The organism is Pseudomonas sp. KCJK9000 (assembly GCF_046230725.1).
In the GTDB taxonomy this organism is placed as follows: Bacteria; Pseudomonadota; Gammaproteobacteria; order Pseudomonadales; family Pseudomonadaceae; genus Aquipseudomonas; species Aquipseudomonas promysalinigenes.
This window is the reverse complement of sequence record NZ_JBJJLN010000038.1, coordinates 1-44,815: the sequence shown is the minus strand read 5'-3', so window position 1 is coordinate 44,815 and position 44,815 is coordinate 1. Positions and strand designations below refer to the sequence as shown.

The window sequence follows — 44,815 nt, the reverse complement described above, 5'->3', positions numbered from 1 at the left end:
CAGAATATTGTTATTTAGATAAGCATAGAGTTCAAAGGGTCTTGGGGGGGTTGGTCAATACAGATGGTAAATTCCCCCATAAAAGTGATTCCGATTTCATGCAGGCTTTGCGCGAATGGCTAGGAATTAATGACGCTGCGACTTTTTCAAATGACTGGCTTGCCGAAGGTGATCTAACAAAAAGTAGCTACGAGTCGAGTGAAATTTAATGTTTGCTCAAGCTAGAATAGATCCAGGCTTTCATGTCGTGGTAGAGGGAGGCGCTGAGCATGTATTAATGGGGGTCTCTCACGTACTGTCTGATCCGGTTCAACGAAGGATTATACAAAAGATTGTTGACGTAACTGACATAGGTGATGGCAAGGTAAGGATCAAGCATTCTAGCCGGTTAATCGTGGGTAGGGTAAAAATTGGGCCTTACACAATAACAACGACCCCTCCATTTGGTGCTGATGTTTTTCTATTGTTGGTGCTTTATGCAACTCATGGTGAATTGCGAAAGTTTAATCTAGAAAATTTTAGTGGTGTTAAAGTTGGAGTGCTTAAGCATGACATGTTTTTGAGCGTAATGTCATCTATATTGGTGGCTCAAGCGGAAAGCTTGCTTCAAGGGCATATTTCGAAAGCTTATGTGAAAAAAGAAACTTTTACAAAAAATCTTCGTGGTAATATTGTTTGGCCCAAGAATTTTGGGCGGCATCCGTTAGAGGGGCTAAGGTGCCGGGTTTTCGAGCAGGATGCTGACAATCTTCTCAATAGGATTGTTCTTGCCGGCTTGGAGGTGGCCTCAACTATTTTAGAGAAAACTTCAAAAGCTTCTGCTGCATCGACTCAGCTCTTTATTTGGCGCCAAATTTCATCGAAAGGCCACCTGCTTCCAACGGACTTTGATTTGGCTGATCGGAATATTTCTCGCCTAACTGAAAGTTATCGACCGCTAATTCAGATAACAAAAGCTTTGGTTCTTGGGGTAACACCTCTCGATTTAACTGAAACCGGCAGCGCCAGGCTGAATGATCTTGATTTTTCGATCCCTTCACTCTTCGAATCGTTCCTCTTGAGATTGTTAGCTCCTTATGCAGCTAAGCTGGGTCTCCGACTGGTATTTAAGAACGCTGACCGCCATGCTCTAATTGATGAGACAGGGAAAACATATCGAAAGGTAGAGCCAGATATCACTGTTTACAAGGGAATTAAACCGGTAGGCGTAATCGACGCAAAATTCAAACCTAGGTATGTAGAAAGCTCTCCCCAGAATTCAAGCGAACCTTTAGGTAAGGTCACGAACGAAGATATTTACCAGCTGTTTTTTTACCAGTCTAGGCTGCAAGCAGTTTTCAGTCAAAGCATTCCACCTAGAGCCATTATTATAGCGCCTAAACTATCGCCAAGTGATGTCGCACCCCCTGATATTAAAAGCCGGACTGTTGTTTGGTGTGAAACAAACAGTGGGGTCTCAAGACCGTCTCTAAAAGTGCTTCCTATTCAGCTACAGGATGTACTTAAGATGTTGCTTCATAAGGGCGAATGCGAAGTTGTTGAAGAGTGCTTGTCTGAGATTGCTGCGGAATTGAAGCTTATGGCTTCTTGAGTTTTAGATGCTTAATTTAAAAGATGAAAAGTCCATGGTTTTTCTAAACGACGAGCGAGTAGTTGTACGGTCAGCAAATAGTAATACTGGGTCGCTTTACTGTATTGATCAAGGTGATGGGTAAGAAACCAAACCACATGCTTTCTCTGCCAGGCCCAAGGAGTTTCTCGCTGCCAACGTTTAGCTATCTCAGCTTGGATAAACTTCGCCTGCCGCAAATGGCGTTGCCGCGTCGCAAACGAGCCAGTCAACACGCCAGCCAAGAACAACTCCATATCGAATAGCTTACTCATGACCGTCCTCCAATGTAGGCCGCGACTACGTCGATCCGACCGTGCCCAAGCTCATAGCTGATTTGCATTCTGGCCCCTCGATCTAGGTGCTTATTTATCTGAAAAGATTGGCCGCCACTGATGGGCGAGGGGTGTTGGGTGATATGCTCGTAGCGCTCACATGCGTACGCCGCTCGTAGCTCATGGAGGCCCTTGAGGTTGTGTGCATGCAAGACGTCCCGTGCAGGACGGATGATTGCTTGCAAAACATTCAGATAGCTTTCGTTAGGTGCAATCAGGTTGCGGCTTCCTGCAGGTGACACCTGCCTTGCAAATCCAAGTGCACCTTGAACCTGGTCGTCCACCGTAATCCAACGTGGCGCCGAGGCCCCGGCTCGGCCACCTTTGGTGCCATCCTGAATGTTAATTCTGCCTAGGTCGTTAGCCTCACGGGTTAGCCGTGGCAGATCAGCCAGGATGGCCTCACGCAGGCGCATGCCGGTAGCTCGCGCCAACAGAACAATCGCTGCGGCCCGTTGCTGATGATCGCGACAAAGCGCATCGACGATCTGCTTAACCTGTTCGCGGTCTTGGCCTTGCGGAGCCGATTGGCGAACTCCGGTGCGCTGCATACCCAATGCCTTGCTTGGACTGGGCAATTTCACGTACTGATCACCGCGAAGCGCCGACATGGTCCTGTTAACGCTGGATAGGCGATTTTGTGCGGTGCTGACAGCAAGGTCACCGCGCCTAACCATGTCGCACAGGTACGCCGCATAGTCGGCCAGCACCTCCCGATCAATCATCCGCGCATCATTGATACCTGGCCCTCGTTCGGAGCGGCACCACTTCACGAATGCCTGCCATCGATCACTATGCGCCTTGACCGTACCGTAGTGGCCACCGCCGAACATGTCTTTCAGCGCCTGCGGCCCTGCATAGCTCAATTGCCTGCCATAGCCGAAATTGCGGCCATCACGTCTACCCACCAATGCCATGTCGCTCACCTCATCCTCCGATCTCCGATCCTCGCCCCACGTCATCCCGCCAAGAATGTTGAGTGTTATCAGGGATCAAGGCCCCTGCGACCTGTGGGGAATGTCCACTACGCGGGACTGGCGGCTCCTTACATCCGGGAGCAAGGGCATCTCATGATCTGGCCTCCTGAACACCGTTGCCGGTGGGCGGGTGGAGGCAGTGCTGGCTGACTAAACCAGCGCCTGAAGATCCAGAGCCGGGTGAACGCAGCAGTGCGATGACCGGGGCATACCTGACTGTCAGTCAGGTGCAGTCCATTCCTTGGTCTGCGGCACCATCATCTACATGGCTGTTGCTGGTGACATCGGCGTTTGTCACGCCGATTGTCACGAGGGGGAATGCCGCAAAGCCTTGGGCGATCAGGGCTGCAGCAGTGTTAGAAGTGCCCGTCTCTTTCCACAGAAAGAGACGGGCACAGGTTGGCGCAATATTTGGCCAAGCGGATAGGTTGCTGCAGGGCAACGAGGTACGGTGTATCTGGCGCACGAGCGCTAAATGTGTAAGAGCATCCATCACATGGGTAGTGACCGGGCGAGCTACCGGATGCGAATCGCCCTTGGGGAGAACCACCGCGAGAGCGGCGTGACCTTTAAGGCTCGGGTCACCTGGGGTGCTGTCATCGACAGCGCTTGCACGGCCAGTTCTACGCCTGTGGATGAACGCGGTCAAGGGCCGATGCTCAGCGCTCTTGGGAACGTGAAAAGCGATTATCCATCGGTGGAATTCCGTGGTAAACCCCGGACAACGTCTTAGCTTTTAGCTCTTCAAAGTGAGGTCCATCCAAACAGGGTGGCTTTGCAGCCCTGTTTGGATGGACCCGTGCTGAAAAGCGGGAAACGAGACTGCTTTCCCTGAATCTTGAGCGCTCAGTTGCTGTCGCCGCCGTTATTGCGCCTTTACAGCGCTAGCGGATCGGCACCACGTTCTTGTCTCTGACTTGGCCATATGCTGAGGCAAGCAGGCTGCCGGTGGCGGCCTTCTGGATGTACTCACTCCACCAAGCCATCATCGGCCGTCGTCGCTCGATGTAGTCGGCTCGGTTGTAGGCACTGCGCACCTCATCCTTGTCGACGTGCGCCAACGCCACTTCGATGAGCTCCGGGTCCCACCCATGTTCATTTAATATGGTGCTGGCCATCGAGCGCATGCCGTGGCTGACCAAGCGGTCCTGAAAGCCCATGCGTTTCAATGCCATGTTGGCGGTCTGGCTATTGGCATGAGTACGAGGGTTTCGGTCTGCCGGGAAGACGTATTCCCGATGACCACTGTGAGACTTCAGTATCTCCAGCAATGACATGGCTTGATCGCTCAACGGGATGCTGTGCGGGCGACGCTTCTTCATCCGCTCTGGCGGGATGGTCCAGACACGCCTTTCAAAATCGATGTCTGTCCAACGAGTAGTCGCCGCCTCGGCTGGGCGAGTCATGGTGTGCAACTGCCATTCGATCAGGCAGCGGGTCGTGCGCTTGATACTGGCGTTCGCTATTTCCAGCATGAGTTCAGGAAGCTCCTCGGGTGGTAGCGCCGCCATGTTTTCTTTCTTCGGTTTCTTGAATACCGCCCGAATCCCGCTAAGCGGGTTCGCGAAAATCATTCCCGAATTGACCCCGTAGGTCATGATCTCGTTGAGGCGCTGGCCAAGCCGCTTCACCGTTTCCAAGCTGCCTTTGGCTTCGATAGGGCGCAGGATTTTTATCACCATCGGTGCGCTGACTTCTGAGATCGGAGTCGATTTCATGCTCGGAAAAACGTGCAGCGTGAGTGAGCGCCAGATGTCCTCGGCATAGGCCGGCGTGACCGAGTCCTTTTTCAGCTCGAACCAGGCGCTAGCTACTTTCTCGAACGTATGTTCCGTCTCGGCTAGCTTTGCCTGTGCGAGATCATTGCGCTGAGCTTTGGGGTCGATCCCCTGCGCAAGTACTTCCCTAGCCTCAACCGCTTTCCGCCGAGCTTGCGCCAGAGAGACCTCGGGGTAGGAGCCGATCGCCATGTTAATTCGATTCTTGGTGATCGGATGCCTGTAGTTGAAATTCCACTGCATCGAGCGGTTGACCCGGACTCGGAGCTGGAGGCCGTCGCCATCCGTGAGGACGTAGTCCTTGTCTCTGGGCTTGACCGCCTTGAGCTGGCGGTCGGAGAGGCGAGCTGTTTGAGCGCACATGGGAGAAGCTCCATGACACCTTTTGGTATTCCCAAGATTAGCCCCAGGTAGGCTGGAATACCACCGGGAATACCGGGATGGCTGGAACTCAAAAAACCGTTGTGGCCCTCAAAAGAGCGGTAAACCCTTGATTTCACTGACTTCCAGGCACAAAAAAAGACGTCCGTGGACGTCTTTGTTTGATCATTTGGTGGAGCCGGGGGGATTTGAACCCCCGTCCGCCAGTACTCCGCTGTCGGTACTACATGCTTAGCCGTGTCTACTGATTTAATCCGCAGCCGCCCGACGGGCAGGGTGCTTTGGATGAGTTGGGTAAGTTTTAGTCGCTTTGCCCCCAACGTGCTACACGACGATCCTGTTCTGTATGACAATCATTTCGGGTTTACAGGCATCCCCTGATGATTGCTGGAGCCGAAGCTACCAGGAGAGCGGGCTCAGCTGCTTACGCAGCGAGAGCGTAGCCCTCGTAGTTTTCGTCATTGGCAACTATAGAAAGTTGCAACAGTGGATTTACGAGTTCTGTTACCAACTCGGCATGCACCTAGAGTTTCGCTACCGGCGTCGAATCCTGATCGGCCCCACACTAGCTCTTGGCTAACGTACCTTACGGCACGTGAAACGGAGTATACGCCATTGCGCGGGCGACGTCGACAGTCGGTCCTGTTGCCCGCGCTGTCTAGCCTCAGGCGCCGCCGCCGCCAGCGGAACCGCTGCCTTTTTCGGTCTTTTCCAGGCGCAGCAGGACTTTGCTGGTGATGGCGATGCATTCTTTCGTATCGCCAGAGGCTTGGGCGGCCTTGGCTTTGTCGATTTGTTCGGTCAGGGCGTTGTCCAGGCCTTCGGCGGTAGCGCCCGCGGTGGCCATGTCGTTGTCGATTTTCGCCAGGTTGGTGGAGCACAGGTCGGCGGCGAATACCGGCGAGGCTAGGAGGGTTGCGGCCGCGAAGAGGGCCGAAAGCGCGGTACCTTTCATGGGTGTCTCCTTTAATGGCCGCTGGGAAGTGGGCCTGTAAAGGTGGACTACTGCGGTTTGGCGAGGGTTCAATCGCAGTGATGGCTTTTGGCTTTGGGGGTGGATTGGGCGGCGAAATAAATGGGATGGCGAGGGCGTTGCCGTGTTCACGGGTTAGCCACCCCCACCGGCGGTGGGGGCGGGTCGCTGTGCGGCCTTGGGGGTTAGAGGCTGCGTGGGCGGGTAACGCGGTCTACCAGGTAAACCAGGCCGTGGTAGTCGATGCCGCTGTGGCTGGACAGGCCGATTTCGCAGGTGCGGCTGGTGGAGATGCCTTCGCTGCAATATTGCACGGCGTCTTTCAGGCTGCGCAGCGAGTGGGCGTTCAGCTCGGGGGTGGTGAAGCCTTTATCGCCGGCAAAGCCGCAGCAGTGGATGCCTTCGGGGATTACCACCTGTGTGCTGCAACGCCGTGCCAGGTCGATCAGGGCCTGGCTTTCGCCCAGGTGCTGGGTGCTGCAGGTCACGTGCACGGCCACTGGCGCTTGTTGGGGGGTGAACTCCAGTTTGTCCAGCAGGTGGGTGCGGATGAAGCGCACCGGGTCGTACAGGTCTAGCCGGGTTTCGCCCAGGTCTTGCACCAGGCGCAGGGTGCAGGGGCTGGTGTCGCAGTAGATCGGGTCCAGGCCGCCGCGGCTGGCGTGCAGCAGGGCGTTGATCAGCTCTTGGCGTTTGTGCTCGGCCTGTTCGGGGTAACCCTTGGAGGCGAACGGCTGGCCGCAACAGAGGCTGTCGGCGTTGTCGGGGAACACCACTTGGTAACCGGCTTTTTCCAGCAGGGCGCGGGTTTTGTCGAGCAGCGAGCTTTGCTCGCGGTCGGCATAGGCAGGGCCCATCACCCGGGATACGCAGGCGGCCAGGTACACCACGCGGGGGCGGGCGTCGTTGCTCGCTGGGCCCACTGCCGGGGTGCGCAGCGGCTGTGGCATGGCAGCCGACCACTGCGGCAGGCGGCCTTTGCTGGCTTTGCTCAGCGTGGCGCTCAGGCTGGCCAGGCGCGGCGCGCCGAGCAGTTTGCGGGCGGTGTTGGCGGCGGTGAGGGTGAAGCGCGCGCCAGCCAGGGCTGTGTGGAAATGCTTGGCCAGCCAGTCGGCGGCTTTGCCATGGGTCGCGGCCTGGCTACGCAGTTTTTTCACCAGCTCGCCTGTGTTGATGCCAACCGGGCAGCGCTGGGCGCACAGGCCGGTGGCTGCACAGGTGTCGATGCCCTGGTACTGGTAGGTTTGCAGCAGGGCGCGGGTGTCGATACCGGCGCGCTGCTTGGCCTGGATGTCGCGCCACATCACGATGCGCTGGCGGGGGCTCAAGGTCAGGCCTTTTGAGGGGCAGACCGGTTCGCAGAAACCGCACTCGATGCACTTGTCCACGATGGGGTCGGCAGCGGGCAGGGGCTTGAGGTTTTTCAGGTGAATGTCGGGGTCGGTGCTTAGCACTACGTCGGGGTTGAGAATGCCGTTAGGGTCGAGCAGGCGCTTGAGCGTCCACATCAGCTGGTAGGCATCGGCGCCCCATTCCAGCTCCACGAAAGGCGCCATGTTGCGGCCGGTGCCGTGCTCGGCCTTGAGCGAGCCACCGAACTCCACCGCCACCAGCTGCGCTACGTCGTCCATGAAGGCCTGGTAGCGGGCGACTTCTTCGGGGCTGTTGAAACCTTGGGTGAAGACGAAGTGCAGGTTGCCCTCAAGGGCGTGGCCGAAAATGATCGCTTCGTCGTAGCGGTGCTTGTCGAACAGCTGGAGCAGGCGGTTGACGCCTTCGGCCAGTTGCTCCACGGGGAAGGTGACGTCTTCGATGATCACCGTGGTGCCGGTTTGGCGAATGGCACCGACGGCGGGGAAGGTGTCCTTGCGGATCTTCCACAGCTGGTTGTAGACGGCTGGGTCTTCGCTGAAATCGACTTTTTGTTCCAGCGGGTAATCGTCGATCGAGGCCATTACCTGGTGCAGTTGCTCGTGCAGCAGGCTCTGGCTGGCGGCGCGGGACTCGATCAGCAGCGCGCAGGCATTGCCCGACAGGCCTTTGACCCATACTGGCATGCCGGGCATGTTCTGCACCGAGCGCAGGCTGCGGCGGTCTAGCAGCTCCACGGCGGACACGGGCTGGCGCTTGAGCACGGTGACGGCGCGGCAGCAGCTTTCCACGCTGGGGAATACCAGCAGGGCGCTGGCCTTGTGAGGGTGATCGGGCACCGTGTTGTAGGTGACGGCGCTGATGAAGCCCAGCGTGCCTTCCGAGCCGACCAACAGGTGCTGAAGGATATCCAGCGGTTGGTCGTAGTCCACCAGGGCGTTGAGTGACAGGCCGGTAGTGTTCTTCAGCCGATACTTATGCCGGATGCGCGCGGCCAGTTCGGTGTTGGCGCGGGTTTCGCGGCCTAGGCGGGCGAGGGCTTCGAGCAGTTCGGCGTGGCTGCTTTCGAAGGCCGCGACGCTTGCCGGGTCTTCGCTGTCCAGGCGAGTGCCATCGGCCAGTACCAGGCGCAGGCCGGCGAGGGTGTGATAGCTGTTCTGCGCGGTGCCGCAGCACATACCGCTGGCGTTGTTGGCGACGATGCCGCCGATTTTGCAGGCATTGATCGAGGCCGGGTCAGGGCCGATCTTGCGCCCATAGGGTGCTAACCAGGCGTTGGCCTGGGCGCCGATCACGCCGGGTTGCAGGCGAATCTGCTCGCCTTGGCCACGGATGTCGCGGCCATTCCACTTGTCGCCCAGCACGATCAGCACCGAGTCGCTGATGGCTTGGCCAGACAGGCTGGTGCCAGCGGCGCGGAAGGTGACCGGCACGCGCTCGCGCTGGGCCAGTTGCAGCAGCGCCACCACTTCGTCTTCGCTTTCCACGCGCACCACCAGCTTGGGGATCAGCCGGTAGAAGCTGGCGTCGGTGCCGAAAGCCAAGGTGGAGGTTGGGTCGTCGAAACGGCGTTCGGCCGGGATCAGGCGCTCGGCATCACGCAGAAACGCAGCGGGCAGGCTCATGCAATCTCCTCACGGGGCCGCGGCGTCTGGCGCGCGGCGTGCTCCGGTCATTCAGGCGGTACGGGAGGGGGCGCTCAGGCGCCCAGTTCGCGGACCAGCGAATCGCGGTTGATTTCGCTGATCGACTTGGCGCCGGTGAGCACCATGGCTACGCGCATTTCCTTTTCGAACAGCTCGAGCAGGTTCTTCACCCCGGCCTGGCCATGCACAGCCAAGGCCCACAGGAAGGCGCGGCCGATCAGCACGGTGTCGGCGCCCAGGGCGATCATGCGTACCACGTCCAGGCCACTGCGAATGCCGGAGTCGGCGAGGATCTTCAAATCGCCTTTGACCGCATCGGCAATCGCCGGCAGTGCGCGGGCGCTGGACAGCACGCCGTCGAGCTGGCGGCCGCCGTGGTTGGACACGACGATGCCATCAGCGCCGAACTTGACTGCGTCACGGGCGTCGTCTGCGTCGAGGATGCCTTTGATGATCATCGGGCCGTCCCAGAATTCGCGAATCCATTCCAGGTCCTTCCACGAGATGGAGGGGTCGAAGTTATTGCCCAGCCAACCGATGTAGTCGGCCAGGCCCGTGGGGTTGCCACGGTATTTGGAGATATTGCCCAGGTCATGGGGCCGGCCCATCACGCCGACATCCCACGCCCACTGGGGGTGGGTCATGGCTTGCAGCACGCGGCGCATCGGGCCGTTGGCGCCGCTCATGCCGGAGTGGGCGTCGCGGTAGCGGGCGCCGGGTACTGGCATGTCGACGGTGAACACCAGGGTTTTGACGCCAGCGGCCTTGGCCCGCTCCAGGGCGTTGCGCATGAAGCCGCGGTCTTTGAGCACATAAAGCTGGAACCACATCGGCCGGTCGATGGCTGGCGCCACCTCTTCGATCGGGCACACCGACACGGTGGACATGGTGAAGGGGATGCCGTGGGCCGCTGCTGCGCGCGCGGCCTGCACTTCGCCCCGGCGGGCGTACATGCCGGTGAGGCCGACTGGGGCCAGGGCCACGGGCATGCTCAGGGTTTCATCGAACAGTTTGGTTTCAAGGCTCAGCGCAGACATGTTCTTCAGTACGCGCTGGCGCAGGGCAATGCTGGCCAGGTCCGAGACGTTGTGGCGCAGGGTGTGCTCGGCGTAGGCGCCGCCGTCGGCGTAGTGGAACAGGAAGGGGGGCAGCTTGCGTTGGGCCGCGGCGCGATAGTCGGTGGAGGCGGAAATGATCATGGATTCTCGCAGCGTGGGTTGAAGGCGATGCCGGGCGCGTCATTGCGCCCGGCCCCTTTCACTTTAGTGATGAACCAGCATGCCGGTCAGCCAATACGCCTGAATCAGGGTGATCAGGCCGACGATAGTGGCGAAGAACAGGCTGTGTTTGACGGTGAAGCGGAACAAATCCGACTCCTTGCCAACCAGGCCAGTGGCGGCGCAGGCCACGGCGATGGACTGCGGCGAGATCATCTTGCCGGTCACGCCGCCGCTGGTGTTGGCCGCGACCAGCAGGGTGTCGTTGACCCCGATCTGGTGCGCGGTGGTGGCCTGCAGCGAGCTGAACAGCGCGTTGGAGGAAGTGTCGGAGCCGGTCAGGAACACGCCCAGCCAGCCGAGGAACGGCGAGAAGAACGGGAAGGCGGCGCCGGTACCGGCCAGCACCAGGGCCATGGTCGAGGACATGCCCGAGTAGTTGGTGACGAAGGCGAAGGCAAGCACCATACCGATCGACAGGATCGGCCAGCGCAGCTCCCAGAACGTCTCTTTGAAAGTGGTAAGACCAGTTTTGAAATTGATCTTCAGCACGGCCATGGAGATCAGCGCCGAGAGGAAGATGGCGGTGCCGGTGGCCGAGATCGGGTCAAGTTTGAACACTGCAGGCATGGCCGTAGGTGCGGTGACGATCGGCGCGGTTTTGATCACCAGTTGGTCGAGGTGAGGGATCGCGAAGTTGAACACGAAGTTGTACATCGCACCGCCCGGAGCGAAGGCCGCCTTGAAGGGCTTCAAGGTCCAGATGGTCACCAGCACGGTGAGGATCAGGAACGGCGACCAGGCCTTGAAGATTTCGCCGAAGCTGTAGGGGGTCGGCTGGCTGCCGCTTGGCTGCACCACCGCAGCGCCGACGCTGGCTTTGGCTTCGGCGAATGCGCGCTTAGGCTGCCACACTTTCAGGAACAGCGTCAGGCAGATCAGGCTGGCCAGGGCCGAGGTGATGTCTGGCAGCTCTGGGCCGATGAAGTTGGAGGTGAAGTACTGGGTGACGGCGAAGCTCAGGCCAGCGACCAAGGCGGCCGGCCAGGTTTCCTTCACGCCCCGCAGACCGTCCATCATGAATACCAGCCAGAACGGCACGAACAGCGACAGCAGAGGCAGCTGGCGGCCGGTCATGGCGCCAATGTGGAAGGCGTCGATACCGGTGACCTGGCCGGCCACGATGATCGGGATGCCCAGGGCGCCAAACGCCACAGGGGCAGTGTTGGCGATCAAGCATAGGCCAGCGGCGTACAGCGGGTTGAAGCCCAGGCCTACCAGCAGGGCCGCAGTGATGGCGACCGGTGCGCCGAAGCCGGCTGCGCCTTCGAGGAAGGCACCGAAGCAGAAGCCGATCAACAGCACTTGCAGGCGCTGGTCGTCGGTGATCGACAGTACCGAGCTGCGGATCACTTCGAATTGGCCGCTCTTGACCGTGAGTTTGTACAGGAACACCGCGGCAACGATGATCCAGGCGATGGGCCAGAGGCCGTAAAGGAAGCCATAACCTGCAGCAGCCAAGGCCATGTCGACAGGCATCTGGAAGGCGAAGATCGCCACCAGGATCGACAGGGCAAGGGTAATGCTGCCTGCCACGTGGCCTTTGAGGCGGAACACGGCCAGGGCGAGGAAGAAGAACACGATAGGGATGACCGCCGCCAGCGCGGACAGGCCGAGACTACCAAGCGGGGTATAGAGTTGTTGCCAGGTTTGCATATGGGGTGGCCCCTAATTGTTGTTGGTCAGGCACTGGCATTGGATAATTGGTAAGACCAATTTACAATGGCTGGTCGCTAGGTTAAAAGCGCGGTTAGGGGTGTGTCAATTTGTCCCGTGTAAAACCTTGGTCGCGTGGCGATGAACGGCCGGCTGTTTCATTGCGAAAATCGTCGGCTGAGGCGTGCTGGGGCGGCGCGGATCGGCGAGAATAGGCAGCCCGCTGAGTAGGTCGGGGTTTTTGGAGAGCAAGTGATGGTTTTTGATCAGGTTCGCCAACGGCGCCTGTCCGACGATATCGTCGATCGGTTGGAAGGGATGATCCTTGAAGGCACGCTGACGTCTGGGCAGCGGTTGCCGGCTGAGCGCGTCCTGGCCGAACAGTTCGGGGTGTCGCGCCCGTCACTGCGCGAGGCGATCCAGAAGCTGGTGGCCAAGGGGTTACTGGTCAGCCGCCAGGGCGGGGGCAATTACGTGGCGCAGGCCCTTGGCTCGACGTTCAGCGACCCGCTGCTGCAGTTGCTCGAGCACAGCACCGAGGCGCAGCGCGACCTGCTGGAGTTTCGCCATACCCTGGAGGCGTCCTGTGCCTATTACGCCGCCCAGCGCGCCACCGAACCGGATCGGGCGCGGCTGAAGGAGGCGTTCGATACCTTGCAGGACTGCTATGCGCGGGCCGACGAGGCAACCCGTGCCGAAGAGGGCGCGGCCGATGCGCGTTTCCACCTGGCCATTGCCGAGGCTAGTCACAACGCGGTGTTGCTGCATACGATCAGGGGCTTGTTCGACCTGCTCAAGCGCAATGTGGTGACCAACATTGGTGGCATGTACCAGCAGCGCACGGAAACACGCGACATGCTGATCAGCCAGCACCGCGAGTTGTATCAGGCGATCGTCGAGGGCAGGGCGGAGGATGCCCGGGAGGTGTCCAGCCGGCACATACTGTATGTGCAGGAGGTGCTGGAAGAAGCGCAACACGAAGCGCAGCGCGTGGCACGTGCGGAGCGGCGCAGCGGGCATTGATGATTGTTCGGGGGTGAACCTGCTGCTTAAGGCAGTGCGCAGGTTCCAGGCCCTGTGCTAATCCCTGAGGCGCCACAGTGAATGCGCAGATTTCAAGCTCTGTGCATACCCTGTGGCAGCGGGTTCACCCGCGAAGCGGCCGGGCCAGGCTAGTGAAGACTCACTCTTCCTTACCCTTGTTGCGCACTGCCCGCTGAAGCTCGCGGTTGGAGTCGCGCTCGCGCATGGTGTCGCGCTTGTCGAACTCCTTCTTACCCTTGCCCAGTGCGATCTCGCACTTGATCAGGTGCTTGCTCCAGTACAGCGCCAGGGCCACACAGGTGTAGCCTTTTTGCGCCACAGCGGCCTCCACGCGCTCCAGCTCGCGCTTGTTCAGCAGCAGCTTGCGGGTGCGGGTGGGGTCAGCGATGACGTGGGTGCTGGCGGTAGTCAGCGGGGTGATGTGGCTGCCGAACAGCCAGGCTTCGCCATCCTTGAGCAGCACGTAGCTGTCGGTCAGGTGCGCCTTGCCGGCCCGCAGGCTTTTTACTTCCCAACCGGACAGGACCAGCCCGGCCTCGAACTTGTGCTCGATGAAGTAATCGTGTCGCGCTTTCTTGTTTTGCGCGATGGTCCCGGTCGGATGTTTCTTTTGTTTAGCCATAGGGGCGGCATTATAGGCAACTCATCGTGCGGTCGGCTACGGGATTTCGGTGTGCTTGAGCCACTGCAATGAATACCGGACAATACAAAGCCTGTTCTTTGTACAGAACCTGTTTTCGGCACGCTGCGAAGCGCCGCCAACCAGCCTTGGAAGTGATGCCTGGATGACTACCCATATTCAACGCTCCGCCCTGCTGCCGTACCCTGCCCAGGCGCTTTACGATCTGGTCAACGATGTGGCCAGTTACCCTGAATTTCTACCTTGGTGCTCGGCCTCCACGGTGATCGAGGCCAGCGAGACTCACATGCGCGCCAAGCTGGATGTGGCCAAGGGCGGTATCAGTCAGCACTTCGTCACCCGGAATGTGCTGGTGCCGGGCCAGTCCATCGAGATGAACCTGGAGGAGGGGCCGTTTACTCAGTTGCATGGCCTGTGGGTGTTCAAGCCGTTGGGTGATAAAGCCTGCAAGATCAGCCTGGACCTGACCTTCGATTACGCTGGCGCCCTGGTGCGCGCTACGCTGGGGCCGCTGTTCAACCAGGCAGCCAATACCCTGGTGGATGCGTTTTGCCAGCGTGCCAAAGAGCTCAATGCCAAAGGTTGAGGTGGCCTACGCCACGGCTGAGCATCAGTGGCTGATGGCGTGTGACGTCCCGCCCGGAGCGACGGTGCGTGAAGCGTTGCATTTGTCGGGGATTGCCGCGCAGATACAAGTCCTGGATGTCGAGCAGTGCCCAGTCGGTATCTTCGGCAAGCTGGTGGCCGATGCCCATGAGCGAGTGGTCGAAGCAAGGGGACCGTCTGGAAATCTACCGGCCGTTGCTGCTCGACCCAGCTGAGGCGCGCAGGCAGCGCGCTGCAAATGCCAAGGCCAAGCGCTGAGTCAGTGCCCAGACTACAAAAAGCCCGGGCCATGGTCCGTAATGCTGTTTACTTAAGCCTAGAGGCTCGGCGTGAGCTCTTCGGCGGCGCTCGATCTCACAGGCGCTAAAAGGCTCAGATTGAACCCCAAAAAAAATCCGACACCAGATCACTGATATCGGATTTTTCGCTCCCAAGCCTGTACACAAATGCTTAAGTGAACAGCATTAGGACCATGATCCGGGCTCTTGTTGGAGCCGGCTTTTACTGCGGCGAAGTGTCCAGCGGCGCGGGTGTCGGGACCGGTGTAGTCTCGATGGTGTCGATTTCGCGCTGGATGGCTTCTTCCGTCGAACCTGGCTTGGCCGGTTTTTCTTCCGGTTGCGGTGTGGCTTCCCCTGGCTGGGTAGCTGGGCTGACTGTGGTATTGCCACTGCCACCAAGGATTTCCTGGTCGCGGCTTACCCCTGGCATGAAGTCACCCGACAGGCTGACCAACTGGTCGCTGTCGTTGAAAAAGATGCTCATGCGTTCCTGCTGGCGCTGGCCGCCACCGGGTTGCAGGCTGTACAGATAATCCCAACGATTGGTGTTGAAAGTGTCCTGCAACAGCGGGTTACCCATGATAAACCTTACTTGCCGGCGGGTCATTCCCGGGCGCAATTGGTCTATCATGTCCTGCGTGACGACATTGCCCTGCTGGATGTCGATTTTGTAAACCCCGGGAAACGAGCAACCGGCGAGTGCGAGCAGTCCCGCGAAGGCGAGGCTGTTTAGCAAGAGCTTGGTGTTTTGCATCGGTGGGCGACTTCCACTATCTTGGCTGGACAACGTAAACACCGATCATACCCGTATTAAGAGAAGCTGCGAAGCAGCATCGGCGAGAAAGCTGACCATGGTTGAAAATAGCGAACTGCGCAAAGCCGGTCTCAAGGTGACACTGCCTCGAGTCAAGATCCTTCAAATGCTCGACTCTGCCGAGCAACGTCACATGAGCGCCGAGGATGTCTACAAGGCGCTAATGGAGGCTGGCGAGGACGTCGGTCTGGCAACCGTGTATCGCGTACTGACCCAGTTCGAAGCAGCAGGACTGGTGGTGCGCCACAACTTCGACGGTGGCCACGCGGTGTTCGAACTGGCTGATGGCGGCCACCATGACCACATGGTGAACGTTGATACCAGTGAAGTAATCGAGTTCATGGACGCGGAAATCGAACGTCGCCAGAGGGAGATCGTGGCCGAGCATGGCTACGAGCTGGTGGACCATAACTTGGTCCTCTACGTGCGCAAGAAAAAGTAACGATTTCTCCGTTACCAACAACAAAGGCGACCTTCGGGTCGCCTTTGTGCTTTCTGGGTAACTCAGGCTTTACCTGACACCACCATCTTGCGAGCGTGGGCCAGGGATTCCTTGGTCAGGTCGATGCCGCCCAGCATTCGAGCCACCTCCTCGACCCGCTCACGTTTGCCCAGGCTGGTCACAGCCGTGTGGGTGGTGTCGCTGTTACGCACTTTGTGCACAAACAGATGGTGATGCCCTTGCGCGGCGACCTGTGGCAGGTGTGTCACGGTCAATACCTGGCCGCGCTCGCCCAGGCGGCGTAGCAACTGGCCGACGATTTCGGCAGTCGGGCCACCGATGCCGACGTCGACCTCGTCGAATACCAGGGTGGGGATGCGTGAGGTCTGCGCAGTGATCACCTGAATTGCCAGGCTGATCCGTGACAGCTCACCCCCGGAAGCCACCTTCGCCAGGGCCTTGAGCGGCTGCCCGGGGTTGGCGCTGACCAGCAGTTCGACCTGCTCCAGGCCATGGGCAGACAGCTCATCGCTTTCATTGGGGGTGAGTTCGATGCAGAACCGCCCGCCTGGCATGCCCAGGCGCTGGATTTCCTGCTCGACCGCAACTGCCAGCTGCTTGGCGGCCTGCTGGCGTAGAGCGCTCAGCTCCTGCGCCTTCTGTTTATAGTGCTGGGCAAAAGCGGCCAGCTCCTCGCCCAAGCGCTCGATGGACTCGTCACTGGCGTTCAAACCCTCAAGTTCATCCATCAGTTGCTGCTGCAGCCGCGGCAGCTCGGTGGGGTGCAAGCGGTGTTTGCGCGCCAGTGTATAGATGGTGTCTAGGCGCTCCTCCAGGGCTTGCAGGCGCATGGGGTCGGCATCGAAATTGTCGAGGAAGCGGTTGAGCTCCCCCACAGCTTCTTCGACCTGGATTTGCGCGCTGGCGATCATGTTGGCCGCCTCGCTCAACGCGCGCGGCGCATTGGTGGCGGCGCCCAGCCGGTTGAGGCTGGCGGTGAGGGCGCTGAGCACGTTGCCCGAATCGCTTTCGCTGCACTGGTCGATGACCTGGCGGCAGATGCCGAACAGGGCTTCGGCATTGGTCAGGTTCTTGTGCTCCTGCTCCAGTTGCTCCAGTTCGTTTTCGCCCAGGCCGAGGTTATCGAGCTCTTCCAGTTGGTAGCTGAGCAGTTGGTGGCGGGCGCGTTGCTCGTCGCCGGAGTTGCTCAGCCGTTCGAGCTCCAGGCGTGTTTGGTTCCAGCGCTTGGCGGCCAGTTGCACCTGGCGGGAAAGGTCGACGGCGCCAGCGTATTCGTCCACCAGGCGGCGGTGGGTGTCAGTTTTGAGCAATGACTGGTGTTCGTGCTGGCTGTGGATATCGATCAGCAACTCGCCCAGTGCCTTGAGGTCGCCAAGCGGGCAGGGCGTGCCGTTGATGTACCCGCGGCTGCGGCCTTCGGCGGTGATGACCCGGCGCAGGATGCAAGGGCCGTCATTGGCCAGGTCGCGCTCTGCCAGCCAGGCATGGGCTTCGGGGATGTCCACCAGGTCGAATGTGGCCAGGATGTCTGCCTTGTCGGTGCCGGGGCGCACCACGCCGCTGTCGGCGCGGTCGCCCAGGGCCAGGCCGAGGGCGTCGAGCATGATCGATTTGCCAGCGCCGGTCTCGCCGGTGATGACCGACATGCCGCGGGCGATTTCGAGGTCGAGGTGTTCGACGATGGCGTAGTTGTGAATGGACAGGTGCACCAGCATGGTGGACGGCTCCCGAAGTTCAGGTCTGGTTATTTATACAGTACTTTTTTCAGGCCTGCCAATGCCCCTTGGCGGAATCTGTTGCGGCCGGCAAAAACCTGCTTGCCCCTTGAAGCTGGTTTTTCCGGCCCCATATAGCCCGCAGACACGGCGAGCTTTGCTCGTACAACAGAAATTGCGGAGGAGAGAACCCATGGCTGACGAACAGCTGAATGAAAAAGACCTTAATGCCGAAGAGGCTGGTGCAGTGGATAACGGCGCCCGCGTTCAGGAGCTCGAGGAGCAGCTGGCCGCCGCCAAGGATCAGTCCCTGCGTGTTGCTGCCGAAGCGCAGAACAGCATTCGCCGCGCCGAGCAGGAGGTCGACAAGGCGCGCAAGTTCGCCCTCGAGAAGTTCTCGGGCGACCTGCTGCCGGTGATCGACAGCCTGGAAATGGCCTTGACCCACCTCGACCCTGAGGATGAGCAAGTCAAGAATACCCGTGAAGGCGTCGAGCTGACCCTGAAGATGTTCCAGGACACCCTCAAGCGCTACAACCTCGAAGCCATCGACCCGCACGGCCAGCCATTCAACGCTGAGCACCACCAGGCCATGGCCATGCAGGAGAGCGCGGACGTTGAGCCTAACAGCGTACTCAACGTGTTCCAGAAGGGTTACCTGCTCAACGGCCGCCTGCTGCGCCCTGCCATGGTGGTGGTGAGCAAGGCCCCGGCAGCCGCGCAACCTTCTATCGATGAGAAGGCTTGAAATCTTTCCGGGCATCCCCATTTAAGTGTCAAGCACTCAAGTATTACCGCAGTTGGCTAGAAACAGCCGCTGCTGAAAAATTCAAGTTTCGGGAGAGTTAACATGGGCAAAATCATCGGTATCGACCTGGGGACCACCAACTCGTGCGTCTCCATTCTGGAAAACGGTAACGTCAAGGTCATCGAAAACGCCGAAGGTGCGCGTACTACCCCTTCGATCGTGGCCTACGCCAACGACGGCGAAATCCTGGTAGGTCAGTCGGCCAAGCGTCAGGCTGTCACCAACCCGCACAACACCCTGTTCGCAGTGAAGCGCCTGATTGGCCGCCGCTTCGAAGAAGATGTCGTGCAAAAAGACATCAAGCTGGTTCCCTACAAGATTGTCAAAGCCGGCAACGGCGACGCCTGGGTTGAAGCCAGCGGCAAGGAAATGGCTCCGCCGCAGATCAGCGCCGAAGTCCTGAAGAAAATGAAGAAGACCGCCGAAGACTACCTCGGCGAGCCTGTCACCGAAGCGGTCATCACCGTTCCGGCCTACTTCAACGACAGCCAGCGTCAGGCCACCAAAGACGCCGGCCGTATCGCCGGTCTGGACGTAAAACGTATCATCAACGAGCCGACCGCTGCTGCGCTGGCTTACGGCATGGACAAGGCCAAGGGCGACCATACCGTCATCGTTTATGACCTCGGTGGTGGTACCTTCGACGTTTCGGTCATCGAAATTGCCGAAGTCGACGGTGAGCACCAGTTCGAAGTACTGGCCACCAACGGCGACACCTTCCTCGGTGGTGAAGACTTCGACATGCGCTTGATCGACTACCTCGTCGACGAGTTCAAGAAAGAGTCGGGCATGGACCTGAAAAACGATCCACTGGCTCTGCAGCGCCTGAAAGAGGCCGCTGAAAAAGCCAAGATCGAGCTGTCCTCGGCTCAATCGACCGACGTCAACCTGCCGTACATCACTGCAGACGCAACCGGTCCTAAGCACCTGAACGTGAAGATCTCCCGCGCCAAGCTGGAGTCGCTGGTAGAAGACCTGGTCAACCGTACCATCGAGCCTTGCCGCATCGCGCTCAAGGACGCCGGGATCGACGCCAGCAAGATCGACGACGTGATCCTGGTCGGTGGCCAGACCCGTATGCCGATGGTGCAGAAGGCTGTTGCTGATTTCTTCGGTAAAGAAGCACGCAAGGACGTTAACCCCGACGAAGCCGTGGCCATGGGTGCTGCCATCCAGGGTGCTGTACTGGCGGGTGACGTGAAAGACGTGCTGCTGCTGGACGTCAGCCCGCTGACCCTGGGTATCGAAACCATGGGCGGCGTGATGACCCCGCTGATCGAGAAGAACACCACCATCCCGACCAAAAAGTCGCAGGTGTTCTCGACTGCCGACGACAATCAGGGCGCTGTGACCATTCACGTGCTGCAGGGTGAGCGTAAGCAGGCTGCGCAGAACAAGTCGCTGGGCAAGTTCGACCTGGCTGACATTCCGCCAGCACCGCGTGGTGTGCCGCAAATTGAAGTGACCTTCGACATCGACGCCAACGGCATTCTGCATGTTAGCGCCAAAGACAAGGCCACCGGCAAGAGCCAGTCGATCGTGATCAAGGCCAACTCTGGCCTGTCCGACGACGAAATCGAGCGCATGGTGCGTGACGCCGAGGCCAACGCCGAGGAAGACCGCAAGTTCGAAGAGCTGGCCGCTGCCCGTAACCAGGGTGACGCGCTGGTGCACTCGACTCGCAAGATGGTCGCTGATGCCGGTGATAAGGTCACCGCTGAAGAGAAGACCGCGATCGAAGCTGCCGTGGTTGCCCTGGAAGCCGCTGTCAAAGGCGATGACAAAGCTGCCATCGACGCCAAGGTCGAAGAGCTGTCCAAGGTCTCGGCCCCAGTTGCTCAGAAGATGTACGCCGAGCAACAAGCTGAGCAGCCTCAGGGCGGTGCACAGCAGCCAGAAGCTGAAGCCAAGCACGACGACGTGGTTGACGCTGAGTTCGAAGAAGTCAAAGACGCCGACAAGAAGTAATTCTTGCAGGTTGTCGACCCGCTCACCGGCTTAGGCCGGTGAACTGGTAGGATGTCGCCGCGCGGGGGCTTGCTCCCGCGTTGGCGTATCTGGAATTCGAGATTTTTTACAGCGTTTGTCCGGGCTATCCGTGGCCTCTAGGCAGGCGCTGATGGCGCGGCGCAGATGCCGGACGCCCCAAAAGGTGCAAATGACCTATGTCCAAGCGTGATTATTATGAGGTCCTGGGTGTCGAGCGCGGCGCCACCGAAGCTGACCTCAAGAAGGCTTACCGCCGCCTGGCGATGAAGTACCACCCCGACCGCAACCCAGGCGATAAAGAGTCGGAAGACAAGTTCAAAGAGGCCAACGAGGCCTACGAAGTGCTGTCCGATGCCAGCAAGCGCGCGGCGTTCGACCAGTACGGCCATGCCGGCGTCGATCCGAGCATGGGTGGCGGCGGTGCAGGTTTCGGTGGTGCCAACTTCTCCGACATCTTCGGTGACGTGTTCAGCGACTTCTTTGGTGGCGGGCGTGGTGGCGGCCGTGGCGGTGCCCAGCGTGGCAGTGACCTGCGTTACACCCTTGAGCTGAACCTGGAAGAAGCGGTGCGTGGCACCACGGTGAGCATCCGTGTGCCTACGCTGGTCAACTGCAAGCCATGCGATGGTTCTGGCGCCAAGAAGGGCTCGACTCCTTCCACCTGCCCAACCTGCGGTGGCATCGGCCAAGTGCGCATGCAGCAAGGCTTCTTCTCGGTGCAGCAAACCTGCCCTCGCTGCCACGGCCAAGGCAAGATCATCACCGACCCCTGCACCTCCTGCCATGGCGAAGGTCGTGTCGAGGAATACAAGACTCTGTCGGTCAAGGTGCCGGCGGGCGTCGACACGGGCGACCGTATCCGTTTGTCGGGCGAAGGCGAGGCGGGGACCCACGGTGGCCCGACTGGCGACCTGTACGTGGTGATCAACGTGCGTGAGCACGAGATCTTCCAGCGCGATGGCAAGCACCTGTATTGCGAAGTGCCGATCAGCTTCACCGATGCTGCCTTGGGCGGTGAGTTGGAAGTGCCGACCCTCGATGGCCGTGTGAAGCTGAGAATCCCGGAGGGTACCCAGACCGGCAAGCAGTTCCGCTTGCGTGGCAAGGGTGTAGCACCAGTGCGCGGCGGTGGTGCCGGTGACCTGTTGTGCCGTGTTGCAGTGGAAACCCCGGTCAACCTCAGCCGCCGTCAGCGTGAGCTGCTTGAAGAGCTGCGCAGTTCGCTGGAAGGCGATAGCTCCCATTCGCCCAAGGCCAGTGGCTGGTTCGATGGTGTTAAACGCTTCTTCGGCGATCTCTGACAAGGAATAAGCTATGCGACGTATTGCGGTAATGGGCGCAGCAGGGCGGATGGGCAAGACCCTCATCGAAGCCGTGCAGCAAACCCCGGGTGCGGGGCTGACGGCGGCGGTCGATCGTCCTGACAGCTCGCTCGTCGGTGCTGATGCCGGTGAGCTGGCAGCCCTCGGTCGGATTGGCGTGCTGTTGTCCGATGATCTGGTCAAGGTGGCCGACGAATTCGATGTGCTGATCGATTTCACGCACCCATCCGTCACTCTGAAGAATCTGGCGTTCTGCCGTAAGCACGGCAAGGCGATGGTGATCGGCACCACCGGTTTCACGGTCGAGGAGAAGCACTTGCTGGCCGAAGCTGGCAAGGACATACCGATCGTTTTCGCCGCGAACTTCAGTGTGGGCGTCAACCTCAGCCTCAAGCTGCTGGATATGGCGGCGCGGGTGCTGGGTGATGATGTCGATATCGAGATCATCGAGGCGCATCACCGGCACAAAGTCGATGCGCCTTCGGGTACCGCGCTGCGCATGGGTGAAGTGGTCGCCAATGCCCTGGGGCGTGACCTGCAGGAAGTGGCGGTCTATGGCCGTGAGGGGCAGACGGGGGCGCGTGACCGCAAGACCATCGGTTTCGCCACTGTGCGTGCCGGTGATGTAGTGGGCGATCACACGGTTCTGTTCGCAGCGGATGGCGAGCGCTTGGAGATCACTCACAAGGCGTCCAGCCGCATGACCTTCGCCAAGGGCGCGGTGCGTGCGGCGCTGTGGCTCGATGGGCGCGCTGCGGGCCTGTACGACATGCAGGACGTGCTCGAACTGCGCTGAGCTGTTGGCCTGCTTCGCGGGTAAACCTACGAAGCAGGCCACGCCAATGGCGGCCTGTCGCATTGATGTGCTTTAGAGGCACATATGCGGTAGACCCAAAACGCACTTTTCTGTAAGCTACAGCTTTAGTGTGTCCACTAAAAGCGCGCAGCGAATTGAATTCAGCACATAAAAGCGGGGTGACGTGTCCATACGTCACTCCGCTTTTTTGCAACCTGCGATCGCCCTTTCATGCTTGATTAACGGGAGGTCTTCTTGACAAAGCCAGCCATACTCGCCCTTGCCGACGGCAGTATTTTTCGCGGTGAAGCCATTGGTGCCGACGGTCAGACCGTTGGTGAGGTGGTATTCAACACCGCTATGACCGGCTACCAGGAAATCCTTACAGACCCTTCCTACGCGCAGCAAATCGTTACCCTGACCTACCCGCACATCGGCAACACCGGCACCACGCCGCAAGACGCCGAGTCGAACCGTGTCTGGTCGGCTGGCCTGGTCATTCGTGACCTGCCGCTGCTGGCCAGCAACTGGCGTAACACCCAGTCGCTGCCTGAATACCTCAAGGCTAACAACGTCGTTGCCATCGCCGGTATCGACACCCGTCGCCTCACCCGTATCCTGCGTGAGAAAGGCGCTCAGAACGGCTGCATCCTGGCTGGTGACAACATCAGCGAAGAGGCCGCCATCGCCGCTGCCCGTGGCTTCCCAGGCCTTAAAGGCATGGACTTGGCCAAAGTTGTTTCCACCAAGGAGCGCTATGAGTGGCGCTCCAGTGTATGGGAGCTGAAAACCGACAGCCACCCGACCATCGACGCGGCCGACCTGCCGTACCACGTTGTTGCGTTCGACTATGGCGTCAAGCTGAACATCCTGCGCATGCTGGTCGCCCGCGGCTGCCGCGTGACCGTGGTGCCTGCCCAGACTCCGGCCAGCGAAGTGCTGGCGCTCAATCCGGACGGCGTGTTCCTGTCCAATGGCCCTGGTGATCCGGAGCCGTGCGACTACGCCATCCAGGCGATCAAGGAAATCCTCGAAACCGACATCCCGGTGTTCGGCATTTGCCTGGGTCACCAGCTGCTGGCCCTGGCCTCGGGCGCCAAGACCGTGAAGATGGGCCACGGCCACCATGGTGCCAACCACCCGGTCCAGGACCTGGACACCGGCGTGGTCATGATCACCAGCCAGAACCACGGCTTCGCCGTTGACGAAGCCACCCTGCCGGGCAACGTCCGCGCCATCCACAAGTCGCTGTTCGACGGCACCCTGCAGGGTATCGAGCGCACCGACAAGAGCGCGTTCAGCTTCCAGGGCCACCCTGAAGCGAGCCCAGGCCCGACCGACGTCGCGCCACTGTTCGATCGTTTCACCGATGCCATGGCCAAGCGCCGCTGAGCATTTTGCATCAAGGCCCCGGGCCGGCTCGCGCCGCGTCCGGAAGCGCCTGACCCAGATTGTTCAAGACGGCTTGCCGACTGACCCGCGGATTTGAGTGACAACCATGCCAAAACGTACAGACATCAAAAGCATCCTGATTCTCGGCGCTGGCCCGATCGTGATCGGCCAGGCCTGCGAATTCGACTATTCCGGCGCCCAGGCCTGCAAGGCCCTGCGCGAGGAAGGTTTCCGCGTCATCCTGGTGAACTCCAACCCGGCCACCATCATGACCGACCCGGCCATGGCCGACGCCACCTACATCGAGCCGATCAAATGGCAGTCGGTGGCCAAGATCATCGAGAAAGAGCGCCCTGACGCCGTATTGCCGACCATGGGTGGCCAGACTGCACTGAACTGCGCGCTGGACCTGGAGCGCCACGGCGTTCTGGAAAAGTTCGGTGTCGAGATGATCGGTGCCAATGCCGACACCATCGACAAGGCCGAAGACCGCTCGCGTTTCGACAAGGCCATGAAGGACATCGGCCTGGAGTGCCCGCGCTCCGGCATCGCTCACAGCATGGAAGAGGCCAACGCGGTCCTCGAGAAGCTTGGCTTCCCGTGCATCATCCGCCCGTCGTTCACCATGGGCGGCACTGGCGGTGGTATCGCCTACAACCGTGAAGAATTCGAAGAGATCTGCACCCGCGGTCTGGACCTGTCGCCGACCAAAGAGCTGCTGATCGACGAATCGCTGATCGGCTGGAAGGAATACGAGATGGAGGTTGTCCGTGACAAGAAGGACAACTGCATCATCGTCTGCTCCATCGAGAACTTCGACCCGATGGGTGTGCACACCGGCGACTCGATCACTGTCGCGCCTGCACAAACCTTGACCGACAAGGAATACCAGATCATGCGCAACGCCTCGCTGGCGGTGCTGCGTGAAATCGGCGTGGAAACCGGCGGTTCCAACGTTCAGTTCGGCATCTGCCCGAACACTGGCCGTATGGTCGTGATCGAAATGAACCCGCGCGTCTCCCGTTCGTCCGCTCTGGCGTCCAAGGCTACCGGCTTCCCGATCGCCAAGATCGCCGCCAAGCTGGCCATTGGTTACACCCTTGACGAGCTGCAGAACGACATCACTGGCGGCCGCACCCCAGCGTCCTTCGAACCGTCGATTGACTACGTCGTCACCAAGCTGCCACGTTTCGCCTTCGAGAAATTCCCGAAAGCCGACGCCCGCCTGACCACCCAGATGAAATCCGTGGGTGAAGTCATGGCCATCGGCCGTACCTTCCAGGAGTCCCTGCAGAAAGCCCTGCGCGGTCTGGAAGTTGGCGCCTGCGGCCTGGACCCTAAAGTCGACCTGGCCAACCCGGAAGCCGCCAGCATCCTCAAGCGCGAACTGACCGTGCCGGGTGCCGAGCGCATCTGGTATGTCGCGGACGCCATGCGCTCGGGCATGACCTGCGAGCAGATCTTCGAGCTGACCGGCATCGACATGTGGTTCCTGGTGCAGATGGAAGACCTGATCAAGGAAGAAGAGAAGGTCAAGACCCTGGCCCTGTCGTCGATCGACAAGGACTACATGTTGCGCCTCAAGCGCAAGGGCTTCTCGGACCAGCGCCTGGCCAAGCTGCTGGGCATCACCGACAAGAACCTGCGCCGTCACCGTCACAAGCTGGAAGTGTTCCCGGTTTACAAGCGCGTCGACACCTGCGCCGCCGAGTTCGCCACCGACACCGCCTACCTGTACTCCACCTATGAGCAAGAGTGCGAGGCCAACCCGTCGACCCGCGACAAGATCATGATTCTCGGCGGTGGCCCGAACCGTATCGGCCAAGGCATCGAGTTCGACTACTGCTGCGTGCACGCCGCATTGGCGCTGCGTGAAGACGGGTACGAGACCATCATGGTCAACTGCAACCCGGAAACCGTCTCCACCGACTATGACACGTCCGACCGCCTGTACTTCGAGCCACTGACCCTGGAAGACGTGCTGGAAGTCTGCCGCGTCGAGAAACCCAAAGGCGTCATCGTTCACTACGGCGGCCAGACCCCGCTGAAACTGGCTCGCGCCCTGGAAGAAGCTGGCGTGCCGATCATCGGCACCAGCCCGGACGCCATCGACCGCGCCGAAGACCGTGAGCGCTTCCAGCAGATGGTGCAGCGCCTGAGCCTGCTGCAGCCGCCAAACGCTACCGTGCGCAGCGAAGAAGAGGCCATCAGCGCAGCTGGCGGCATCGGTTATCCGCTGGTGGTGCGCCCATCCTACGTGCTGGGCGGCCGCGCCATGGAAATCGTCTACGAACTGGACGAGCTCAAGCGCTACCTGCGTGAAGCGGTACAGGTATCCAACGACAGCCCAGTGCTGCTCGACCACTTCCTCAACTGCGCCATCGAGATGGACGTGGATGCGGTCTGCGACGGCACCGACGTGGTGATCGGCGCGATCATGCAGCACATCGAACAGGCCGGTGTTCACTCCGGTGACTCGGCGTGCTCGCTGCCGCCTTACTCGCTGAGCCAGCAAGTGCAGGACGAAGTACGCGTACAGGTCAAGAAAATGGCCCTGGAACTGGGTGTCGTCGGCCTGATGAACGTGCAGCTCGCTTTGCAGGGCGACAAGATCTACGTGATCGAAGTCAACCCACGCGCCTCGCGTACCGTACCGTTCGTGTCCAAGTGCATCGGCACTTCCCTGGCGATGATCGCAGCCCGTGTCATGGCTGGTAAAACCCTGAAGGAGCTGGGCTTCACCCAGGAAATCATCCCGAACTTCTACAGCGTCAAGGAAGCCGTCTTCCCGTTCGCCAAGTTCCCAGGGGTTGACCCGATCCTCGGCCCTGAGATGAAATCGACCGGTGAAGTCATGGGTGTCGGCGACAGCTTCGGCGAAGCTTTTGCCAAGGCCCAGATGGGTGCCAGCGAAGTGCTGCCTACTGGCGGTACCGCGTTCATCAGCGTGCGCGACGACGACAAACCGCAAGTGGCGGGCGTTGCCCGGGACCTGATCGCCCTGGGCTTCGAAGTGGTTGCAACGGCAGGCACTGCCAAGGTCATCGAAGCCGCTGGCCTGAAAGTGCGCCGTGTGAACAAGGTGACCGAAGGCCGCCCACACGTGGTCGACATGATCAAGAACGACGAAGTGTCGCTGATCATCAACACCACCGAAGGCCGTCAGTCGATCGCCGACTCCTACTCAATTCGCCGCAATGCGCTGCAGCACAAGATCTACTGCACCACTACCATTGCGGCCGGTGAAGCCATCTGCGAGGCGTTGAAATTCGGTCCCGAGAAGACTGTTCGTCGCCTGCAGGATCTGCATGCAGGACTCAAAGCATGAGCATTACCAAATACCCGATGACCGTCCAGGGCGCTCGCGCCCTGGAAGAGGAATTGACTTTCCTGAGCAAGACCGAGCGCCCGCGCCTGAGCCAAGCCATTGGCGAAGCGCGCGAGCTGGGTGACCTCAAGGAAAACGCCGAATACCACGCCGCCCGTGAAGAGCAGGGCATGGTCGAGGCGCGCATCCGTGACATCGAAGGCCGCCTGCAGAACTCGGTGGTGATCGACGTCACTACCATCGCTCACACCGGCAAGGTGATTTTCGGCACCACCGTGGTGCTGGCCAACACCGAAACCGACGATGAGGTCACCTACCAGATCGTTGGCGAAGATGAAGCTGACGTGAAACAAGGCAAGCTTTCGAGCAGCGCACCTATCGCCCGTGCCATCATTGGCAAAGAAGAAGGTGACACCGTGGTGGTGAAGACACCAAGCGGTACGGTCGAGTACGAGATTGTCGAAGTCAAACACATCTGAGCGGCGCCTACGGGCGCCATCCCTTGAGGGGATCCTCTGGCAACTGGCCCAGGTTTTCTGGGTCGGTGGCCTTTGGGTGTTCCATGTGGGGTTGGTGCCGGCGCTGAAAGTCAGTGGCCTTGCACCCTTGCTGGTGCAGGATGTCGCCGGGCAGATCGACCGTTGGTTGATCGGCGTGGCACTGCTTGGTTTGCTCACTCAGCTGGCGGTATTGGCGAGAGTGGACGGCCTGGCGGCCTGGTGGCGGCAGTTTCGCGGGCAGATGCTGTTGTTGGGCCTTGCGGCCTGCGTGGGGTACTACACCTTGCGCTACGGTATTTCGGTCGGCGAGCGCTGGCAGATGTTCTGTTTCCTGGTGTTGGGTTTCTCCGGCATCGTGCTGGTAGCCCAGCCGGTCCCGCTCAGGGCGCGCCAAGCGCGCCACTGACTGGGCTCAACCGCGGCCCCTGTGCAAGCAGGCGGTGCGGTGGTTGGCACGGGCTTGGCCCGTGTTCGCAGGTAAGCCCGCTCCCACAGGCATCGCACAGGGCTGTTGGAAAGCCCTAGCCGTTACTTGTAACGGTGAATGTTGGACAGTTGCTTGTTCGGCTGTGGGTTCTTGCGATAGATCAACGCCTTCTTGCCAATGGTCTGTACCAGCTCGGCGCGGCCCGCCTTGCACAGTTCGGCAATGGCGGCGGCACGTTCTTCGCGGTCTTCCGAGCGGATTTCGACCTTGATCAGTTCATGGTCGGCCAGTGCACGCTCAAGTTCAGCGATGACGCCTTCGTTCAAACCGTTGCCAGCGACGATCAGGACCGGCTTGAGGTCGTGACCAATGGATTTGTATTGCTTCTTCTGCTCGTTATTGAGCGGCATAATCTGACCCTTTCCGTCTGATTCTGTAAAATTGACCGGCATTTTACCCGAGGGCCACCGGCTCCGCCCAGTCAATCACCACGCATATCATCGAGGTGCCCCGTGGTACAACGTTCCAAAAGCAGCGCAAACTGGCTGCGAGAGCATTTCAACGATCCTTTTGTGAAACAGGCGCAGAAGGACGGCTACCGCTCGCGTGCTAGCTACAAACTCCTGGAGATCCAGGAGAAAGACCGTCTTATCCGTCCCGGCATGAGCGTCATCGACCTCGGTGCGGCCCCGGGGGGCTGGTCACAGGTGACCAGTCGTCTGATTGGTGGCCAGGGGCGACTGATCGCCTCGGACATCCTGGAAATGGACTCCATCCCCGACGTGACCTTCATCCAGGGTGACTTCACCCAGGACGAAGTGCTGCAGCAGATATTGCAGGCGGTCGGTGATTCGCACGTGGACCTTGTGATTTCCGACATGGCCCCCAATATGAGTGGTACGCCTGCGGTCGACATGCCGCGAGCCATGTTCCTCTGCGAGCTGGCCCTGGATCTGGCGACCCGCGTGCTCAAACCAGGCGGGGACTTCCTGATCAAGATTTTCCAGGGTGAGGGTTTCGATATGTACCTCAAGGACGTGCGTAGCAAGTTCGACAAGGTGCAGATGCGCAAACCTTCGTCATCGCGGGATCGTTCCCGTGAGCAGTACTTGCTGGGCAGGGGTTTCAAAGGAGCATGAGGCGAATTGCGCGTTGGTCGATAGTTATTTCCAATCGGCTCTCGCGTCTGGATCGTCCGATCTTCGTGTAGTCTGAGTTTCACAAAGGGTTACAGACGGTGCCTGCGGATGCGTAGGTAATGTAGTAAGTTAGGGCGATGAATATCATGCGAGGCACGGCTGCGTCGTGCGCCGGCCTCAGAGGGTAGCGAATTGAACGACATGGCAAAGAATCTGATCCTCTGGTTGATCATCGCAGCCGTCCTGGTGACGGTGATGAACAACTTCTCCAGCCCTAACGAGCCGCAGACCCTCAACTACTCCGACTTCATCCAGCAGGTCAAGGATGGCAAGGTCGAGCGTGTGACTGTCGACGGCTACATCATCACAGGTAAGCGCACCGACGGTGACAACTTCAAGACCGTCCGCCCAGCCATCACCGACAATGGCTTGATCGGCGACCTGGTCGACAATCACGTGGTCGTCGAAGGCAAGCAGCCCGAGCAGCAGAGCATCTGGACTCAGCTGTTGGTGGCGAGCTTCCCGATATTGGTAATCATCGCCGTATTCATGTTCTTCATGCGCCAGATGCAGGGTGGTGCAGGGGGCAAAGGCGGGCCGATGAGCTTTGGCAAGAGCAAGGCGCGGCTGCTGTCCGAAGATCAGGTCAAGACCACGCTGGCTGACGTCGCCGGTTGCGACGAAGCCAAGGAAGAGGTTGGCGAGCTGGTCGAGTTCCTGCGCGACCCAGGCAAGTTCCAGCGCCTGGGTGGCCGCATTCCTCGCGGCGTGCTGATGGTCGGCCCGCCTGGCACGGGTAAAACATTGCTGGCAAAAGCCATTGCCGGTGAAGCCAAGGTGCCGTTCTTCACCATTTCCGGTTCTGACTTCGTCGAGATGTTCGTCGGCGTGGGTGCCAGCCGTGTGCGTGATATGTTCGAGCAGGCCAAGAAGCACGCGCCTTGCATCATCTTCATCGACGAGATCGACGCGGTCGGCCGCCATCGTGGTGCCGGCATGGGCGGTGGTCACGACGAGCGTGAGCAAACCCTCAACCAGCTGCTGGTGGAGATGGACGGCTTTGAAATGAACGATGGCATCATCGTCATCGCCGCCACCAACCGCCCGGACGTGCTCGACCCTGCGCTGTTGCGCCCTGGTCGCTTCGACCGCCAGGTCGTGGTGGGCTTGCCGGATATCCGCGGGCGTGAGCAGATTCTCAAGGTGCACATGCGCAAGGCGCCGATCGGCGATAACGTCAACCCGGCTGTGATTGCCCGTGGTACCCCGGGCTTCTCCGGTGCCGACCTAGCCAACCTGGTCAACGAGGCTGCGCTGTTTGCGGCACGTGCCAACAAGCGCTTGGTCGAGATGAAAGAGTTCGAGCTGGCCAAAGACAAGATCATGATGGGCGCAGAGCGCAAAACCATGGTCATGTCCGAGAAAGAAAAACGAAACACCGCTTACCACGAAGCGGGCCACGCCATCGTCGGGCGCCTGGTGCCTGAGCACGACCCAGTCTACAAGGTTTCGATCATTCCCCGTGGTCGGGCCCTGGGTGTGACCATGTTCCTGCCGGAAGAAGACCGTTACAGCCTGTCCAAGCGCGCCTTGATCAGCCAGATCTGCTCGTTGTACGGCGGCCGTATTGCCGAGGAAATGACTTTGGGCTTCGATGGTGTCACCACTGGTGCCTCCAACGACATCATGCGCGCCAGCCAGATCGCTCGTAACATGGTGACCAAATGGGGCCTGTCGGAAAAACTAGGCCCGCTGATGTACGCCGAAGAAGAAGGTGAGGTGTTCCTCGGTCGTAGCGCTGGCAGCCAGCACGCAAGCGTCTCCGGTGAAACCGCCAAGCTGATCGACTCCGAAGTGCGCAGCATCATCGACCAGTGCTATGCCACGGCCAAGCAGCTGTTGATCGAGAACCGCGACAAGCTTGAAGCGATGACCGAAGCGCTGATGAAGTACGAAACCATCGACTCCGATCAGATCGACGACATCATGGCTGGCCGTACACCGCGTGAGCCTCGTGACTGGGACGATGATAAGAACTCGGGCACTCCAGCAGCCCAGGACGATCGTCCGGAATCGCCGATCGGCGGGCCGGCAGCGCAACACTAAGGGCATCTATGAGCTCAGTGCAGTACCCGACCCGGTTGCCTTGCGGCAACCGGGTTCTTGACCTTTCCCGTACCCATGTTATGGGTATTCTCAATGTCACCCCGGATTCCTTCTCCGATGGCGGTCGCTTTAGCCAGCGCGACGAGGCGTTGCGCCATGCCGAGGCGATGATCACGGCTGGCGCCACCTTGATCGACATCGGGGGTGAGTCGACCCGGCCCGGTGCGCGTGCGGTTTCGGTCACTGAAGAGATCGAGCGCGTGGCGCCGATGGTCGAGGCCATCAACAGCCGGTTCGATGTGGTGATCTCAGTCGATACTTCCACGCCCGCGGTAATCCGCGAATCGGCGCGCCTTGGTGCTGGCCTGATCAACGACGTACGTGCCCTGGAGCGCGACGGCGCCCTGGATGCCGCGGCGGACACCGGCTTGCCGGTTTGCCTGATGCATATGCGTGGCGAGCCTGGGAACATGCAGGATGATCCGCATTACGACGATGTCGCCGCCGAGGTGGTGAGCTACCTCGAACAGCGCATGGCGGCGTGCGCTGCTGCAGGTATCCCCGCTGAGCGCATCATTCTTGATCCAGGTTTCGGGTTCGCCAAGACACTGGCGCACAACCTTAGCCTGTTCAAACATCTAGAAGCGTTCTATCGCCTTGGTCGCCCGCTGCTGGTGGGCGTTTCGCGCAAAAGCATGATCGGCCTTACGTTGAACCGTCCGGTCGATGAGCGACTGTATGGCAGCCTCGCGCTGGCAGCATTGGCCATGACCAAGGGTGCCAGCATCCTGCGCGTCCATGATGTGGCCGAAACCGTCGATGTCGTGCGCATGATCGCCGCGGTGCAGAACGCCGAATAAGAACTTTGGAGTCACTATGAGCAGAAAATACTTTGGTACCGACGGTATCCGTGGCCGCGTCGGTGAATACCCGATCACGCCGGATTTCATGTTGAAGCTGGGCTGGGCGGCCGGCATGGCCTTCCGCAAGCAAGGCAACTGCCGGGTGCTGGTGGGTAAGGACACGCGTATTTCCGGTTACATGTTCGAATCGGCGCTTGAAGCGGGTTTGTCGGCGGCCGGTGCTGACGTGATGCTGCTCGGGCCGATGCCGACCCCGGCCATCGCGTACCTGACCCGCACCTTCCATGCCGAAGCCGGCATTGTCATCAGTGCCTCGCACAACCCTCACGATGACAACGGCATCAAGTTCTTCTCAGGCCAAGGCACCAAGCTGCCCGACGAAGTCGAATTGATGATCGAAGAGTTGCTCGACCAGCCGATGACCGTGGTCGAATCGAGCAAACTGGGCAAGGTGTCGCGCATCAACGATGCGGCGGGGCGCTACATCGAGTTCTGTAAGAGCAGCGTGCCGAGCAGTACTGGGTTCGAAGGCCTCAAACTGGTGGTCGATTGTGCTCACGGCGCCACCTACAAGGTTGCACCAAGCGTGTTTCGCGAGCTTGGAGCCGATGTGACCGTGCTCCATGCGCAGCCCGACGGCCTGAACATCAACGAGGGTTGCGGCTCGACTCACATCGAATCGTTGCAGGCTGCCGTGCTGGTCGGTCATGCCGACCTGGGTATCGCTTTTGACGGCGATGGTGACCGCGTGCTGATGGTCGATCACACAGGGGCGATCGTCGACGGTGACGAATTGCTCTACATCATTGCTCGCGACCTGCACGAACGTGGCAAGTTGCAGGGCGGGGTGGTCGGCACACTGATGAGCAACCTGGGCCTGGAGCTGGCGCTCAAGGACCTGGATATCCCCTTCGTGCGCGCCAAGGTTGGCGATCGCTACGTGATGGCTGAGCTGCTCGAGCGTGACTGGTTGATTGGCGGGGAGAACTCCGGGCATGTCGTTTGCTGCAATCACACCACGACGGGTGACGCGATCATTGCCGCGCTGCAGGTGCTGATGGCGCTCAAGCGCCGGGGTGAAACCCTGGCTCAGGCCCGCCAGGCTTTGCGCAAGTGCCCTCAGGTGCTGATCAACGTGCGCTTTGGTGCGAGCAAGGTCGACCCGTTGGAGCACCCTGCGGTCAAGCAAGCCAGTGCCAAGGCCACCGAAGCCATGGCTGGGCGTGGGCGCGTGCTGCTGCGTAAATCCGGCACCGAGCCCTTGGTGCGGGTGATGGTCGAAGGCGACGACGAAAACCAGGTGCGCGGCCATGCCGAAGCCTTGGCCAAGCTGGTCACCGAAGTTTGTGCCTGAAAGAGGCTTGCCAGCGCAGATCGGGTTGGGTAAGATCTGCGCCCACTTTGACCGACGAGGTAAAGCATGCGTCGCCCCATGGTAGCTGGTAACTGGAAGATGCACGGTACCCGCGCCAGCGTCGCTGAGCTGATCCTGGGCCTGGGCGATATGTCCGTGCCGAACGGTGTCGAAGTAGCGGTGTTTCCGCCAACGTTATTCATCAATCAAGTCATTGATGGGTTGCAAGGCAAGGAAATCGCCGTCGGAGCACAGAATTCTGCAATAAAGCCCGAACAGGGCGCGCTGACCGGTGAAGTTGCACCCAGTCAGTTGGTTGAAGCAGGTTGCAAGTTTGTCTTGATTGGCCATTCCGAACGCCGCCAGATCATTGGCGAAAGTGAAGAAGTGTTGAAAGAGAAGTTTGCAGCCGCTCAACTTAGTGGTTTAATGCCGGTGCTTTGCGTAGGGGAAACCCTCGAAGAGCGCGAGGCAGGCAAAACCCTCGAAGTTGTCGGGGGGCAACTAAGCAGTATCATCGACGCGTTCGGTGTTAAGGCTTTTGCCAAAGCAGTAATTGCCTATGAGCCTGTTTGGGCCATTGGCACAGGTTTGACGGCTTCGCCTCAGCAGGCTCAGGATGTGCACGCAGCCATCCGGGCGCAGTTGGCAGCCGAAGACGCCGAAGTTGCCGCAAGCGTGCAGCTTCTCTACGGCGGCAGCGTGAAGGCGGCCAATGCGGCCGAACTGTTCGGCATGCCGGATATCGATGGGGGGCTCATTGGTGGAGCTTCCCTGAACGCAGACGAATTCGGTGCAATTTGTCGCGCCGCAGGAAACTGAACAAATGCTGGAAACAGTTATCGTTGTTTTTCATCTGTTGGCAGCGCTGTCGCTTGTAGTGCTGGTTCTGCTGCAACAGGGTAAAGGTGCGGAAGCAGGAGCATCTTTCGGCGCAGGTGCCTCAAACACTGTGTTCGGAAGCCAAGGTTCTGCAACGTTCCTAAGTAAATTAACTGCTATACTCGCTGCCACTTTCTTTTTGACAGCACTTGGGTTAGGATACTTCGCGAAGCAACAAGCTCATCAGCTTAGCCAAGCAGGTCTTCCAGATCCAGCAGTGCTAGAAGTGAAAGAGCAGCCCAAACCGGCAGTTAATGATGATGTACCGGTGCTCCAGGAGCAGAAGAGCGAAACCACCCCTAAAGGTGATGTACCTCCTCCGGCCGAAGAGCAGAAGTAACGGGTTTCAAGTAGTAGTATTGCCGAGGTGGTGGAATTGGTAGACACGCAACCTTGAGGTGGTTGTGCCCATAGGGTGTAGGGGTTCGAGTCCCCTTCTCGGTACCAATTGAAGCTTGAGAGCCCGCTTTAGCGGGCTTTCTTGCAGGTGAAGGTTTGGATTTGACCCTTGAGTAGGTTAGGTCTTATACTTTCGCCCCAGCTTTGTCGCGGGGTGGAGCAGCTTGGTAGCTCGTCGGGCTCATAACCCGAAGGTCGTTGGTTCAAATCCAGCCCCCGCAACCAGCTTCAGCGGAGCCCCTTTTAAGGGGCTTTTTGCTAGCTGAAGAATTTACGGCGTCGTTGTCCTACGGCGCTTTCAGGGATGGGCGCTTCGCCCATTTTTTATTTGCACAGCATGCACGAGGGGGTTCAGGTGTCGAGCAAGCTAGAACAGTTGCAGGCCTTGTTGGCCCCGGTGGTCGAGGGTCTGGGCTATCAGTGCTGGGGGATCGAGTTCGTATCCCAGGGTAAGCATTCGGTACTGCGCATCTATATCGACAAGGAAGGTGGCATCCTGGTGGACGACTGCGAAGCGGTCAGCCGGCAGGCCAGCGCGATCCTCGATGTGGAAGATCCTATCAGCAGCGAATATACCCTTGAGGTCTCCTCTCCAGGCATGGATCGCCCACTGTTCACGTTGGAACAGTTTGCCTCGCATGCCGGCGAACAAGTGAAGATCAAGCTGCGTTCACCCTTCGAGGGTCGTCGTAACTTCCAGGGCCTTCTCCGTGGTGTGGAGGAGCAGGATGTGGTGGTTCAGGTGGACAACCAAGAGTTCCTGCTGCCGATCGACTCGATCGACAAGGCCAATATTATTCCCAGTTTTGACTGAGACGTGCCGGGCCCGGCGGATTATCCGGGCCCAATGGCTTGCGCAAGGCGAGGCGTACGATGAGCAAAGAAGTACTGCTGGTTGTTGAATCGGTATCCAACGAAAAAGGTGTACCGCCCGGCGTCATTTTCGAAGCGCTGGAGGTGGCCCTGGCCACTGCAACCAAAAAACGTTTTGAGGACGAAGTCGACCTGCGTGTGGAAATCAACCGCCACACCGGTAGCTACGAAACGTTCCGTCGCTGGACCGTGGTCGACGAAAACGACCTGGACGATCCTGCGATCGAAACCTGGCTGGACAAGATCAAGGACACGCATCCGGAAGCCAAAATCGGTGATGTGATCGAAGAAAAGATCGAGTCCATCGAGTTCGGCCGTATCGCCGCGCAGACCGCCAAGCAGGTCATCGTGCAGAAGGTCCGTGAAGCCGAGCGCGCCCAGGTGGTCGACGCCTACCGCGAGCGGGTCAACGAGATCATCTCCGGCACCGTCAAGAAAGTTACCCGCGACAACGTCATCGTTGACCTGGGCAACAACGCCGAGGCCCTGTTGGCCCGCGAAGACATCATTCCACGTGAGACCTTCCGAGTCGGTGTACGCTTGCGTGCCCTGCTCAAGGAAATCCGCACCGAGAACCGCGGCCCTCAGCTGATTCTGTCGCGTACCGCGCCACAGATGCTGATCGAGCTGTTCCGCATCGAAGTGCCGGAAATCGCCGAAGGCCTCATCGAAGTCATGGCAGCCTCCCGTGATCCGGGTTCGCGTGCCAAGATCGCCGTCCGCTCCAAGGACAAGCGTATCGATCCGCAAGGTGCCTGCATCGGCATGCGTGGTTCGCGCGTCCAGGCCGTATCCGGCGAGCTGGGTGGTGAGCGTGTGGATATCGTCCTGTGGGACGAGAACCCGGCGCAGTTCGTCATCAACGCCATGTCGCCGGCTGAAGTCGCGGCGATCATCGTTGATGAAGATGCCCATGCAATGGACATCGCCGTCGCCGAAGACAACCTGGCCCAGGCCATTGGCCGTGGTGGTCAGAACGTTCGCCTGGCCAGTCAGCTGACTGGCTGGACCCTGAACGTGATGACCGAGAAGGACATCCAGGCCAAGCAACAGGCTGAAACCGGCGACATCCTGCGCAATTTCATCGAAGAGTTGGAAGTCGACGAGGAGCTGGCCCAAGTGCTGGTCGACGAAGGCTTCACCAGCCTCGAAGAAATTGCCTACGTACCGTTGGAAGAAATGCTCAACATCGATGGCTTTGACGAAGATATCGTCAATGAGCTGCGCGCTCGTGCCAAGGACCGTTTGTTGACCAAGGCCATCGCTACCGAAGAAAAACTGGCAGACGCTCATCCGTCCGAAGACCTGCTCTCCCTCGAGGGCATGGACAAGGACCTGGCAGCGGAACTGGCGGTGCGCGGCGTGGTTAACCGCGAAGACCTGGCCGAGCAGTCGATTGACGACCTGCTCGACATCGACGGCATCGACGAAGAGCGTGCCGGCAAGTTGATCATGGCCGCCCGAGCCCACTGGTTCGAGTAATTAGGCGCGGCCTGAGGAGAGAAGTGCATGACGCAAGTCACGGTGAAAGAACTGGCCCAAGAGGTCGAGGCACCGGTAGAGCGCCTGCTGCAGCAGATGCGTGAGGCAGGTCTGCCGCACACCGACGCCGGTCAGGTAGTGACCGACAATGAGAAGCAGACTCTGCTGACCCATTTGAAAAGCAGCCACAAGAGCAAGGCGGAAGAGCCGCGCAAGATTACCTTGCAGCGCAAAACCACCAGCACCCTGCGTGTCGCCGGTAGCAAGAGCATCAGCGTAGAAGTACGCAAGAAGAAAGTTTTCGTGCAGCGCAGCCAGGAAGAAATCCAGGCTGAGCAAAAACGTGAGCTCGATGAGCGCCGCGCGGCTGAAAATGCCGCTCGCGAAAAGGTCGAGGCCGAAGTGCGCCAGCGCAATGAAGAGCAGGCTCGCCGTCAGGCGCAAGCCACTGCCTCCACTGCGGCGCCTGCCGCCAAGGCTGAGCCCGCGCCGGCACCAGCTCCAGCTCCGGTCGTGGCCGACGCACCAGCGTCCGAAGACGCCGCAGCCCGTGCTGCCGAGCGCAAGAAGGACGAAGCCCGTCGCAACGAAGGCCGCACCCGTGACGAAGACCGTCGTGGTGGCGAGCGTCGTGGCGAAGCGCCACGTGTGTCGATCAAGGTCAAGGTCAAGGAGAAGGAAAAAGCTCCGACCCCTCGTGCCGCGCCACGCACCACAGATGAAGAAAGCGATGGCGTACGCCGTGGCCGCGGTGGCAAGAGCAAGCTGAAGAAACGCAACCAGCACGGCTTCCAGAACCCGACCGGCCCCGTCATCCGTGACGTGACCATCGGCGAGACCATTACCGTCTCCGAGCTTGCCAACCAGATGTCCGTCAAGGGCGCCGAAGTGGTCAAGTTCATGTTCAAGCTGGGTACGCCGGTCACCATCAACCAGGTGCTCGACCGGGAAACCGCTCAGCTGGTCGCCGAAGAACTGGGCCACAAAGTGACCCTGGTCAGCGATACCGCCCTGGAAGACTCCCTGGCCGAGTCGCTGAAGTTCGAAGGTGAAGTTGAATCCCGCGCGCCGGTTGTCACCGTCATGGGTCACGTTGACCATGGCAAGACCTCGCTGCTCGACTACATCCGTCGTGCCAAGGTAGCTGCCGGCGAAGCCGGTGGTATCACCCAGCACATCGGTGCCTACCACGTGGAAACCGACCGCGGCATGGTCACCTTCCTCGATACCCCAGGCCACGCCGCGTTCACCGCGATGCGTGCCCGTGGTGCCAAGGCCACCGACATCGTCATCCTGGTAGTGGCGGCGGACGACGGCGTGATGCCACAGACCCGCGAGGCCGTTCAGCATGCCAAGGCAGCTGGCGTTCCGCTGGTGGTTGCAGTGAACAAGATCGATAAGCCTGGTGCCGACCTCGATCGCATTCGCAACGAACTGGCCGTCGAAGGCGTAACCTCCGAAGACTGGGGTGGTGACACGCCATTCGTCAAGGTTTCGGCGAAGATGGGTACCGGTGTCGACGAGCTGCTTGAAGCCGTCCTGCTGCAGGCCGAGATCCTCGAGCTGACCGCTACTCCGACCGCTCCTGGTCGTGGCGTGGTGGTCGAATCGCGCCTGGACAAGGGCCGTGGCCCGGTGGCAACCATCCTGGTTCAGGACGGTACCCTGCGTCAGGGCGACATGGTCCTGTGCGGCTCCAACTATGGCCGCGTGCGTGCCATGCTCGACGAGAACGGCAAGCCTGTGAAGCAAGCCGGCCCGTCGATCCCGGTCGAGATTCTTGGCCTGGACGGTACCCCGGAAGCCGGTGACGAGCTGTCCGTGGTTGCCGACGAGAAGAAGGCCCGTGAAGTTGCCCTGTTCCGTCAAGGCAAGTACCGCGAGGTCAAGCTGGCCCGTGCTCACGCCGGCAAGCTGGAAAACATCTTCGAGACCATGGGTCAGGAAGAGAAGAAGACCCTCAACATCGTCCTCAAGACCGACGTTCGCGGCTCCCTGGAAGCACTGCAGGGTTCGCTGTCGGGCCTGGGCAACGACGAAGTTCAGGTACGCGTGATCGGTGGCGGCGTCGGTGGTATCACCGAAAGCGACGCCAACCTGGCGCTGGCTTCGAATGCAGTACTGTTCGGCTTCAACGTGCGTGCCGATGCCGGTGCGCGCAAGATTGTCGAGCAGGAAGGTCTGGATATGCGTTACTACAACGTGATCTACGACATCATCGAAGACGTCAAGAAAGCTCTGACCGGCATGCTCGGCAGCGATGTTCGCGAGAACATCCTGGGTGTGGCCGAAGTGCGTGACGTGTTCCGTTCGCCGAAGTTCGGCGCCATCGCTGGCTGTATGGTCATCGAAGGTACCGTATACCGCAACCGTCCGATCCGCGTACTGCGCGAAGACGTTGTGATCTTCGAAGGCGAGCTGGAATCGCTGCGTCGCTTCAAGGACGACGCTGCCGAAGTGCGTTCGGGCATGGAGTGCGGTATTGGCGTCAAGAGCTACAACGACGTCAAGGTCGGCGACAAGATCGAAGTCTTCGAGAAAGTCCAGGTTGCTCGTACCCTCTAAGGGAGAGCAGGGCGCCAGCCCCCGCCGCAGGGCGGTGGGCAGCGCCTCAGTAGGTAGCGCCCGGTCAGGCACCCGCCTCACCGGGCGTTTGCCGCTTTAAGTTACAGGTAGCAAGAATGGCCAAAGAATACAGCCGTACCCAACGTATCGGGGATCAGATGCAGCGTGAGCTGGCCGAGCTGATCCGCCGTGAAGTCAAGGACCCACGCGTCGGCCTGGTGACCATCACCGCCGTGGATGTCAGCCGCGACCTGGGCCATGCCAAGGTCTTCATCACCGTCATGGGCGAAGAAGCGCCAGACGCCGTGCAGCAGTCGCTCAAGGCCTTGAACAGCGCCGCCAGCTTCCTGCGCCTGCACCTGGGCCGCTCGATGCAGCTTCGCAGCGTGCCGCAACTGCACTTCCACTTCGATGAAAGTGTCAGCCGCGGTGTTCACCTGTCGGCGCTGATCGAGCGTGCAGTGGCCGAAGACCGCCTGCACAAGGATGCCGACGAGCCGGACGCCAAGGAGTAAGCGGTGGCCCAGGTCAAACGTATCCGCCGCAACGTCAGCGGCATCATCCTGCTCGACAAGCCGCTGGGTTTCACTTCCAATGCTGCGCTGCAGAAAGTCCGCTGGCTGCTCAATGCCGAGAAGGCTGGCCACACCGGCAGCCTTGACCCGCTGGCAACCGGCGTGCTGCCACTGTGCTTCGGTGAGGCCACCAAGTTTTCGCAGTACCTGCTCGATTCCGACAAGGGCTACGAAACGGTCATGCAGATGGGGCAGACTACTACTACTGCTGACGCCGAAGGCGAAGTCCTGCAGACCCGCGAAGTGACCGTTGGTCGCGCCGACATCGAAGCCGTGATCCCGCGTTTTCGCGGAGAAATCCGTCAGGTACCGCCGATGTACTCGGCACTCAAGCGCGACGGCCAGCCGCTTTATAAGCTGGCGCGTGCAGGAGAGGTAGTGGAGCGCGAGGCGCGTTCTGTTACTATTGGCCGCTTGGAGTTGCTCGAGTGCGAAGGCACCCGCGCGCGATTGTCGGTAGGCTGCAGCAAAGGCACCTATATCCGTACCCTGGTAGAGGATATAGGTGAGGCGCTAGGTTGCGGTGCATACGTCGCCGAGCTGCGCCGCACCCAGGCCGGGCCCTTCGCCCTGGCCCAGACGGTTACCCTCGAGGAACTCGAGCAGGCCCACGCCGAAGGCGGAAATGAGGCGCTCGACCGCTTCCTGATGCCGTCCGACAGTGGGCTGCAAGACTGGCCACTGGTGTGCCTGTCCGAGCACAGCGCGTTCTACTGGCTGCATGGCCAGGCAGTGCGGGCGCCGGATGCACCGCAGTTCGGCATGGTCCGCGTACAGGATCACAATGCCCGCTTCATCGGTATCGGTGAGGTGAGCGAAGACGGGCGCATCGCGCCGCGTCGACTGATTCGGTCGGAATGACCGAAACCATCGGCCGAGGCTTGTGCCAAAACCGGTGGGCGAGGGTGGCTGTTAGTAGGCACGGTCACAACTCATTTTATTAATACAGGGTTCAGTCCCTGGCCTATTGGAGCCCGCTTGCGGGATCCGTTGAATTTGGAGAAGCCTCATGGCCCTCAGCGTTGAAGAAAAAGCTCAGATCGTTGCCGATTACCAGCAAGCCGCCGGCGATACCGGTAGCCCGGAAGTGCAGGTTGCTCTGCTGACCGCCAACATCAACAAGCTGCAAGGCCACTTCAAGGCCAACGATAAAGACCACCACTCCCGTCGTGGTCTGATCCGTATGGTCAACCAGCGTCGTAAGCTGCTGGATTACCTGAAGGGCAAAGACACCACTCGTTACAGCGCCCTGATCGGTCGCCTGGGCCTGCGTCGCTAATAGCGGCCTGGTCAGTGGTGTGCATGGCGTGTCGCAAGCTTCGGCTATGCTGCTTTGCAGTATCGCCGTCGGGCACGCCACGCGTATCTGCGAGGTTGGCAGCCTGGTTGTGCTGAGCGGTTTACCGCGCAGCGGCCAGGCTCCCAACCTCGTGTTGTATCTGGACGGTCAATGGGGCCGATTCCCCGTTCTGCCCAAGAATTCGCAAGAAACCAGTTCCCCCAGAGCCACTGAAAAAAGGTAGGAAACCGTGAACCCGGTAATCAAGAAATTCCAGTTCGGTCAATCGACCGTTACTCTCGAAACGGGCCGTATTGCCCGTCAGGCAACCGGCGCCGTGCTGGTTACCGTCGACAACGATGTCACCGTGCTGGTGACCGTGGTCGGCGCCAAGCAGGCCGACCCAGGCAAGGGCTTCTTCCCTCTGTCTGTCCACTACCAGGAAAAGACCTACGCTGCCGGCAAGATCCCAGGTGGCTTCTTCAAGCGTGAAGGCCGTCCTTCCGAGAAAGAGACGCTGACCTCGCGCCTGATCGACCGTCCGATCCGCCCGCTGTTCCCAGAAGGCTTCATGAACGAAGTGCAGGTCGTCTGCACCGTGGTTTCGACCAGCAAGAAGACCGACCCGGACATCGCAGCGATGATCGGTACCTCGGCCGCCCTGGCGATCTCCGGTATTCCGTTCGAAGGCCCGATCGGCGCAGCCCGCGTTGCCTTCCACGAAAGCACTGGCTACCTGCTGAACCCGACTTACGAGCAACTGGCTGCCTCGAGCCTGGACATGGTTGTTGCCGGTACTTCCGACGCCGTGCTGATGGTTGAGTCCGAAGCACAAGAGCTGACCGAAGACCAGATGCTGGGCGCAGTACTGTTCGCCCACGACGAATTCCAGGCGGTCATCCAGGCGGTCAAAGAGCTGGCTGCAGAAGCTGGCAAGCCAACCTGGGACTGGAAACCGGCCGTTGCCAACACCGAGCTGTTCAACGCCATCCGCGCCGAATTCGGCGAAGCCGTTTCCCAGGGCTACACCATCACCGTCAAGGCTGACCGCTATGCGCGCCTGGGCGAGCTGCGCGATCAGGCCGTTGCCAAGTTCTCCGGTGAGGAAGGCCAGCCGTCGGCTGCTGAAGTCAAAGAGATCTTCGGCGAAATCGAATACCGCACCGTGCGCGAAAACATCGTCAACGGCAAGCCTCGTATCGACGGCCGCGACACCAAGACCGTGCGCCCGCTGAACATCGAAGTTGGCGTGCTGCCCAAGACTCACGGTTCGGCGCTGTTCACCCGTGGCGAAACTCAGGCCCTGGTCGTTGCGACCCTGGGTACTGCACGTGATGCCCAGCTGCTGGACACCCTTGAAGGCGAGAAAAAAGACCCGTTCATGCTGCACTACAACTTCCCACCGTTCTCGGTAGGCGAGTGTGGCCGCATGGGTGGTGCTGGCCGCCGCGAAATCGGTCACGGCCGCCTGGCCCGTCGTTCGGTACAGGCCATGCTGCCGGCTGCTGACGTGTTCCCGTACACCATTCGTGTAGTGTCGGAAATCACCGAATCCAACGGCTCCAGCTCCATGGCTTCGGTCTGCGGTGCCTCCCTGGCGCTGATGGACGCTGGCGTGCCGATGAAGGCGCCGGTTGCCGGTATCGCCATGGGCCTGGTCAAGGAAGGCGAGAAATTCGCAGTTCTGACCGACATTCTGGGTGACGAAGACCACCTGGGCGACATGGACTTCAAGGTAGCCGGTACCGCCAAAGGCGTGACCGCGCTGCAGATGGACATCAAGATCAACGGCATCACCGAAGAAATCATGGAGATCGCCCTGGGCCAAGCCCTGGAAGCGCGCCTGAACATCCTCGGTCAGATGAACCAGATCATTGGCCAGTCGCGTACCGAACTGTCGGCCAACGCCCCGACCATGATCGCGATGAAGATCGACACCGACAAGATCCGTGACGTCATCGGCAAGGGCGGCGCGACCATTCGCGCCATCTGCGAAGAAACCAAGGCTTCGATCGACATCGAAGACGACGGCTCGATCAAGATCTTCGGCGAAACCAAAGATGCGGCAGAAGCTGCCAAGCAGCGCATTCTGGGCATCACCGCCGAGGCCGAGATCGGCAAGATCTACGTCGGCAAGGTCGAGCGCATCGTCGACTTCGGCGCCTTCGTCAACATCCTGCCAGGCAAAGACGGCCTGGTGCACATCTCGATGCTGAGCGACGCTCGTGTCGAGAAAGTGACCGATGTGCTGAAAGAAGGCCAGGAAGTCGAGGTCTTGGTACTGGACGTGGACAACCGCGGCCGTATCAAGCTGTCGATCAAAGACGTAGCTGCAGCCAAGGCTTCGGGCGTCTAAGCGTCTGACCTGAAAACGAAAAAGGGCCCTTTCAGGGCCCTTTTTTTATGCGCTTCGGGAACCTTTTGCGGACTTGCATCTTGCATGCAGCTTTTTCCTGCTGATTGCAAAATGCACGAGCCAATTATGGCGCCCTTTTTTCAAGTATCTGATTTTTAAGGGAAAAATACTTATTCAAGGTTGGCACAGCAACTGCAATTACTTTTATATCTGCCGCCAACCATTAAGGCGCAGACCTATCGATAAACAGGAGTAAATCACATGAAGAAGTTTGCCATTGCTGCCGCCACTGCTACTGCCCTGACGCTGACCATGGCTAACGGCGCGTTCGCTGCCGAAGCTACTCAAGCTCCGGTCATGCTGGCTTCCAACACTGTGGATAATGCCAAGCAGGAAGGTTCGGACACCTGGATCACCACCAAGGTGAAAGCTGATCTGATGACCGAAAAAGGCGTCCCAGGCAGCGACATCAAAGTTGAAACCAGCCACGGCGTCGTATCCCTGTCTTCTGATGTGAAAGTTACCGAGGCTCAAAAAGACACAGCAGTACGCATCACCAAGAACATCAAGGGCGTTAAGAGCGTTATGGCTGACGGCCTGAAAGCCGAATAAGGATTGTCCCGTCGGCCAAACGGATTTGGCCACTCATACCCAGCAAGCCCCGGTTTTTACCGGGGCTTGCTTTTTTGTGCAGTCAGAAGCCCGGATTGCGGGCTACCACATCGCTCTCGAAGCATTCCTGCTCGAGGATCAGAGGTTCGACCAGGGGCCTGCTGTCACGAAAATGCGCAGTCTGAATATGCGCTTCGTACGC

38 protein-coding genes, 2 tRNA genes, 1 other RNA gene and 2 pseudogenes are annotated in these 44,815 nt (G+C 59.8%); 30 read left to right on the top strand and 13 right to left on the bottom strand.

The window, feature by feature from the left end:
- Together ACK59H_RS16590 and ACK59H_RS16585 are read left to right on the top strand one after the other, a co-directional pair.
- The coding region (locus tag ACK59H_RS16590) for a hypothetical protein (protein WP_409264640.1) at positions 1-209 on the top strand (209 nt) is incomplete at its 5' end.
- Positions 209-1,591, top strand: a complete 1,383-nt coding sequence (locus ACK59H_RS16585; protein WP_409264639.1) for a 5-methylcytosine restriction system specificity protein McrC — start codon at positions 209-211, stop codon at positions 1,589-1,591. The genes ACK59H_RS16590 and ACK59H_RS16585, both read left to right, overlap by 1 nt.
- An 11-nt stretch (positions 1,592-1,602) precedes the next feature.
- Here ACK59H_RS16585 and ACK59H_RS16580 read toward each other — a convergent pair whose 3' ends face one another.
- The 8 genes from ACK59H_RS16580 to ACK59H_RS16545 all read right to left on the bottom strand — a co-directional run bounded on the left by ACK59H_RS16580 (position 1,603) and on the right by ACK59H_RS16545 (position 12,003).
- On the bottom strand, positions 1,603-1,884 hold the full coding sequence (locus ACK59H_RS16580) for a hypothetical protein (RefSeq protein ID WP_186702330.1): 282 nt from the start codon (positions 1,882-1,884) through the stop codon (positions 1,603-1,605).
- A complete protein-coding gene (locus tag ACK59H_RS16575) occupies positions 1,881-2,861 on the bottom strand; it encodes an integrase domain-containing protein (protein WP_409264641.1) in 981 nt (326 codons plus the stop codon). The genes ACK59H_RS16580 and ACK59H_RS16575 overlap by 4 nt, the downstream gene beginning before the upstream one ends.
- A 944-nt stretch (positions 2,862-3,805) precedes the next feature.
- Positions 3,806-5,062: an integrase domain-containing protein gene (locus ACK59H_RS16570; protein ID WP_409264638.1), complete on the bottom strand. Its 1,257-nt coding sequence runs from the start codon at positions 5,060-5,062 to the stop codon at positions 3,806-3,808.
- Between the two features lie 188 nt (positions 5,063-5,250).
- Positions 5,251-5,642: a transfer-messenger RNA gene (gene ssrA / locus ACK59H_RS16565) on the bottom strand.
- Between the two features lie 102 nt (positions 5,643-5,744).
- The gene (locus ACK59H_RS16560) at positions 5,745-6,035 is read right to left on the bottom strand and encodes a hypothetical protein (RefSeq protein WP_060480024.1); all 291 of its coding nucleotides are present in this window, start codon (positions 6,033-6,035) and stop codon (positions 5,745-5,747) included.
- A gap of 203 nt (positions 6,036-6,238) precedes the next feature.
- Positions 6,239-9,049 (bottom strand): FAD-binding and (Fe-S)-binding domain-containing protein, encoded by a 2,811-nt coding sequence (locus ACK59H_RS16555; protein WP_409264637.1) that lies wholly within the window; start codon positions 9,047-9,049, stop codon positions 6,239-6,241.
- Between the two features lie 74 nt (positions 9,050-9,123).
- Positions 9,124-10,269 carry an FMN-dependent L-lactate dehydrogenase LldD gene (gene lldD / locus ACK59H_RS16550; RefSeq protein WP_060480026.1) on the bottom strand — a complete coding sequence of 382 codons (1,146 nt, stop codon included), beginning with the start codon at positions 10,267-10,269 and terminating at the stop codon, positions 9,124-9,126.
- Positions 10,270-10,332: 63 nt separating this feature from the next.
- Positions 10,333-12,003: a lactate permease LctP family transporter gene (locus ACK59H_RS16545; RefSeq protein WP_060480027.1), complete on the bottom strand. Its 1,671-nt coding sequence runs from the start codon at positions 12,001-12,003 to the stop codon at positions 10,333-10,335.
- A 255-nt stretch (positions 12,004-12,258) separates the two neighbouring features.
- Here ACK59H_RS16545 and ACK59H_RS16540 point away from each other — a divergent pair, with 255 nt between their 5' ends.
- Complete coding sequence (locus ACK59H_RS16540; protein ID WP_186478862.1) at positions 12,259-13,026, top strand: FCD domain-containing protein; 768 nt, start codon at positions 12,259-12,261, stop codon at positions 13,024-13,026.
- A 160-nt stretch (positions 13,027-13,186) separates the two neighbouring features.
- On the opposite strand, the gene smpB is transcribed toward ACK59H_RS16540, so the two are convergent.
- Positions 13,187-13,669, bottom strand: coding sequence for an SsrA-binding protein SmpB (smpB, locus tag ACK59H_RS16535; RefSeq protein ID WP_003249914.1), 483 nt, complete (start codon positions 13,667-13,669; stop codon positions 13,187-13,189).
- A 163-nt stretch (positions 13,670-13,832) separates the two neighbouring features.
- On the opposite strand from smpB, the gene ACK59H_RS16530 reads away from it, so the two are divergent.
- Positions 13,833-14,273 (top strand): type II toxin-antitoxin system RatA family toxin, encoded by a 441-nt coding sequence (locus tag ACK59H_RS16530; protein WP_186478861.1) that lies wholly within the window; start codon positions 13,833-13,835, stop codon positions 14,271-14,273.
- A pseudogene (locus tag ACK59H_RS16525) lies at positions 14,260-14,551 on the top strand (RnfH family protein). Before ACK59H_RS16530 ends, ACK59H_RS16525 begins: the two are co-directional and overlap by 14 nt.
- 243 nt (positions 14,552-14,794) lie before the next feature.
- Here ACK59H_RS16525 and ACK59H_RS16520 read toward each other — a convergent pair.
- Positions 14,795-15,328 (bottom strand): outer membrane protein assembly factor BamE, encoded by a 534-nt coding sequence (locus ACK59H_RS16520; RefSeq protein WP_186478860.1) that lies wholly within the window; start codon positions 15,326-15,328, stop codon positions 14,795-14,797.
- Between the two features lie 97 nt (positions 15,329-15,425).
- On the opposite strand from ACK59H_RS16520, the gene fur reads away from it, so the two are divergent.
- Positions 15,426-15,830 carry a ferric iron uptake transcriptional regulator gene (gene fur / locus ACK59H_RS16515; protein WP_060478651.1) on the top strand — a complete coding sequence of 135 codons (405 nt, stop codon included), beginning with the start codon at positions 15,426-15,428 and terminating at the stop codon, positions 15,828-15,830.
- A gap of 62 nt (positions 15,831-15,892) precedes the next feature.
- Here fur and recN read toward each other — a convergent pair whose 3' ends face one another.
- Positions 15,893-17,566 carry a DNA repair protein RecN gene (recN, locus tag ACK59H_RS16510; protein ID WP_409264636.1) on the bottom strand — a complete coding sequence of 558 codons (1,674 nt, stop codon included), beginning with the start codon at positions 17,564-17,566 and terminating at the stop codon, positions 15,893-15,895.
- 193 nt (positions 17,567-17,759) lie between these two features.
- Between recN and grpE the strand changes: the two genes are divergently transcribed.
- From grpE to ACK59H_RS16470, 8 genes are all read left to right on the top strand, one after another.
- On the top strand, positions 17,760-18,314 hold the full coding sequence (grpE, locus tag ACK59H_RS16505; RefSeq protein ID WP_060478649.1) for a nucleotide exchange factor GrpE: 555 nt from the start codon (positions 17,760-17,762) through the stop codon (positions 18,312-18,314).
- Positions 18,315-18,416: 102 nt separating this feature from the next.
- The gene (gene dnaK / locus ACK59H_RS16500) at positions 18,417-20,342 is read left to right on the top strand and encodes a molecular chaperone DnaK (RefSeq protein ID WP_409264635.1); all 1,926 of its coding nucleotides are present in this window, start codon (positions 18,417-18,419) and stop codon (positions 20,340-20,342) included.
- A 197-nt stretch (positions 20,343-20,539) separates the two neighbouring features.
- The gene (gene dnaJ, locus ACK59H_RS16495) at positions 20,540-21,664 is read left to right on the top strand and encodes a molecular chaperone DnaJ (RefSeq protein WP_060478647.1); all 1,125 of its coding nucleotides are present in this window, start codon (positions 20,540-20,542) and stop codon (positions 21,662-21,664) included.
- A gap of 13 nt (positions 21,665-21,677) precedes the next feature.
- Positions 21,678-22,481, top strand: coding sequence for a 4-hydroxy-tetrahydrodipicolinate reductase (dapB, locus tag ACK59H_RS16490; protein ID WP_186478857.1), 804 nt, complete (start codon positions 21,678-21,680; stop codon positions 22,479-22,481).
- 255 nt (positions 22,482-22,736) lie between these two features.
- Complete coding sequence (gene carA / locus ACK59H_RS16485; RefSeq protein ID WP_060478645.1) at positions 22,737-23,873, top strand: glutamine-hydrolyzing carbamoyl-phosphate synthase small subunit; 1,137 nt, start codon at positions 22,737-22,739, stop codon at positions 23,871-23,873.
- A 106-nt stretch (positions 23,874-23,979) separates the two neighbouring features.
- Positions 23,980-27,201, top strand: coding sequence for a carbamoyl-phosphate synthase large subunit (gene carB, locus ACK59H_RS16480; RefSeq protein ID WP_060478644.1), 3,222 nt, complete (start codon positions 23,980-23,982; stop codon positions 27,199-27,201).
- Positions 27,198-27,680: a transcription elongation factor GreA gene (gene greA, locus ACK59H_RS16475; protein WP_261744742.1), complete on the top strand. Its 483-nt coding sequence runs from the start codon at positions 27,198-27,200 to the stop codon at positions 27,678-27,680. Before carB ends, greA begins: the two co-directional genes overlap by 4 nt.
- Entirely contained in the window at positions 27,658-28,107 is a 450-nt protein-coding gene (locus ACK59H_RS16470; protein ID WP_081016655.1) for an MFS transporter, read from the top strand. Before greA ends, ACK59H_RS16470 begins: the two co-directional genes overlap by 23 nt.
- A 122-nt stretch (positions 28,108-28,229) precedes the next feature.
- On the opposite strand, the gene yhbY is transcribed toward ACK59H_RS16470, so the two are convergent.
- On the bottom strand, positions 28,230-28,538 hold the full coding sequence (yhbY, locus tag ACK59H_RS16465) for a ribosome assembly RNA-binding protein YhbY (RefSeq protein WP_054892619.1): 309 nt from the start codon (positions 28,536-28,538) through the stop codon (positions 28,230-28,232).
- Positions 28,539-28,640: 102 nt separating this feature from the next.
- On the opposite strand from yhbY, the gene rlmE reads away from it, so the two are divergent.
- The 16 genes from rlmE (at position 28,641) to ACK59H_RS16385 (ending at position 44,613) form a co-directional block, all read left to right on the top strand.
- A complete protein-coding gene (gene rlmE / locus ACK59H_RS16460) occupies positions 28,641-29,267 on the top strand; it encodes a 23S rRNA (uridine(2552)-2'-O)-methyltransferase RlmE (RefSeq protein WP_054885642.1) in 627 nt (208 codons plus the stop codon).
- A 201-nt stretch (positions 29,268-29,468) separates the two neighbouring features.
- On the top strand, positions 29,469-31,373 hold the full coding sequence (gene ftsH, locus ACK59H_RS16455) for an ATP-dependent zinc metalloprotease FtsH (RefSeq protein ID WP_060478643.1): 1,905 nt from the start codon (positions 29,469-29,471) through the stop codon (positions 31,371-31,373).
- 8 nt (positions 31,374-31,381) lie between these two features.
- Positions 31,382-32,233, top strand: a complete 852-nt coding sequence (folP, locus tag ACK59H_RS16450; RefSeq protein ID WP_207937183.1) for a dihydropteroate synthase — start codon at positions 31,382-31,384, stop codon at positions 32,231-32,233.
- Between the two features lie 16 nt (positions 32,234-32,249).
- Positions 32,250-33,590, top strand: coding sequence for a phosphoglucosamine mutase (glmM, locus tag ACK59H_RS16445; protein ID WP_409264634.1), 1,341 nt, complete (start codon positions 32,250-32,252; stop codon positions 33,588-33,590).
- Between the two features lie 66 nt (positions 33,591-33,656).
- Positions 33,657-34,412 carry a triose-phosphate isomerase gene (tpiA, locus tag ACK59H_RS16440; RefSeq protein WP_350492059.1) on the top strand — a complete coding sequence of 252 codons (756 nt, stop codon included), beginning with the start codon at positions 33,657-33,659 and terminating at the stop codon, positions 34,410-34,412.
- A 4-nt stretch (positions 34,413-34,416) separates the two neighbouring features.
- Complete coding sequence (gene secG / locus ACK59H_RS16435) at positions 34,417-34,812, top strand: preprotein translocase subunit SecG (protein WP_060478639.1); 396 nt, start codon at positions 34,417-34,419, stop codon at positions 34,810-34,812.
- Positions 34,813-34,833: 21 nt separating this feature from the next.
- Positions 34,834-34,919 (top strand) — tRNA-Leu (locus tag ACK59H_RS16430).
- Positions 34,920-35,019: 100 nt separating this feature from the next.
- A tRNA-Met gene (locus ACK59H_RS16425) sits at positions 35,020-35,096 on the top strand.
- 130 nt (positions 35,097-35,226) lie between these two features.
- A complete protein-coding gene (rimP, locus tag ACK59H_RS16420; protein ID WP_009685348.1) occupies positions 35,227-35,685 on the top strand; it encodes a ribosome maturation factor RimP in 459 nt (152 codons plus the stop codon).
- Positions 35,686-35,744: 59 nt separating this feature from the next.
- Positions 35,745-37,226, top strand: a complete 1,482-nt coding sequence (gene nusA / locus ACK59H_RS16415; protein WP_060478638.1) for a transcription termination factor NusA — start codon at positions 35,745-35,747, stop codon at positions 37,224-37,226.
- A gap of 27 nt (positions 37,227-37,253) precedes the next feature.
- Positions 37,254-39,791: a translation initiation factor IF-2 gene (gene infB / locus ACK59H_RS16410; protein WP_186478854.1), complete on the top strand. Its 2,538-nt coding sequence runs from the start codon at positions 37,254-37,256 to the stop codon at positions 39,789-39,791.
- A 116-nt stretch (positions 39,792-39,907) separates the two neighbouring features.
- A complete protein-coding gene (rbfA, locus tag ACK59H_RS16405; protein ID WP_033696035.1) occupies positions 39,908-40,306 on the top strand; it encodes a 30S ribosome-binding factor RbfA in 399 nt (132 codons plus the stop codon).
- A gap of 3 nt (positions 40,307-40,309) precedes the next feature.
- Positions 40,310-41,227 carry a tRNA pseudouridine(55) synthase TruB gene (gene truB / locus ACK59H_RS16400; RefSeq protein WP_186478853.1) on the top strand — a complete coding sequence of 306 codons (918 nt, stop codon included), beginning with the start codon at positions 40,310-40,312 and terminating at the stop codon, positions 41,225-41,227.
- Between the two features lie 148 nt (positions 41,228-41,375).
- Positions 41,376-41,645 (top strand): 30S ribosomal protein S15, encoded by a 270-nt coding sequence (rpsO, locus tag ACK59H_RS16395; RefSeq protein WP_016391796.1) that lies wholly within the window; start codon positions 41,376-41,378, stop codon positions 41,643-41,645.
- 250 nt (positions 41,646-41,895) lie between these two features.
- A complete protein-coding gene (pnp, locus tag ACK59H_RS16390) occupies positions 41,896-44,001 on the top strand; it encodes a polyribonucleotide nucleotidyltransferase (protein WP_060478635.1) in 2,106 nt (701 codons plus the stop codon).
- A gap of 261 nt (positions 44,002-44,262) precedes the next feature.
- Positions 44,263-44,613, top strand: a complete 351-nt coding sequence (locus ACK59H_RS16385) for a BON domain-containing protein (protein ID WP_060478634.1) — start codon at positions 44,263-44,265, stop codon at positions 44,611-44,613.
- Positions 44,614-44,695: 82 nt separating this feature from the next.
- On the opposite strand, the pseudogene ACK59H_RS16380 reads toward ACK59H_RS16385, so the two are convergent.
- Positions 44,696-44,815, bottom strand: a pseudogene (locus ACK59H_RS16380) (antibiotic biosynthesis monooxygenase); the annotation flags it as partial.

Bases quoted from the DNA above. Each gene is read 5' to 3' on its own strand.
- fur (WP_060478651.1), top strand. From the start codon at position 15,426: ATGGTTGAAAATAGCGAACTGCGCAAAGCCGGTCTCAAGGTGACACTG.
- ACK59H_RS16555 (WP_409264637.1), bottom strand. From the start codon at position 9,049: ATGAGCCTGCCCGCTGCGTTTCTGCGTGATGCCGAGCGCCTGATCCCG.
- smpB (WP_003249914.1), bottom strand. From the start codon at position 13,669: ATGGCTAAACAAAAGAAACATCCGACCGGGACCATCGCGCAAAACAAG.
- tpiA (WP_350492059.1), top strand. From the start codon at position 33,657: ATGCGTCGCCCCATGGTAGCTGGTAACTGGAAGATGCACGGTACCCGC.
- ACK59H_RS16580 (WP_186702330.1), bottom strand. From the start codon at position 1,884: ATGAGTAAGCTATTCGATATGGAGTTGTTCTTGGCTGGCGTGTTGACT.
- ACK59H_RS16520 (WP_186478860.1), bottom strand. From the start codon at position 15,328: ATGCAAAACACCAAGCTCTTGCTAAACAGCCTCGCCTTCGCGGGACTG.
- ACK59H_RS16585 (WP_409264639.1), top strand. From the start codon at position 209: ATGTTTGCTCAAGCTAGAATAGATCCAGGCTTTCATGTCGTGGTAGAG.
- ACK59H_RS16575 (WP_409264641.1), bottom strand. From the start codon at position 2,861: ATGGCATTGGTGGGTAGACGTGATGGCCGCAATTTCGGCTATGGCAGG.
- infB (WP_186478854.1), top strand. From the start codon at position 37,254: ATGACGCAAGTCACGGTGAAAGAACTGGCCCAAGAGGTCGAGGCACCG.
- dnaK (WP_409264635.1), top strand. From the start codon at position 18,417: ATGGGCAAAATCATCGGTATCGACCTGGGGACCACCAACTCGTGCGTC.
- recN (WP_409264636.1), bottom strand. From the start codon at position 17,566: ATGCTGGTGCACCTGTCCATTCACAACTACGCCATCGTCGAACACCTC.
- ftsH (WP_060478643.1), top strand. From the start codon at position 29,469: ATGGCAAAGAATCTGATCCTCTGGTTGATCATCGCAGCCGTCCTGGTG.
- nusA (WP_060478638.1), top strand. From the start codon at position 35,745: ATGAGCAAAGAAGTACTGCTGGTTGTTGAATCGGTATCCAACGAAAAA.
- rpsO (WP_016391796.1), top strand. From the start codon at position 41,376: ATGGCCCTCAGCGTTGAAGAAAAAGCTCAGATCGTTGCCGATTACCAG.
- ACK59H_RS16540 (WP_186478862.1), top strand. From the start codon at position 12,259: ATGGTTTTTGATCAGGTTCGCCAACGGCGCCTGTCCGACGATATCGTC.
- ACK59H_RS16570 (WP_409264638.1), bottom strand. From the start codon at position 5,062: ATGTGCGCTCAAACAGCTCGCCTCTCCGACCGCCAGCTCAAGGCGGTC.
- lldD (WP_060480026.1), bottom strand. From the start codon at position 10,269: ATGATCATTTCCGCCTCCACCGACTATCGCGCCGCGGCCCAACGCAAG.
- folP (WP_207937183.1), top strand. From the start codon at position 31,382: ATGAGCTCAGTGCAGTACCCGACCCGGTTGCCTTGCGGCAACCGGGTT.
- glmM (WP_409264634.1), top strand. From the start codon at position 32,250: ATGAGCAGAAAATACTTTGGTACCGACGGTATCCGTGGCCGCGTCGGT.
- ACK59H_RS16560 (WP_060480024.1), bottom strand. From the start codon at position 6,035: ATGAAAGGTACCGCGCTTTCGGCCCTCTTCGCGGCCGCAACCCTCCTA.
- dnaJ (WP_060478647.1), top strand. From the start codon at position 20,540: ATGTCCAAGCGTGATTATTATGAGGTCCTGGGTGTCGAGCGCGGCGCC.
- ACK59H_RS16545 (WP_060480027.1), bottom strand. From the start codon at position 12,003: ATGCAAACCTGGCAACAACTCTATACCCCGCTTGGTAGTCTCGGCCTG.
- ACK59H_RS16530 (WP_186478861.1), top strand. From the start codon at position 13,833: ATGACTACCCATATTCAACGCTCCGCCCTGCTGCCGTACCCTGCCCAG.
- grpE (WP_060478649.1), top strand. From the start codon at position 17,760: ATGGCTGACGAACAGCTGAATGAAAAAGACCTTAATGCCGAAGAGGCT.
- greA (WP_261744742.1), top strand. From the start codon at position 27,198: ATGAGCATTACCAAATACCCGATGACCGTCCAGGGCGCTCGCGCCCTG.
- rbfA (WP_033696035.1), top strand. From the start codon at position 39,908: ATGGCCAAAGAATACAGCCGTACCCAACGTATCGGGGATCAGATGCAG.
- secG (WP_060478639.1), top strand. From the start codon at position 34,417: ATGCTGGAAACAGTTATCGTTGTTTTTCATCTGTTGGCAGCGCTGTCG.
- ACK59H_RS16385 (WP_060478634.1), top strand. From the start codon at position 44,263: ATGAAGAAGTTTGCCATTGCTGCCGCCACTGCTACTGCCCTGACGCTG.
- dapB (WP_186478857.1), top strand. From the start codon at position 21,678: ATGCGACGTATTGCGGTAATGGGCGCAGCAGGGCGGATGGGCAAGACC.
- yhbY (WP_054892619.1), bottom strand. From the start codon at position 28,538: ATGCCGCTCAATAACGAGCAGAAGAAGCAATACAAATCCATTGGTCAC.
- carB (WP_060478644.1), top strand. From the start codon at position 23,980: ATGCCAAAACGTACAGACATCAAAAGCATCCTGATTCTCGGCGCTGGC.